This window comes from Pseudomonas sp. 8_5_2, from assembly GCF_059295255.1.
Window position 1 is genome coordinate 1551154 of sequence record NZ_CM181238.1, and the last position, 56413, is coordinate 1607566.

The 56413-nt window shown below is 62.5% G+C and carries 53 protein-coding genes (1 of these 53 cut by a window edge); 32 read left to right on the forward strand and 21 right to left on the reverse strand.

All coding sequences use genetic code 11. The annotated features are described in order from the left end of the window. The 6 genes from AC5O5R_RS07075 to AC5O5R_RS07100 all read left to right on the forward strand — a co-directional run. On the forward strand, positions 1–231 hold the end of the coding sequence (locus tag AC5O5R_RS07075; RefSeq protein ID WP_494515127.1) for a hypothetical protein. Its footprint begins 303 nt before the window's first position; the window shows 231 of its 534 coding nt (coding positions 304–534); its start codon lies beyond the left edge, outside the window; the stop codon is at positions 229–231. 17 nt (positions 232–248) lie between these two features. Beyond that, positions 249–416, forward strand: coding sequence for a helix-turn-helix domain-containing protein (locus AC5O5R_RS07080; RefSeq protein ID WP_494515128.1), 168 nt, complete (start codon positions 249–251; stop codon positions 414–416). Between the two features lie 157 nt (positions 417–573). Beyond that, positions 574–852, forward strand: coding sequence for a BrnT family toxin (locus AC5O5R_RS07085; RefSeq protein WP_172226659.1), 279 nt, complete (start codon positions 574–576; stop codon positions 850–852). Continuing rightward, the gene (locus tag AC5O5R_RS07090) at positions 830–1084 is read left to right on the forward strand and encodes a BrnA antitoxin family protein (protein WP_494512241.1); all 255 of its coding nucleotides are present in this window, start codon (positions 830–832) and stop codon (positions 1082–1084) included. Before AC5O5R_RS07085 ends, AC5O5R_RS07090 begins: the two co-directional genes overlap by 23 nt. Before the next feature lie 156 nt (positions 1085–1240). Beyond that, positions 1241–1636, forward strand: a complete 396-nt coding sequence (locus tag AC5O5R_RS07095; protein ID WP_172226666.1) for a transcriptional regulator — start codon at positions 1241–1243, stop codon at positions 1634–1636. Between the two features lie 107 nt (positions 1637–1743). Next, complete coding sequence (locus tag AC5O5R_RS07100; RefSeq protein ID WP_172226669.1) at positions 1744–2670, forward strand: DMT family transporter; 927 nt, start codon at positions 1744–1746, stop codon at positions 2668–2670. Positions 2671–2716: 46 nt separating this feature from the next. Here the strand turns inward: AC5O5R_RS07100 and AC5O5R_RS07105 are convergent, their stop codons facing one another. Further along, entirely contained in the window at positions 2717–3889 is a 1173-nt protein-coding gene (locus AC5O5R_RS07105) for an MFS transporter (protein WP_172226672.1), read from the reverse strand. Positions 3890–3995: 106 nt separating this feature from the next. Between AC5O5R_RS07105 and ptrR the strand changes: the two genes are divergently transcribed. Both ptrR and AC5O5R_RS07115 read left to right on the forward strand, forming a co-directional pair. Next, the gene (ptrR, locus tag AC5O5R_RS07110) at positions 3996–4889 is read left to right on the forward strand and encodes a putrescine utilization regulator PtrR (RefSeq protein WP_172226675.1); all 894 of its coding nucleotides are present in this window, start codon (positions 3996–3998) and stop codon (positions 4887–4889) included. A gap of 124 nt (positions 4890–5013) precedes the next feature. Beyond that, positions 5014–5142, forward strand: a complete 129-nt coding sequence (locus AC5O5R_RS07115) for a PA1414 family protein (protein ID WP_256676271.1) — start codon at positions 5014–5016, stop codon at positions 5140–5142. Between the two features lie 84 nt (positions 5143–5226). Here the strand turns inward: AC5O5R_RS07115 and AC5O5R_RS07120 are convergent, their stop codons facing one another. Beyond that, complete coding sequence (locus AC5O5R_RS07120) at positions 5227–6606, reverse strand: sodium:solute symporter family protein (protein WP_172226678.1); 1380 nt, start codon at positions 6604–6606, stop codon at positions 5227–5229. A gap of 132 nt (positions 6607–6738) precedes the next feature. Further along, positions 6739–7689 carry an agmatinase gene (gene speB / locus AC5O5R_RS07125; protein WP_003254586.1) on the reverse strand — a complete coding sequence of 317 codons (951 nt, stop codon included), beginning with the start codon at positions 7687–7689 and terminating at the stop codon, positions 6739–6741. 225 nt (positions 7690–7914) lie between these two features. On the opposite strand from speB, the gene AC5O5R_RS07130 reads away from it, so the two are divergent. From AC5O5R_RS07130 to AC5O5R_RS07140, 3 genes are all read left to right on the forward strand, one after another. Continuing rightward, a complete protein-coding gene (locus AC5O5R_RS07130; RefSeq protein WP_172226690.1) occupies positions 7915–8808 on the forward strand; it encodes a LysR family transcriptional regulator in 894 nt (297 codons plus the stop codon). 136 nt (positions 8809–8944) lie between these two features. Beyond that, entirely contained in the window at positions 8945–10510 is a 1566-nt protein-coding gene (locus AC5O5R_RS07135) for a methyl-accepting chemotaxis protein (protein ID WP_494515129.1), read from the forward strand. 136 nt (positions 10511–10646) lie between these two features. Next, complete coding sequence (locus AC5O5R_RS07140) at positions 10647–11258, forward strand: tRNA-uridine aminocarboxypropyltransferase (RefSeq protein ID WP_172285761.1); 612 nt, start codon at positions 10647–10649, stop codon at positions 11256–11258. A gap of 40 nt (positions 11259–11298) precedes the next feature. On the opposite strand, the gene AC5O5R_RS07145 is transcribed toward AC5O5R_RS07140, so the two are convergent. The 3 genes from AC5O5R_RS07145 to AC5O5R_RS07155 all read right to left on the reverse strand — a co-directional run bounded on the left by AC5O5R_RS07145 (position 11299) and on the right by AC5O5R_RS07155 (position 13928). Then, the gene (locus AC5O5R_RS07145) at positions 11299–12657 is read right to left on the reverse strand and encodes a TolC family outer membrane protein (RefSeq protein ID WP_172226684.1); all 1359 of its coding nucleotides are present in this window, start codon (positions 12655–12657) and stop codon (positions 11299–11301) included. Positions 12658–12967: 310 nt separating this feature from the next. Further along, the gene (locus AC5O5R_RS07150; RefSeq protein ID WP_494515130.1) at positions 12968–13333 is read right to left on the reverse strand and encodes a YbaN family protein; all 366 of its coding nucleotides are present in this window, start codon (positions 13331–13333) and stop codon (positions 12968–12970) included. A 7-nt stretch (positions 13334–13340) separates the two neighbouring features. Beyond that, positions 13341–13928 (reverse strand): YecA/YgfB family protein, encoded by a 588-nt coding sequence (locus tag AC5O5R_RS07155; RefSeq protein WP_172230447.1) that lies wholly within the window; start codon positions 13926–13928, stop codon positions 13341–13343. 245 nt (positions 13929–14173) lie between these two features. Between AC5O5R_RS07155 and recQ the strand changes: the two genes are divergently transcribed. After that, positions 14174–16321: a DNA helicase RecQ gene (gene recQ / locus AC5O5R_RS07160; RefSeq protein ID WP_494515131.1), complete on the forward strand. Its 2148-nt coding sequence runs from the start codon at positions 14174–14176 to the stop codon at positions 16319–16321. Between the two features lie 151 nt (positions 16322–16472). Further along, on the forward strand, positions 16473–16910 hold the full coding sequence (locus AC5O5R_RS07165) for a MarR family transcriptional regulator (RefSeq protein WP_172230453.1): 438 nt from the start codon (positions 16473–16475) through the stop codon (positions 16908–16910). Positions 16911–16943: 33 nt separating this feature from the next. Here AC5O5R_RS07165 and AC5O5R_RS07170 read toward each other — a convergent pair whose 3' ends face one another. Then, positions 16944–19130 (reverse strand): patatin-like phospholipase family protein, encoded by a 2187-nt coding sequence (locus AC5O5R_RS07170; protein WP_172285758.1) that lies wholly within the window; start codon positions 19128–19130, stop codon positions 16944–16946. Positions 19131–19197: 67 nt separating this feature from the next. Between AC5O5R_RS07170 and AC5O5R_RS07175 the strand changes: the two genes are divergently transcribed. Further along, on the forward strand, positions 19198–19479 hold the full coding sequence (locus tag AC5O5R_RS07175; RefSeq protein ID WP_172285757.1) for an Rdx family protein: 282 nt from the start codon (positions 19198–19200) through the stop codon (positions 19477–19479). Here the strand turns inward: AC5O5R_RS07175 and AC5O5R_RS07180 are convergent, their stop codons facing one another. Beyond that, positions 19480–20370, reverse strand: a complete 891-nt coding sequence (locus tag AC5O5R_RS07180) for a DMT family transporter (protein WP_494515132.1) — start codon at positions 20368–20370, stop codon at positions 19480–19482. A 201-nt stretch (positions 20371–20571) separates the two neighbouring features. Here AC5O5R_RS07180 and AC5O5R_RS07185 point away from each other — a divergent pair, with 201 nt between their 5' ends. Beyond that, a complete protein-coding gene (locus AC5O5R_RS07185) occupies positions 20572–21384 on the forward strand; it encodes a UDP-2,3-diacylglucosamine diphosphatase (protein WP_494512246.1) in 813 nt (270 codons plus the stop codon). An 11-nt stretch (positions 21385–21395) separates the two neighbouring features. Here AC5O5R_RS07185 and AC5O5R_RS07190 read toward each other — a convergent pair whose 3' ends face one another. Next, positions 21396–21707, reverse strand: a complete 312-nt coding sequence (locus AC5O5R_RS07190; protein ID WP_494515133.1) for an Mpo1-like protein — start codon at positions 21705–21707, stop codon at positions 21396–21398. A 153-nt stretch (positions 21708–21860) separates the two neighbouring features. Here AC5O5R_RS07190 and AC5O5R_RS07195 point away from each other — a divergent pair, with 153 nt between their 5' ends. Next, positions 21861–22922: an AraC family transcriptional regulator gene (locus AC5O5R_RS07195; protein ID WP_172222638.1), complete on the forward strand. Its 1062-nt coding sequence runs from the start codon at positions 21861–21863 to the stop codon at positions 22920–22922. Here the strand turns inward: AC5O5R_RS07195 and AC5O5R_RS07200 are convergent. Next, positions 22879–24333 (reverse strand): TrkH family potassium uptake protein, encoded by a 1455-nt coding sequence (locus AC5O5R_RS07200; RefSeq protein WP_172222639.1) that lies wholly within the window; start codon positions 24331–24333, stop codon positions 22879–22881. The genes AC5O5R_RS07195 and AC5O5R_RS07200 overlap by 44 nt on opposite strands. A gap of 102 nt (positions 24334–24435) precedes the next feature. Between AC5O5R_RS07200 and AC5O5R_RS07205 the strand changes: the two genes are divergently transcribed. After that, positions 24436–24993, forward strand: coding sequence for an NAD(P)H nitroreductase (locus AC5O5R_RS07205; RefSeq protein ID WP_172222640.1), 558 nt, complete (start codon positions 24436–24438; stop codon positions 24991–24993). A 92-nt stretch (positions 24994–25085) separates the two neighbouring features. On the opposite strand, the gene AC5O5R_RS07210 is transcribed toward AC5O5R_RS07205, so the two are convergent. The 5 genes from AC5O5R_RS07210 to AC5O5R_RS07230 all read right to left on the reverse strand — a co-directional run bounded on the left by AC5O5R_RS07210 (position 25086) and on the right by AC5O5R_RS07230 (position 28731). Further along, on the reverse strand, positions 25086–26426 hold the full coding sequence (locus AC5O5R_RS07210; RefSeq protein ID WP_172222641.1) for a sensor histidine kinase: 1341 nt from the start codon (positions 26424–26426) through the stop codon (positions 25086–25088). 58 nt (positions 26427–26484) lie between these two features. Then, a complete protein-coding gene (locus tag AC5O5R_RS07215) occupies positions 26485–26901 on the reverse strand; it encodes a Spy/CpxP family protein refolding chaperone (RefSeq protein WP_172222642.1) in 417 nt (138 codons plus the stop codon). Between the two features lie 116 nt (positions 26902–27017). Further along, complete coding sequence (locus AC5O5R_RS07220) at positions 27018–27695, reverse strand: response regulator transcription factor (protein ID WP_172287002.1); 678 nt, start codon at positions 27693–27695, stop codon at positions 27018–27020. 141 nt (positions 27696–27836) lie between these two features. Continuing rightward, entirely contained in the window at positions 27837–28136 is a 300-nt protein-coding gene (locus AC5O5R_RS07225) for a YciI family protein (protein WP_015271283.1), read from the reverse strand. Position 28137: 1 nt separating this feature from the next. After that, on the reverse strand, positions 28138–28731 hold the full coding sequence (locus AC5O5R_RS07230) for a septation protein A (RefSeq protein ID WP_372242420.1): 594 nt from the start codon (positions 28729–28731) through the stop codon (positions 28138–28140). A gap of 67 nt (positions 28732–28798) precedes the next feature. Here AC5O5R_RS07230 and AC5O5R_RS07235 point away from each other — a divergent pair, with 67 nt between their 5' ends. From AC5O5R_RS07235 to AC5O5R_RS07265, 7 genes are all read left to right on the forward strand, one after another. Further along, positions 28799–29659 (forward strand): PHP domain-containing protein, encoded by an 861-nt coding sequence (locus AC5O5R_RS07235; RefSeq protein ID WP_172222648.1) that lies wholly within the window; start codon positions 28799–28801, stop codon positions 29657–29659. Between the two features lie 13 nt (positions 29660–29672). Continuing rightward, positions 29673–30302: an L-threonylcarbamoyladenylate synthase gene (locus AC5O5R_RS07240; protein ID WP_172222650.1), complete on the forward strand. Its 630-nt coding sequence runs from the start codon at positions 29673–29675 to the stop codon at positions 30300–30302. Next, positions 30299–31153 (forward strand): segregation and condensation protein A, encoded by an 855-nt coding sequence (locus tag AC5O5R_RS07245; protein WP_494515134.1) that lies wholly within the window; start codon positions 30299–30301, stop codon positions 31151–31153. Before AC5O5R_RS07240 ends, AC5O5R_RS07245 begins: the two co-directional genes overlap by 4 nt. Next, positions 31140–31910, forward strand: coding sequence for an SMC-Scp complex subunit ScpB (scpB, locus tag AC5O5R_RS07250; protein ID WP_172287003.1), 771 nt, complete (start codon positions 31140–31142; stop codon positions 31908–31910). Before AC5O5R_RS07245 ends, scpB begins: the two co-directional genes overlap by 14 nt. Positions 31911–32184: 274 nt before the next feature. After that, positions 32185–33252, forward strand: a complete 1068-nt coding sequence (gene rluB / locus AC5O5R_RS07255) for a 23S rRNA pseudouridine(2605) synthase RluB (protein WP_172222655.1) — start codon at positions 32185–32187, stop codon at positions 33250–33252. Between the two features lie 645 nt (positions 33253–33897). Then, positions 33898–35304, forward strand: a complete 1407-nt coding sequence (locus AC5O5R_RS07260) for an amino acid permease (RefSeq protein ID WP_494515135.1) — start codon at positions 33898–33900, stop codon at positions 35302–35304. A gap of 184 nt (positions 35305–35488) precedes the next feature. Further along, the gene (locus AC5O5R_RS07265) at positions 35489–40036 is read left to right on the forward strand and encodes a dermonecrotic toxin domain-containing protein (RefSeq protein ID WP_494515136.1); all 4548 of its coding nucleotides are present in this window, start codon (positions 35489–35491) and stop codon (positions 40034–40036) included. 40 nt (positions 40037–40076) lie between these two features. On the opposite strand, the gene AC5O5R_RS07270 is transcribed toward AC5O5R_RS07265, so the two are convergent. Next, entirely contained in the window at positions 40077–40961 is an 885-nt protein-coding gene (locus tag AC5O5R_RS07270; protein ID WP_172222663.1) for a LysR substrate-binding domain-containing protein, read from the reverse strand. A gap of 152 nt (positions 40962–41113) precedes the next feature. Here AC5O5R_RS07270 and ydiJ point away from each other — a divergent pair, with 152 nt between their 5' ends. Further along, positions 41114–44134 (forward strand): D-2-hydroxyglutarate dehydrogenase YdiJ, encoded by a 3021-nt coding sequence (gene ydiJ / locus AC5O5R_RS07275; protein ID WP_494515137.1) that lies wholly within the window; start codon positions 41114–41116, stop codon positions 44132–44134. A gap of 157 nt (positions 44135–44291) precedes the next feature. Here ydiJ and AC5O5R_RS07280 read toward each other — a convergent pair whose 3' ends face one another. The 4 genes from AC5O5R_RS07280 to phhA all read right to left on the reverse strand — a co-directional run bounded on the left by AC5O5R_RS07280 (position 44292) and on the right by phhA (position 47086). Continuing rightward, positions 44292–45491, reverse strand: coding sequence for an MFS transporter (locus tag AC5O5R_RS07280; protein WP_494512251.1), 1200 nt, complete (start codon positions 45489–45491; stop codon positions 44292–44294). A gap of 90 nt (positions 45492–45581) precedes the next feature. Next, positions 45582–45710, reverse strand: coding sequence for a hypothetical protein (locus AC5O5R_RS07285; protein ID WP_015271274.1), 129 nt, complete (start codon positions 45708–45710; stop codon positions 45582–45584). A gap of 191 nt (positions 45711–45901) precedes the next feature. Then, positions 45902–46258, reverse strand: a complete 357-nt coding sequence (locus tag AC5O5R_RS07290; protein ID WP_008096719.1) for a 4a-hydroxytetrahydrobiopterin dehydratase — start codon at positions 46256–46258, stop codon at positions 45902–45904. A 39-nt stretch (positions 46259–46297) separates the two neighbouring features. Continuing rightward, positions 46298–47086: a phenylalanine 4-monooxygenase gene (gene phhA, locus AC5O5R_RS07295; protein ID WP_172230356.1), complete on the reverse strand. Its 789-nt coding sequence runs from the start codon at positions 47084–47086 to the stop codon at positions 46298–46300. Between the two features lie 256 nt (positions 47087–47342). Between phhA and AC5O5R_RS07300 the strand changes: the two genes are divergently transcribed. After that, entirely contained in the window at positions 47343–48902 is a 1560-nt protein-coding gene (locus tag AC5O5R_RS07300; protein ID WP_172230358.1) for a sigma-54-dependent transcriptional regulator, read from the forward strand. A gap of 155 nt (positions 48903–49057) precedes the next feature. Here the strand turns inward: AC5O5R_RS07300 and AC5O5R_RS07305 are convergent, their stop codons facing one another. Then, positions 49058–49312: a DUF2790 domain-containing protein gene (locus AC5O5R_RS07305; protein ID WP_003260110.1), complete on the reverse strand. Its 255-nt coding sequence runs from the start codon at positions 49310–49312 to the stop codon at positions 49058–49060. Between the two features lie 397 nt (positions 49313–49709). Here AC5O5R_RS07305 and acs point away from each other — a divergent pair, with 397 nt between their 5' ends. The 6 genes from acs to argR all read left to right on the forward strand — a co-directional run bounded on the left by acs (position 49710) and on the right by argR (position 56290). Continuing rightward, positions 49710–51671, forward strand: a complete 1962-nt coding sequence (acs, locus tag AC5O5R_RS07310; protein ID WP_494512252.1) for an acetate--CoA ligase — start codon at positions 49710–49712, stop codon at positions 51669–51671. A gap of 492 nt (positions 51672–52163) precedes the next feature. Beyond that, positions 52164–52949 carry an ABC transporter substrate-binding protein gene (locus AC5O5R_RS07315; protein WP_172222349.1) on the forward strand — a complete coding sequence of 262 codons (786 nt, stop codon included), beginning with the start codon at positions 52164–52166 and terminating at the stop codon, positions 52947–52949. Positions 52950–53039: 90 nt separating this feature from the next. Beyond that, a complete protein-coding gene (locus tag AC5O5R_RS07320; protein WP_016488497.1) occupies positions 53040–53729 on the forward strand; it encodes an ABC transporter permease in 690 nt (229 codons plus the stop codon). Next, the gene (locus tag AC5O5R_RS07325; RefSeq protein WP_172222354.1) at positions 53726–54424 is read left to right on the forward strand and encodes an ABC transporter permease; all 699 of its coding nucleotides are present in this window, start codon (positions 53726–53728) and stop codon (positions 54422–54424) included. The genes AC5O5R_RS07320 and AC5O5R_RS07325 overlap by 4 nt, the downstream gene beginning before the upstream one ends. 22 nt (positions 54425–54446) lie before the next feature. Further along, positions 54447–55211: an ABC transporter ATP-binding protein gene (locus tag AC5O5R_RS07330; RefSeq protein ID WP_172222359.1), complete on the forward strand. Its 765-nt coding sequence runs from the start codon at positions 54447–54449 to the stop codon at positions 55209–55211. Between the two features lie 98 nt (positions 55212–55309). Further along, entirely contained in the window at positions 55310–56290 is a 981-nt protein-coding gene (gene argR / locus AC5O5R_RS07335) for a transcriptional regulator ArgR (RefSeq protein WP_172222364.1), read from the forward strand. The last annotated feature ends 123 nt before the right edge of the window (positions 56291–56413 follow it).

Consider the following 56413-nt stretch of genomic DNA (forward strand, 5'->3'; position numbering starts at 1 on the left):
GGTTTCATCGTGCCGGTAAGGCCGCGAACCGCCTTGGTCTACTCGCTGATGCGTGGCCTGGACAAGGGCGCCTTCGAGGCCGCAGAAGCGCAACGGCTGGCTGCATTGACGCCGGTGATCGAAGCCACAGCCAGCACCTGCGCCTGGCTCATGCCGATGAGCTGGCCGACCCGCAGGATTCGGACAGCCAGCTGGAGGATGCCTTCGTCGATATTCTCCAGGGCCAGCTGACTGAAACCCAACGGCATGTGGCCAAGCTGATTCTGCAGGGCCACAGCAGCCAGTCTATCTCCCGTGTACTGGGGATTTCGGAGGGCACGGTGAAGGTGCACCGCCACAATATCTGGCAGCGGCTGGGCATCGCCGGGAATGCGGAGCTGTTCCGGTTGTTCATCAACTACCTGGTCAAGCAGTAAGCGCAGCCGTGCCAGCCGGCTGGTCGGGCTGCTTACTCTCCAGGCTGTAGTCCTTTTCCCAAAGCCTCCTGAAGCTATTGAATGGCGAGCGGTCGCCCTCTAGCCTTGAGCTGAATCAGGAGGTATCGTATGTACAGATGTAAATACGGAGCGGCCCATGTTCTTTGAGTGGGACGATGCCAAGAACCATATCAACATCCGCAAGCATGGAATCGACTTCAGCGATGTTCCGGAGATGTTCAATCACCCGATGCTGATACGCCGCGATGACAATCCCGGCCTTGGCGAGGAACGCTGGGTCTGCCTGGGCTGGCTGAAGTGCTTGATAGGCGTAGTCGTGTATACGGAGAGGCGTGGTGATGTCATTCGAATCATTTCTGCGCGTAAAGCCACCAGGTGGGAGGCCACTCACTATGACCAAAACATCGAAAACTGACTGGAGCCGCTTGGCTCGGCAGGACGACCAGGCTATTGATACCTCGGATATCCCTGAGCTGAATGACGATTTTTTTCGGGAGGCCGAGCTGCGAGTTCCAGCCAAGCAGACGGTGACCATTCGCCTGGATACTGATGTCCTCGCCTGGTTCAAAGAGCAGGGGGGCGGCTACCAGACCCGGATCAATCAGTTGCTGCGCCAGTATATGCAAGCCCAGCAGAAGCTACGCTGAGTTTTGCTGCCAGCGCCAAACCGGCTGGTATCGTCGGCCTCAAGTGCGTGAGTCATGGCAGCGGGACAGATACGTAGTCGCGCTTTTTTGGAACACCGCTCCTACTGGTGGGTCCCACCCTGTGTACCCCTTCCGTCCACTGCAGGAGCACGAGCCATGAGCATCGCCTACGACTGGGACCTGATCGAACGCTTGCTGCACGAGGTGCAGAACGGCGCCGGTCACAGCTTCACGCCACGCCCCTATGCCGAGCAGCACGCTGCGGCGCTGGCCGCCAAGGGCGAGCCGGTGGGTGATCTGGACCACCTGAAAACCCGCGCCTGCGAGTATGAAAAATTGCTGTTCAAGCGCGGCTTCATCGCAAGCCGGCCTGAAGAAGACGGTGGCAATGGCGAGAATTTCGTGCTGACCGAGCGCGGTTCGCGCTTGATGAGCCTGATCGACAGCAGCATCCCCGGCTTCGAGCACCCGCGCCAGGTGCTGGACGAGCAGGCAGATGCGCTGGATGAAAGTACCTTCGAGCACGTGTCGGCAAAAGCGCAGATTGCTTGAGGTCGTTTTGAGGCTGGCAAGGCTGGCCCGGGAAACCCGATAATCGGTAGTTCCTGAATGCTGCCGAGCCTTTTGCCCATGCCCACCATCAGCTCGAAGGCCCGCTCATGAGCGCGGTCCGCAAGAACCCTGACGCCTTCGCCTTTCAGGTGATGCTCGGACTGTGCCTGATCTGGGGCTGCCAGCAGGTACTGATCAAGACCGCCGCCGTGGACATCGCCCCGGTGATGCAGGCGGCATTGCGTAATGGCATTGCCGCCGTGCTGGTCGGCCTGCTGGTGTGCTGGCGAGGTGGTTGGGGGCAGGTCGGCAGCACCTGGCGTGCAGGGTTGCTGGCGGGCGGGCTGTTCGGCGTAGAGTTTCTGTTCATCGCCGAGGGCCTGAAGCTGACCTCGGCGGCGCACATGTCGGTGTTCCTCTATACCGCCCCGGTGTTCACCGCATTGGGCCTGCATTTCCGGCTGCCTAGCGAACGTCTGCGGCTGCTGCAGTGGTTGGGAATCTTGTTGGCGTTCGGTGGCATTGCCATGGCGTTTGCCGGTGGCATGTCGTTCGAGGACATGGATGGCCGCACCTTGCTGGGTGATGCCTTTGGCGTGATCGCCGGCCTGGCCTGGGGCGCCACCACGGTAGTGGTGCGCTGCTCACGCTTGTCTGAAGCACCGGCGACCCTGACCCTGTTCTATCAGCTGGGGGTCGGTTTTGTCGGGCTGCTGCTGATTGCACTGCTCAGCGGGCAGATCGGTGAGGTGTCGCTGACACCGCTGGCGATGGGTAGCGTGCTGTTCCAGGGCATCGTGGTGTCGTTCGTCAGCTACCTGACCTGGTTCTGGTTGCTGCGCAAGTACCTGGCGTCCAACCTGGCGGTGTTTTCCTTCATCACCCCGCTGTTCGGGGTGACCTTTGGCGTGTTGCTGCTGGATGAGCCGCTCAGCGCCAACTTTGTAATCGGGGCGCTGATGGTGTTGCTGGGCGTGGTCCTGGTAAGTGCCGAGCCCTGGGTGAAGCGGCATTTGCGGCGGTTCGTGGGGTGATGCATCGCCTGTACCGCCGCGAAGAGGTCGGTACAGGCAACCCGATTCAGGATGCAACCTTGCTGGGGCAGGCGCATGCGGCCTTGCTGCTGCCGGCCAATTGCACCAGCCCCCCGGCCACCGCCAGGCCACCTGCCGCTATCATCAGCGCCGGCTGCAGCCCACCGCTGTAATGGCTGCTGACCGCTGCCAGCAACGGCCCGCTCAACTGCCCCAGGGCAAAGCACGCCGTGAGCAAACCGGCATTGCGCTGTGTTGCATGCGGCGCCAGTTCCCGCGAACGCTGCATCACCAGCTGCATGCACGCCAGGAACGGGCCGCCACACAGCACCACACCCAACGCCAGCCCGACACCCCCGCCCACCAGGCAGGCCAGCACACCCAACCCTTGCAGCCACAGGGTGGCGGTCAGCCAGGTCGAGGTAGGACCGCTGCGGCGCAAGCTCACCAGCAGCACACCAAGCGCCGCTGCCAGGCCAAATGCCGGCCAGAACAGATCAGCCAGCCACTGCCCGCGCAACTGCTGGTTGGCCATCTGCGAAAGGAACGTGGCCGGCAGGATGTAGCCCACCCCGTACAGCGCATACACCAGCCCCAACCGGCCGATACCGACACTGCGGGTCGGGCCCTGATGCGCAGGCGTCAGCACAGGCGCCGCTTGCAGCGCCCGGGGCAGCCAAGGCCGGACTGCCAGCAGCATCACCAGCGCCGCCACGGCATAGATCAGCCACAGCGCCGCCGAGCCCAGCCCCAGCAGGTGCGCAACCAGCGCCAGCAGCCCGGTCAAGGCAATGCCCAGGCCGGGTCCGGCGAAGACCAGGGCGCCCAGGCGCTGGCGGTTATTGGCATTGGCCACCTGCTGGCTGAGGCTGGTGATCATCACCAACACCCAGGCACTCGCCACGCCGGTGCCAAAGCGCAGCAACAGGTGGCTCCAGAACCCGTCTGCCGCCCATGAAGCCAGCGTCAGCACCACGCACAGCCACAGCCCGCCATGCAGGCGCAGGCGCACCTGGCCGGGCGAGCGGGCGAACATGGCGTCTACCGCCCCCACGAAGTAGCCCAGGTAGTTGGCGGCCGCCACCAGCCCCGCGACCGTCAGGTCGAACTGGCCTTCGGCGATCAGTTGCGGCAATTGCGGGGTAAGGGCAAAACGGCCGATACCCATGGCCATCATCAGCGCAACGGCGCTGGCCAGCAGTTGAGTGAGGGGTGACATGACGAGTCTCCTGCGCGGATGTAAGCGATGGTTGGCAGGTTAGGGCTGTTTCTTTTTCAATAAAATTGAATAATGATGAGTAAGTTGTTCTGTTTTGGAGAATGCCGTGGAATTCAGCCAGCTGCGTATCTTCCAGGCCGTGGCCGAAGAGGGTTCTGTTACCCGTGCCGCCGAGCGCTTGCATCGTGTGCCGTCAAACCTGTCGACGCGGTTGCGCCAACTCGAGGAGCAGTTGGGCGTCGAGCTGTTCCTGCGCGAACGCCAGCGCCTGCAGCTGTCGCCAGCCGGCAAGGTGTTGCTGGACTATGCCAACCGTCTGTCGGCGTTGCGCGACGAGACGCTGGCTGCCGTGCGGGGTGGCCAGCCGGCCGGCGATTTTGTGCTGGGTACCATGTACAGCACGGCCGCGACCCATTTGCCGGGGTTGCTGGCGCGTTACCACCAGGCCTACCCGGCGGTAAACCTGCAGGTGCGTGCAGCGCCCAGTGGCGAGTTGCTGGAAGGCTTGCTCAACCATACCCTGGACGCTGCCCTGATCGACGGCCCGCCCAGCCTGGCCGGGCTGGATGGCGTGCCGCTGTGCGATGAACAACTGGTACTGATCACCAGCCCCGAGCACCCGGCCGTGCATACCGCCAAGGATGTGGCGGGCAAGGCGGTGTTCACGTTCCGTCAGGGCTGCTCGTACCGCATGCGCCTTGAAGCCTGGTATGCCCATGCCCATACCCCAATGGGCCGGGTGATGGAGATCGAGTCGTACCAGAGCATGCTGGCCTGTGTGATCGCGGGCGCGGGCGTGGCGATGATGGCCCGTTCGATGCTCGACAGCCTGCCTGGGCGTGACCGGGTTAGCGTGTATCCGCTGCAGGCGCCGTTCGATCAGGCCGTCACCTGGCTGATGTGGCGGCAGGGCATGCGTGGGGCAAATTTGCAGGCGTGGATCCACCTGCAACAAAGCGAAACGATTAACCAGTCGTCGGAATGCACCGTTACGCCTTGATCCACGTCAAAATGGCCCGTATCTGTAATACCAGAGGCATGCGTTCTACAGGACATCAGGCTATGATCTGTATGAAACATCGCAGGATTGATTTACCGTGAGGCTGACCCGTCAAGGGGGCAATATGAATAGACCACTGTCAAACTGGCTCCACGATCTGGCGGTCGCCCTGGGGCTGATTCCACCACCCTTGCAGCCGGTGCCGATCCCGACTGATGAAGAGCAGCGCAAGCGCCAACCGCGTCGTCGCTGATACAAGCAAAGGCCGTTGCACCTGGGTGGGTGCAACGGCCTTTCTGTTTCTGTCAGTCGTGTGATGCCTGCCGGGCGGGTTTTGTCAGGCCAGCTTTACCGCCGCCACTGATTTGCGCGAAGCCAGGCTCACCACCACAAAGCTCACCAGGCCGATCGCCAGGCTGTAGTAGATCGGCGTATTGGCCTCCAGCCCGTCCTTGAACATGAACAGCAGCGCGGTGGCAAAGCCCAGCGACATGCTGGCGATGGCGCCTGCTGTGGTCGCACGTTTCCAGAAGATGGCCCCGATCAGCGGGATCAGCATGCCGCCGACCAGCAGGTTGTAGGCCAAGGTCAGGGCGTTGATCACATCGTTCACCATCAGCGCGATACCCAGCACCACCAGCCCGGTGAGCAGGGTGAACAGGCGGCTCATGCCCAGGCTCGACTGCTTGCCACCGCGCAGCTTGGGCAGCAAGTCTTCGGTGACTGTGGTGGATGCAGCCAGCAGGCCGGCACTGGCAGTGGACATCATGGCGGCCAGGGCTGCCGCCATCAGCAGGCCGCGGATGCCATCGGGCAGCGTGCTCTTGATCATCTCGGCAAAGGCATTGTTCGGGTTGGCCAGGTCGGGCAGCAGCACATGCGCGGCCATGCCGATCGCGGCGCAGGCCAGGCCATACACCACGCAGTAGACACCGGCGATGGTACCCGCACGCTGGCAGACCTTCTCGTCCCGGGCGGTGAACACCCGCTGCCAGATGTCCTGGCCGATGAGGATGCCGAAGAAGTAGATCAGGAAGTAGGTGATGATGGTGTCCCAGCCAATGCTGGTCAGCTGGAAGCTGGCCGCCGGCAGCTTGGCCACGAGTGTGTCCCAGCCCCCGGCCTTGTACAGGCACACCGGCAGCAGGATGAACATCAGGCCGACGGTCTTGATCACGAACTGGACGATGTCGGTCAGGGTCAGCGACCACATGCCGCCAATGGTCGAATACAGCACCACCACACCGCCACCGAGCAGCAGCGACGCCCAGAACGGCAGGTCCAGCAGCACTTGCAGCACGGTGGCCATGGCCAGGGTCGAGGTCACGCCGATCATCAGGGCATAAGCCAGCATGATCACCGCACTGGCCTGGCGAGCGGTCGGGTTGTAGCGCTGCTCCAGCACCTGGGTCACGGTGAAGATGCGCAGGCGCAGCAGCGGTTTGGCGAGGAACAGGTTGATGGCGATGATGCCCAGGCCCAGCGCTGCGCACAGCCAGAACCCGGAGATGCCATGGACATAGCCCAGGCGCACGGTGCCGACGGTGGACGCGCCACCCAGCACGGTGGTGGCCATGGTACCCATGTACAGGACCGGGCCGAGGTTGCGCCCGGCCACCAGATAGTCTTCATGGGTTTTCGCACGCCGCATGCCATACCAGCCAAGCCCGAGCATGCCGGCGGTGTAGATCATTACAACAATGATGTCCAAGGCCATTGGGGGTCTCCCGATTATCTTTATTATGGCGAGATCGACCACACGGGCGTTTGCACGGCGCCCGGCGGTCTGGTTTTGTGTTGGCGGGCCTCAGTGGCCCTCCCATATGGCTCCTGCCGGGGTCAAGCGGGACTAGCGACGCACCACGCCTGGCAGCACGCAGAGCATTTCGAACAGCAAGTTGGCACCGAGCAGCGAGGTGTTGCCGGTGGTGTCGTAAGGCGGGGAGACTTCGACAAGGTCACAGCCGATCAGGTCCAGGCCGTGGCAGCCGCGAATGATCTCCATCGCCTGGATGGTGGTCAAGCCGCCGATTTCCGGCGTGCCGGTGCCAGGCGCCCAGGCCGGGTCGATGCCGTCGATGTCGAACGACAGGTATACCGGGCCACCGCCGACTTTTTCCCGCACTTCGGCCATCAATGGCTCCAGCGACTTGTGCCAGCATTCTTCGGCCTGGACCACGCGGAAGCCCTGGCGGCGGCTCCAGTTGAAGTCGTCGGCGGTGTAGCCCTGGGCGCGCAGGCCGATCTGCACCACGCGGTCGCAATCGAGCAGGCCTTCTTCGACGGCGCGGCGGAAGGTGGTGCCGTGGGCGATTTTCTCGCCGAACATGTGGTCGTTGACGTCGGCGTGGGCGTCGATGTGCACCAGGCCGATCTTGCCGTGCTTCTTGTGCAGGGCACGCAGGATCGGCAGGGTGATGGTGTGGTCGCCGCCCAGGGTCATCGGGATCACATTGTGCTCGACGATCTCGTCGTACGCTTCTTCGATGATGCGCACAGCGTCCAGCAGGTTGAAGGTGTTGATCGCCACATCACCGATGTCGGCGACCGACAGCGAGTCGAACGGCGCGGCACCGGTGGCCATGTTGTACGGGCGGATCATCACCGATTCGGCGCGGATCTGGCGCGGGCCGAAGCGGGTGCCGGAGCGCAGCGAGGTACCGATATCCAGCGGTACGCCGATGAAGGCAGCGTCCAGGCCCTCGGCGCTTTGCAGGTGGGGAAGGCGAAGCATGGTGGCGATGCCGCCGAAACGCGGCATTTCGTTGCCGCCCAGTGGTTGGTGGAGAGTCTTGTCCACAGTGGGCCTCATCAGTCGGTCGATTGTTGTGTTTGTTCGAACCTGTGCCGCCGCGCGCCTTTCAAGTGTGATCGTGCCGGCGGGCAGGGACATTTCGGCCGAGTTTGCGCAAGGTAGTGCGCGGGAAGAATCGCTACCGGCAAATACTTAGTTCAGGAATTTCTAAACTAATCGTTGGCAGAGCGGTTAGACTGCGCGCAAATGACACTGCGGAACCGCTGCACCATGGCCTCGACCCTGCCTGACCTGAAACTGCTGCGCATCTTCATCAGCGTGGTGCGCCATCAGGGCTTTGCCAACGCCCAGCGCGATCTCAACCTGTCGACCTCGGCCATCAGCACCTACATGAGCCAGCTCGAAGGCGCCCTGGGAATCGTGCTGTGCCACCGCGGGCGTGGCGGTTTCAGCCTGACCAGCAAAGGCGAGCTATTCCATCAGGAAACCCTGCGCCTGCTCGCCGAGCTGGACGGGTTCGAGCAGTACGCCGCAGCGCTCAAGGGCGAATTGCGTGGCACCCTCAACCTGGGGGTGATCGACTCCACCGTTGGCGACAGTGCCTTGCCGCTGGCTGAAGCCATCGGTGCCTACAGCCAGGAGCACCCGGCGGTGCACCTGCACCTGTCGGTGTCCAGCCCCTACGAGTTGCAGCTGGGCGTGCAGGACAACCGCCTTGACCTGGCCATTGGCGCTTTTTCCTCGCGCATGAGCGGGCTGCTGTATCAACCGCTGTACCGCGAGCAGCACTGGCTGTACTGCAGCAGCCGACACACGCTGTTTGCCGAGCGGCGCATCCCCGAGCAGGTGGTGACCCAGCAGCGGATGGTCGGGCGCGGCTACTGGAGCCAGGCCGAGCTGGCCCGGCACGGCTTCAAGCACAGCGCGGCAACGGTAGAGAGCATGGAGGCGCAGCTGATCCTGATCCTCTCCGGCGCCTATATCGGCTACCTGCCCGAGCACTACGCCCAGGCCTGGGTCGACAAGGGCGACTTGCGCGTGCTGTCGCCATCGACCTTTGGCTATCAGGCACCGTTCTCGCTGATCATTCGCCGGGGACGCAGCCGCGAACCGCTGATCCAGACCTTCCGCGACCTGCTGAAAAGCCAGCTGAATGTGGGCTGAGCGGCGACGCCTGCATGCATTCCGTCGGGCGATGTTAAATTCTGGCAAAAGCCGACCGCTAACCTGATAGCGCTCTGCTAAACATCAACGTGCGCTGATGATTTCCCCTCATTTCATCCTGCAAGGATCGCCGAAGATGCGCATGAATCTGCCCGTCAACGAGCACGAAAGAACCTTCTCCAGCGACCAACGCCTGATCTCCACCACGGACCTCAACAGCCGCATCACCTACTGCAACGATGCCTTCGTGGCGATCAGCGGGTTCACCTACGAGGAGCTGGTCGGCCAATCGCACAACCTGGTGCGCCACCCGGACATGCCAGCGGCGGTGTTCGGCCATATGTGGGAGACCATCAAGCAGGGCAAACCGTGGATGGGGGTGGTCAAGAACCGGGCGAAGAACGGTGATTACTACTGGGTCAGCGCCTATGTCACGGCGATTTACGAGCAGGGCCGCATCAGTGGCTACGAGTCGGTGCGCTCCGTACCCACACGCGAACAGATCCACCGCGCCGAAGCCTTGTATGCGCGTCTGCGCGACGGTCGCCCAGCGGTGTCGTGGGCGGCTCGCCTGGGGCATGGCCTGGCCCACGGCTGGCCATTGATCGGTGCCGGGCTGCTGTCGGCGGCAGGCTACCTGTGGTTGCCGGCCTACGCGGCGCTCGGCGTGCTCATGGCCAGCTTGCTGCTGGCCTGGTACCTGGTCGAGCATCGGCAAAACCAGGCCATTCGCCGCACGTTGGCCGAGCACCCCAAGGCGTTCACCAGCCCGCTGGTGGCGCTTACCTACAGTGACAACCCGGGCCTGCAAGGCCAGCTCGACCTGGCCATCATCAGCGAAGAAGCCCGCCTGCAAACGGCGCTGACACGTCTGGTGGACGCCGGCGTCGGGGTGAAGTCGCGGGCGGCGCAATCGTCCGAGCTGTCGGATGCCCAGGCGCAGATGCTCGACCGCCAGCGCAGCGAGACCGACCAGTCCGCCACGGCCATTGCGCAGATGGCGGCGACCATCCAGCAGGTCACCCACAACGTGCAGAGTACGGCGCATGCTGCCGGTGATGCCGACCAGCTGGCGCAGCAGGGTAGCGAACTGGCGTTGAAGAGCCTGCAAGCGATGGGCAGCATGAGCGATGCGGTCAGTGACATCGGCCAGGCGGTGAATGCCCTGGCCGAACAGACTCAGTCGATTGGCAGCGTGGTCGATGTGATCACCTCGATTGCCGAACAGACCAACCTGCTGGCGCTCAACGCCGCCATTGAAGCCGCGCGGGCCGGTGAACAAGGGCGTGGGTTTGCCGTGGTGGCTGACGAGGTGCGTTCGCTGGCCCAGCGCACCCGCGCCTCGACCCAGGAAATCCACCAGATCATCGCTTCATTACGCGCTGGCGCAGAGCGGGCGGTGAGTACTGCCAACCGCGGCGAGCAGATCTCGCGGGACAGTGTGCACAGCGTCGAGGCGGTGCAGGGGGCATTGAGCGGGATTGCCCAGGCGGTCAGCCGCATCACCGGCATGAGCCAGCAGATGGCGACGGCGTCGGAGCAACAGACCCATGTGGCGGAGGACATAAACCAGCAGATCGTGCGCATCGCCCAGCTGTGTGACCAGAGTGCGGGGCAGGCCAGGCAGGGGGCTGAAATCAGCCAGGACCTGGAGCGCATGGCGGAGTACCTGCATAGCCTGGCGGAGCGGTTCAACCGTTGAAATAGCGGCGGGGCTGCTCTGCAGCCCTTTCGCCTTCAAGCCCGACGCGCTCCCTGTGGGAGCTGGCTTGCCGGCGAAAGGCCCGCAAAGCGGGCCCCGGTTCTGTGGCAAACTGTTCCCGTAAAAGGAGAACCCGATGCCCAGACCCCGCTGCGGGCGCTGTCAGCGCCCGCTCGACCACTGCCTCTGCCCGCTGATCCCCGCGCTCGACAGCCGCACCCGCGTCATCCTGCTGCAGCATCCCAGTGAAACCGCCCATGCACTGAACACTGCGCGCCTGGCTGCCCTTGGCCTGAACAATGCCGAGCTGCGGATCGGGGAAGTGTTCGATGACCTGGGTGAATTGCTGGCAACACCGGGTTACCGACCGGCCCTGCTGTTTCCGGGTGATGATGCTCAGGTGCTGAGGGGCTATGGCAAGGAAGATAACGAGCCGTTGCTGCTTATCGTGCCAGACGGCACCTGGCGCAAGGCGCGCAAGCTGCTGTACCTGAACCCGATACTGGAGGCCTTGCCACGGGTGACGCTGGGCGACGTGGCCCCTTCACGCTATCGCCTGCGCAAGGCGCCGGAAGCGGGCGCGCTGTCGACTATCGAGGCGGTGGCAGGAGCACTGAATACGCTGGAGCAACCGGCCTGCTTTGATGCACTGCTGGCACCGTTCGAGGCGTTGATCGAAGGGCAGATCAGGGCCATGGGTGTTGAGACATTCCAGCGCAACCATAACACCGAGCATGGCACCGAGTGAGGGCAGGGGGCCGCGAAGTGGCCCCGCGATCTAAATCCGATCAGCGCATCTCAGGCAGACGCGCCTCGGTGCGTACCTCGGAGGTAGCCAGCGCCTCTGGCGGCAGCGAGATGCGCTGCTTGCTCAGCAGCTCGCCCATGGTCGCCAGTACGCGGTAGCGCGAAAACTCTTCGGTATAACGCACTTCGGTGTAGCGCCGGTCGGCGTTGTACAGCTCGTTCTCACTGTCCAGCACGTCCAGCAGGGTACGCTGGCCCAGGCCGAACTGGTCCTGGTAGGCGGCACGCACGCGCTTGGTGGTCTCGGCGTATTCACGCGCGGTCGGCAACTGCTTGGTTGCGTTATTCATGGCGTTCCACGCCAGGCTCAGGTTCTCGGTCAGCTCGCGCAGGGCGTTGTTGCGGATGTCCAGGGCCTGGTTGATCTTGTGCGCGTCGGACTGCAGGCGCGCCTTGTCGCTGCCGCCACGGAACAGGTTGTAGTTCATCTCTACGCCGGCTTGCCAGTCGTTGTTGTTGTGGCCTTTCTCGCCGCCAGTGTTGTTATTGGCACCGGTGGCCAGAATGGCGTCGAAGCGTGGGTAGAAGGTCGACTTGGCGACTTCGTACTGCTGCTCGGCGGCATTCACGTCAGCCTGGGCAGACTTGATGTACGGGTTGTTCTGGCGCATGCCCTCGCGGGCTTCTTCGAGGTTGCCAGGCATTTGCACCTTGATCGACACCGGGTCTTCCAGTTCGTCAGGCATGCGGCCGACCACGCTGAAGAAGTTGGCCTCGGCGTCGGCCAGGTCTACTTCTGCGGTGTCCAGGTTGTTTTCCGCCAGAGCGCGACGTGCGCGGGACTGGTCGAGGTCGGCGGTGCTGCCGACGCCACGCTCGTTGCGCAGGCCGATCTGGTCGTTGACGCGCAGGTGGGCTTGCAGGTTGTTGCGGGCCAGGGTTACCAGCTCGCGGCGCTTGAGCACTTCGAGGTAGACCTCGGTGGCACGCAGTGCGACGTCCTGGGCCACTGCCTGGGTGTAATAAGCGCGGGATGTGGACACCGCCTCGGTGCGACCGACTTCGCTCGAGGTATTGAAACCATCGAAAATCATCTGCCGCAGGCGCAGCTCGGACTGCGTGTAGCTGAGGGTCTCTTTGTTATGGTTGCCCTGGGCGCGGGTGGTGGCGTTGTCGGAACGCTGGCGACCATAGCCCGCGACCAGGTCCACGGAAGGGTAGTAGCCACCACGCGCAAACTTCACATCCTCATCGGCCGACAGCTTGCTGTTGCGGTTGGAGCTGACTTGCGGGTGGTAGTCCACGGCGCTTTGGACGGCCTCGGTGATCGACATCGCCTGTACGTTGGCACTTGCCAGGGCCAACAGTAATGCACTGGTGATGGGGTTCAAAACGCGCATGGTACATCTCCCTGATCTGGAATTTATCCTGCTGCTCGCCAAAAAAATGACGATAAAAAGAATGCGTATAGTGTTGCAGGTTTTTAACAACACAGCTAAGTACATTCAACGCGATAGATAAGAAGATTTACTCATATCAAACTGCCATGTAAGACTTTTATTGTCTATCATCGCTCCGTTCACGGGCTGCAAATGCAACCGTCAAATGCCATGGAAACCAATGGATTCAAAGGTCTGAGGCGGTTCCAGAACTAATTCGGATAAAGAAGAGGGCGTTTAGGCGAAAGTGATATTTGGCGACAAAATATTGTCACTTTCGATTCGGCAGGGTTTTCTGCTTGAGGATATACAGGCTGACCAGCACAGCACTGGTCAACATGAACAGGCGCGCCCAGAACAGCGGCACCAGGTAACACGACAGGCCAATGCTGGCCCACATCAGGCCGATGGCGTAGACCTTGCCCTTGAGGGGGATGCCCTCGCCACTGAGGTAGTCGCGAATCCACGGCCCGAGCTTGGGGTGGTAGACCAGCCAGTGGTGAAAGCGCGGCGAGCTGCGGGCAAAACAGGCCGCCGCCAACAGCAGGAACGGGGTGGTGGGCAAAACCGGCAGGAATATCCCCAACACCCCCAGCGCGACGCTGAGCCAGCCGATGGCCAGCAGCAGGTAGCGCACAGGTGACTCAGTGGTGGCGTGGCTTGAGCAGTGCAGGCTTTTCGTCAGGGGCGTGCAGCAGCAGGAACAGCGCGGTCAGCGCCTCGGGGATCTGTACGATCATGTCGTCCTGCAGGTTGGCGTTGCTGGCGATGTCAGCGAACTCCGGCTGTTCGTCGAACAGGCCCGAGCCGACCATGATCGGCAGCAGCATTTCGCTGACTTCTTCTTCGTCGCGGTCGAACCAGGCTTCCTCGCGCAGGAACACACCTTCCATGAAGCCGATGCACCAGCCGCGCAGGTCAGAATCGTCCGGCTCATCGGTCAGGTCGAGTTCGCAAGGCAGGTCGAATTCTTCTTCGCTGGCCAGCTGACGAGCGATATGCGCCTTGAGCGCGACCAGGGTAGCTTCGATCTCGGTGCGCTGGGCTTCGCCGGCGTAATGCGGCTCTTCGGCGAACAGGGCATCGATCCATTCGCGCTCGGGCACGTCCTCGGCGTTGATCGACAGGGCGGTGAGGTAGCCGTGTGCGGCGACATAATCCAGCGCTTCTTCGTGCAGCTCGTCGGCGTCGAGGAAGGCTTGAAGGCGGGTCAGTTGCTCGGCGAAGGACATTACAGGGCTACCTTGGGGAATAAACGATAACGAATTCTAGCACCTTGCGGCGGCGCCGGGGCAAAGGAACGTCTATCGCGGTGGTGCCCTGCACGGTGCAGCGCTGCGGTATACTCCGCCATTTTTCACCGTGGGGCAGCTTCTACCAGCTGTCTGGTAAAAACCGCTTACGCATTCGGCGTGTGCGGGACGGTTTTTTCGTCCAGCCTGTATCCCGGATGGTACGGCGATTTGTGGAGTTGCACATGCTCGAACAGGCTCAGCGCGTTCTCAAGGACATCTTCGGCTACGACAGTTTCCGCGGGCGCCAGGCAGCGATCATCGAATGCGTGGCCAATGGCGGCGATGCCCTGGTGCTGATGCCCACCGGCGGCGGCAAGTCGCTGTGTTTCCAGGTGCCGGGGCTGCTGCGCCCGGGCCTGACGGTGGTGGTCTCGCCACTGATCGCGCTGATGGACGACCAGGTGGCCACCCTCGACGAACTGGGGGTGGCGGCGGCTGCGCTCAACTCCACGCTCACCGCCGAGCAGCAGCGCGAACTGGCCGGGCGCCTGCGCCGTGGCGAGGTGAAGATGCTGTACCTGGCACCGGAGCGCCTGGTGCAGCCGCGCATGCTCGACTTCCTGCGCGAGCTGGACATCTCGCTGTTCGCCATCGACGAAGCCCACTGCGTGTCGCAATGGGGCCACGATTTCCGTCCCGAGTACCTGCAGCTGGGCCAGTTGGCCGAGCTGTTCCCGCATGTACCGCGCATTGCACTGACCGCCACCGCCGACATGCGCACCCGCGAAGAAATCGTCCAGCGCCTGCACCTGCAAGGCGCCGAGCGGTTCCTGTCGAGCTTCGACCGGCCCAACATCTTCTACCGTATCGTGCCCAAGGAGGCGCCGCGCAAACAGCTGATGGCCTTCCTTGGCGAGCGCCGCGGCAATGCCGGCATTGTCTACTGCCTGTCACGCAAGAAGGTCGACGAAACTGCCGCGTTCCTCTGCGACCAGGGCTTCCCCGCGCTGCCGTATCACGCCGGCCTGGCTGCCGAAACGCGCTCGTCCAACCAGCACCGCTTCCTCAATGAGGAAGGCCTGATCATGGTCGCCACCATTGCCTTCGGCATGGGCATCGACAAGCCCAACGTGCGCTTCGTCGCCCACCTCGACCTGCCCAAGTCGCTCGAGGCCTATTACCAGGAAACCGGCCGTGCCGGCCGTGACGGCCTGCCTTCCGATGCCTGGATGGCCTACGGCCTGCAGGACATGGTGATGCTCAAGCAGATGCTGCAGAATTCCGAAGGTGACGAGCGCCACAAGCGCATCGAGCAGCACAAGCTCGACGCCATGCTGGCCCTGTGCGAAGAAACCCGTTGCCGTCGCCAGTCGCTGCTGGCCTATTTCGACGAAACCCTCGAGCAGCCTTGTGGGCACTGCGACAACTGCGTCGACAACGTGCAGACCTGGGATGCCACCGAGCCGGCCCGCCAGGCATTGTCGGCGGTGTTCCGCACCGGCCAGCGTTATGGCGTCGGCCACCTGGTCGATGTGCTGCTGGGCAAGGACACCGACAAAGTACGCAATTTCGGCCACGAGAAGCTGTCGGTATTCGGCGTTGGCAAGGGCATGGCCGAGGTCGAGTGGCGTTCGCTGTTCCGCCAGCTGGTGGCGCGCGGCCTGGTCGACATCGACCTCGAGGGTTACGGTGGCCTGCGCCTGTCCGACAGCTGCCGGCCACTGCTGCGCGGCGAGGTGACCTTGCAGTTGCGCCGCGACCTCAAGCCGCAGACCACCGCCAAGACCTCGTCGTCCAGCGGCGGCAGCCCGGCCAGCCAGCTGGTGCGGGCCGAAGAGCGCGAGCTGTGGGAAGCGTTGCGCACCCTGCGGCGCAAGCTGGCGGAAGAACACAGCGTACCGCCCTACGTCATCTTCCCCGACTCGACGCTACTGGAGATGCTGCGCAGCCAGCCGGTCAGCCTCAGCGACATGGCTCAGGTCAGCGGTGTGGGTGCGCGAAAGCTGGAGCGCTATGGCCAGGCGTTTCTCGAAGTGCTCAACAGCAGTGGCGGTACCGACGAGGCGCCGAAAGTGGTGCTCGACCTGCGCCACGAGCTGGTCAGCCTGGCCCGCGCCGGCATGACCCCGGCGCAGATCGCCGGGCAGCTCAACTGCAGTGAGAAAAACGTGTACAGCCTGCTGGCCGAAGCGCTGGGCCGTCAGGAGCTGAGCCTGGACCAGGCCCTGGACCTGCCGGAAGACCTGCTGGCGGAAGTGCAGGATGCCTTCCTCGATGGCGAAGGCGAGCTGCCGCCGGTGTCGGCCATTGCCCCGCTGTTCGGTGCGCGGGTGCCGGAGGGCGTGCTGTATTGCGTGCGCGCGGCGCTGGCGGCCGAGTTCGAGATGTAGCCGGTAGCAAGTTCGAGGGCAGAACCGCCATCTGCTGATCTTTGTCATGCTTTTTGACGATTATCGGGCAAACAACCGGCCCCGAGCCTTGCCTCGTGCGGCGGGGCATGGTTAGCTGCCTAATAATTAGATCCATTCGATGAGTTGCTATATGCCCCTGACCGACAACCAACACCGCTTTGGCATGCAGCTGGCCCAGATGTCTCGGGGTTGGCGCGCCGAGCTGGACCGCCGCCTGGCCGGGCTGAACCTGTCCCAGGCGCGCTGGCTGGTGTTGCTGCACCTGGCCCGTTTCGAAGAAGCGCCAACCCAGCGTGAACTGGCCCAGAGCGTTGGCGTCGAAGGCCCGACCCTGGCGCGCCTGCTCGACAGCCTGGAGGCACAGGGGCTGGTGCGTCGGCAGGCGGTGCTGGAAGATCGGCGGGCGAAGAAGATCCACCTGTGCCCACCGGCCAAGCCGCTGATCGAGCAGATCGAAACCATTGCCAATGAGCTGCGGCTGGAGCTGTTTACCGGCGTGGAAGAAGCCGACCTGCAGGTGTGCATGCGGGTGCATGCCAAGATCCTGGCCAACCTGGAGAAATCCTGAGGGCCATTGGGGCTGCAAGGCAGCCCCGGCAATTCAGAAGGTATGCCCCAGGTTCAGGTACACCGCATGCTCATGCGCACTGTTGGCCCCGTAGCTGAGGTTCAACGGCCCTAGTGGTGTTTCCAGGCCCAGGAAAACGCTCGCCGCATTGATGTACCCGCTGTCGAATTCGTTGTCGTTGTTCCACGCCCGTCCACGCTCCAGCGAGCCACCGATGTACAGCGGGAAGTCCAGCGGCACATAGGCCCGCGGCGTCAGGCGGCGATAGTAGACCACCCGCATCAGGCTCACGTTCTGCCCCGACAGCGAGTCCTGGCGGAAACCTGACAGCTCACGCGCCCCACCCATCACGAAGCTCGACGTCACCACTTCGGTGGCATCCAGCGTGCGCCCGTAGCGCCCGCCCAGCACGAAGGTATTCGGCCCGCTGCTGATGGCCTTGTCCAGGTTGAACAACCACTGCCGGTAGTCCTGGTCGGAGTCCAGTGACTTGTCGTACTTGCGCAGGGTCAGGCTGATGTCCTCGCCCCGGTGCGGGAAGTAGACATTGTCGAGCGTGTCGAACGAGTACTTCAACTCATAGAAGCCTTCGTTGAAACTGACCTTGGGCAGGTCCTGATCGCCGATGCGCACCTCGGCCTCGCCCCACGCCTTGCCCACGCCCAGGCGCACCTCGCCGCTGGTGCCGATCTGCCGGCCCACGTTAAGGCCGAAGCCATAGCGCTCCAGGCGGTACTCGGCGACCGGGTCGTTGTCCAGGGTGGCCTCGATGTTCTGCGAGCCGAAGTCCAGGTAGGGCGCGACGAAGTAGCGTGAGCCTACGTCCAGTGGTTGATAGAACTCGCTGTACAGCTCTTGCTGGTCACCGATCTGGCCCCGGGTCAGCCATTCGGCGCCCAGGCTGTTGATGCCGTTGACCCGGTAGCTGGCGCCCAGGTTGAAGGCGCTGTCGCCGCGCAGGTCGTCCGACAGGTTCAGGCCCAGGCGCAGGTAGTCGGTGCCGCCGCGTCGGCCGCGGGCGTTGATCACCAGGGTGTTGTCGTCACCCTTGTGCACCACGCGGTACTGCACGCGGTCGAAGTAGTCCAGACCGTACAGCGTGCCCATGTCGGTCTGCAGGCGGCCGAGTTCCAGCGGCGCATCGATCGGCTGGCGGATGTAAGAGCGGATGACATCATCGCTGACCTTGGAGTCGTTCTCGATCCTGATGGCGCTGATCACCGGCGTGCGCTGGCGCGGCGAGCGGGCTACGGCGAGGGTGCTGTCACCCTCGGGCTGGCGCAGTGCGGCCAGGCGCGGCTCGAGCAGGCGGGTGGCGCGGTAGCCGGCGTCGATCATGTCGCGGGCGCGGCCGAAATCGGTCACGCCGAAAGCACTCAGGGAGGGCTGGATGAGGATGTCGTCGCGGTGCAGGCTGGCCAGTTGCTCTTCCGAATTGCGCCGGGTCATCAGGGTGATCGACTGGTTCAGCACATCGACCACGGTCAGTAACTGCTTGCGGTCGCGCAGCGGGGTGCCGATGTCGACCACGATGGCCAGGTCCACGCCCATCTCGCGGGCCACGTCGACGGGGATGTTGTCGACCATGCCGCCATCCACCAGCAGGCGGCCGTCGAGTTCGACCGGGGCGAACACCGCCGGTATCGACATGCTGGCGCGGATCACCTGGGGCAGGTGGCCGCGGCGGAACACCACTTTTTCGCCACTGGCAATGTCGGTGGCCACTGCGCGGAAGGGGATGGGCAGCTTGTCGAAGTCACGGGTATCGGCGGTATGCGCCAGCTTGCTTTCCAGCAGCAGCGACAGGTTCTGGCCTTGGATTACCCCGAGTGGCAGGCCCAGGCTGCCGTCGTCACGGAAGCTGAGTTTCTGCTTGACCAGAAAATCGCGGTCATCCTGCTTGCGCCGGAACGGCACGTCCTTGCGCGGCGGGGCATCGGACAACGCCTGTTGCCAGTCGAGGGTGGTGGCCAGTTTTTCCAGCTCTTCGACACTGTAGCCCGAGGCGTACAGCCCGCCGATCACCGCGCCCATGCTGGTGCCGGCGATGGCGTCGATATGCACCCCCTGTTCCTCCAGTGCCTTGAGCACACCGATGTGGGCAAGGCCACGGGCGGCGCCCCCAGACAGCACCAGGCCTACCTTGGGCCTGGCCGGTTCAGCGGCAAATGCGGTCAGGGAGGCAAGGGCGAGTAGAAAACAGCACAGCAAACGGCGCATCGTGAGTCTCAAACCGTGGGCTAAAGGGCGCTAGTATAAGCGGCCCCTCACCAGGAGAATGGTCAGCATGGCCGACAGCAAGCCGGAAATTGTCATCACCTATTGCACCCAATGCCAGTGGCTGCTGCGCGCTGCATGGCTGGCCCAGGAACTGCTCAGCACCTTTGCCGACGACCTCGGCCGGGTGGCGCTGGAGCCTGGCACCGGCGGCATCTTCCGCATCACCTGCAACGGCGTGCAGATCTGGGAGCGCAAGGCTGACGCGGGTTTCCCCGAAGCCAAGGTGCTGAAGCAGCGCGTGCGCGACCAGATCGACCCACAGCGCGACCTGGGCCATAACGATCGCTGATCAGGCGCCCTCCGCCAGTGGCCGCGTCCTGGGTGGCTGTTCGGCGGCCAGGCGGCTGGACAGCACGATGGCAAAAATGATCAGCGCCCCACCCAGCAGCATGCGCACGGTGGGGGTCTCGGCGAACACCGCCCAGGCCACCGCGATGCCATAGACCGGCTCCATGCCGAACACCACGGCGGCGGTGCGCGCCTTGATCACTGCCAGGCTGGCGACGAACAAGCTGTGCGCCACGCCGGTGCAGAAGATGCCGAGCAAGGCGATCCACAGCCAGTCCATGGCTGCGACGTCAGCCAGGCCCGGGGCTGCGAACGGCAGCAGGCACAGGCCGACCACCAGGTTTTGCCACAGCGCTGCCTGAACCGCCGGCAAGCGTCCGGAGCCGGCGCGGTTGGTGAGCGACAGCAGCGAGAACAACAGCCCCGAGAGCAGCGCCCAGAGCAGGCCGCCGGTGGCCTCGCTGGCCAGGTCGAATGCCGGCGTGACCAGGATCAGGCCGATGCTCACCAGCACTACCAGCACGGCTTCGTTGCGGCGGATGCGTTCACGGAACAACACGCCTTCAAGGATCACGGTAAAGGCCGGGAAGCTGGCGAAGCCGAGGGTGGCGATGGCCACGCCGCCGACCTTTACCGCAATGAAGAAGCTGACCCAGTGGCCAGCCAGCAGCACACCGCCGAGCAGCAGGCGGCGGATGTCCTGGCCGCTCAGGCGTCGCCAGCCCGGGCCAGTAAGGCTGGCAAACAGTGCCAAGGCAAGTACGGCAAAAGCGGCGCGGCCGAAAACGATGATTGCCGGGCTGGCGCTGGCGGCCAGTTTGCCGAAGACGCCGGTGAGGCCGAAGAACAGCGCGCCAATGTGCAGGGCGCCCAGGGCAGTGCGGTGGTTCATGAAGGGTCCTTGCTGAAGATGTCTGCTGACTATACCGGCCTCTTCGCGGGCAAGCCCGCGAAGAGGCCGGCACAGGCAAGTGTAAAGGCTCGGCAAACCGTTCTGTCGCAAGACTGCTGACAGTCATCACTCGTCACCGTTTTGCCACGGCGCTGTCACACGCGCCTGCCAGTCTCCAGCAAACTGCGCCGGAGCCTGTCCATGACCCATGCCGAACTCTCCCGTCCCTCGCGCAAGCAACGCGTGCGTACCCTGTGGATCTCCGATGTGCACCTGGGCACCCGCGATTGCCAGGCGGAGCACCTGTCGCAGTTCCTCAAGGGCTACCAGGCCGACCGCGTCTACCTGGTCGGTGACATCATCGACGGCTGGAAGCTGCGCAGCGGTATCTACTGGCCGCAAGCGCACACCAACGTGATCCGCCGGCTGCTGACCATGAGCAAGCGCGGCACCGAGGTGATCTATGTCACCGGCAACCACGACGAATTCCTGCGCCGCTACTCCAGGCTGATGCTGGGCAACATCCAGCTGGTGGACGAGGCCGAACACCTCACTGCCGATGGCCGCCGCCTGCTGGTGATCCATGGCGACCAGTTTGATGTCATTACCCGCTACCACCGCTGGCTGGCGTTTCTCGGTGACCGCGCCTACGAGTTCACCCTGGTACTGAATCGCTGGCTCAACCACTGGCGTGCGCGTTACGGCTATGGCTACTGGTCGCTGTCGGCCTACCTGAAGCACAAGGTCAAGGGCGCGGTGAACTTCATCAGCGATTTCGAGGATGCCATCGCCCACGAGTGCACCCGGCGTGGTTTTCAGGGGGTGGTGTGTGGGCACATCCACCATGCCGAGATCCGCAAGGTGGGGGAGGTGGAATACCTCAATTGCGGCGATTGGGTGGAGTCGTGCACAGCGTTGATCGAGCACTGGGATGGCAGCATCGAGTTGTATCGGCTGGTGGACGCACAGGCGCGGCAGGTGCAGGCAGCGGCGGCCGAGCGGGAGCCGGCCTAGGGGCGGCCACGCTACAGGCGGATCTTGCCCAGCAGGATATCCCTGAACATGACGAAATCCCCGGCAAGGCTATAAAACGGGTAGGTAAAAGTGGCCGGCCGGTTCTTTTCGAAAAAGAAATGCCCGACCCAGGCAAAGCCGTAGCCGAACAGCGGTACGCCCAGCAGCAGCAACCACTTGCCACTGCCGATGGTATAGGCCAGCAGGGCGATCACCATGCTGGTGCCGACAAAGTGCAACCGGCGGCAGGTGGGGTTGCTGTGCTCCCCCAGGTAGTACGGATAGAACTCGGCAAAACTGCGAAACTGCGCTGTGCTGTTCATGGCTGTGCTCCGGGATTAATACTTCTGGACAAGATGCACGGCGTGGAGCCTGATTCGAGTCTAGAGTGACTGGCGGGGCCTACCAGTGACAATAGGCGCCAATTGAGTATCCTTGGGGTTCACCGCAGGAGCGGTCAGCATAAGAAGCCTGTCATGAGCGAAAGAACCACGTCAGCCAGCTGGGCATCAGGGATTGTGAAGGCACTCGAACTGGAAGGGCTGGACTGCCGGGCCATGTTCAAGCAGCTGGGCCTGGACTTCGCTGCCCTTGACGACCCCGACGCGCGTTTCCCCCAGGACTCCATGACCCGTCTCTGGCAGCTGGCAGTGGAGCTGTCGGGCAACGAGGCCATCGGCCTGAACATGGCGCGCGTGGTGCGCCCGGCGTCGTTCCATGTGGTGGGTTATGCATTGATGTCCAGCCGCACGCTGGCCGAGGGCTTCGAGCGCCTGGTGCGCTACCAGCGCATCATCGCCGAAAGCTCCGACCTCAGCTTCGTCCTCGGCGCCGAGGGCTATTCGCTGATCCTCACCGTGCACGGCGACCACTTGCCGCCGACCCGGCACAGTGCAGAAGCGTCGTTGGCCTGCGCCCTGGCGCTGTGCAAATGGCTCAGCGGCCGGCCGGTGCAGCCGCGACGGGTGCTGGTGCAAGGGCCGCAGCCAAAGAATGTGGAGCCGTACAAGGTGGCGTTCCATTCGCCGCTGGTGTTCGGCGCGGCGCACGATGCGCTGGTGTTCGAGCGGGCCGACATGGAGGCGCCGTTGCCGACTGCCAACGAGGCCATGGCGGTGCTGCACGACCGGTTTGCCGGGGAGTACCTGGCACGGTTTTCCGAAAGCCGCGTTACCCACCGCGTACGCCAGGTGCTGTGCCGCATCCTGCCGCAGGGCGAGCCCAAGCGCGAAACCCTGGCCCAGGCCTTGCACCTGTCGCAGCGCACCTTGCAGCGGCGCCTGCAGGAGGAGGGCACCAGCTTCCAGGCGCTGCTCGACGACACCCGCCGCGAACTGGCCGAACAGTATCTGGCCCAGCCCGGCATGACCTTGCTGGAAACCGCCTACCTGCTTGGTTTTGCCGACCCCAGCAACTTCTACCGGGCCTTCCGCCGCTGGTTCGATGCCACGCCCAGCGAATACCGCGCCCGTCTGGGCGCGGACAGCGAGCTACTCAGTGACGCCAGAACGCCGGCATACACAGCACCAGCACCGTGATGATTTCCAGGCGACCAAGCAGCATACCGCCGGCCAGGATCCACTTGGCTGCATCAGGCAGCGTGGCGTAGTTGCCAGACGGGCCGATCACTTCACCCAGCCCTGGGCCCACACCTGAAACCGTGCCGGCAGCACCGGTCAATGCGGTCATCCAGTCCACGCCAAGCAACGACAGCAGCAGCGCCATGACGCAAATGGTGATGGCAAAGAAAAACGAGAACGTCAGGATCGAGCGCACGATGTCTTCGTCGAGCCGGTGGCCGTTGTACTTCTGCTTGATCACCGCGCGCGGGTGGATCAGCTGGTTGAGGCTGGCCTTGAGCAGGATGTAGGCAACCTGGAAGCGGAAGATCTTGATCCCGCCTGCGGTCGAGCCGGAGCAGCCGCCAACGAAGCCCAGGTAGAAGAACAGCATCAGCGAGAAGTTGCCCCACAGGCTGTAGTCGCCCAAGGCGAAGCCGGTGGTGGTCACTACCGAGGTGACGTTCAGTGCCACATGGCGCAGGGCATCAAGCCAGTGCAGGTTGGTGCTGTACCAGTACCAGGTGCCGAGTACCAGCCAGGTGACCACCAGCATGCCCAGCAAGCCCTGCACCTGCTGGTCGCGGATCAGCGCCTTGCGGTTGCCGCGCAGGGTCGCCACGTAAAGGGTGAACGGCAGGCTGCCCATGATCATCACCACTACCGCGACCCAGTGCACGGCGGGGATATCCCACTTTGCCAGCGACTGGTCGGAGGTGGAGAAACCGCCCGTGGAGATCGCCGACATGGCGTGGTTGATCGCATCGAATGGGCTCATGCCGGCCCACCAGAAGGCCAGCGAACCGAAGATCGAAAAGCCGACGTACACCCCGACGATGGACTTGGCGACCATGTGCGAGCGCGGCATGACCTTTTCCGAGCGGTCAGACGATTCGGTCTGGAACAGGCGCATGCCACCGATGCGCAGCAGTGGCAGGATCGCCACGGCCATGGCGATGAAGCCGATACCGCCAAGCCAGTGCAGCATCGAGCGCCACATCAGGATGCCCGGCGACATGCTGTCGAGGCCGCTGAGCACGGTGGCGCCGGTGGCGGTGATGCCCGACATGCTTTCGAAGAAGGCGTCGGTATAGCTGATGTGCTGGGTAAGCAGGAACGGCAGGGCGGCGAACACACACACCACCAGCCAGCTGCAGACGGTCAGCAGGTACATGTCGCGCGGGCGCAGGTGTACATGCTCGGGTCGCCCCTGCACCACCAGGGCCAGGCCGGCGATAAAGGTGATCAGGCTCGACCACAGGAACGACGGCATGTCACCGGTGCGTTCGAAGATCACCAGGGTCGCCATCGGCACGGCCATGCTGACGGCGAGGGTGATCAGGAAGATGCCGATGATGAAACCAATGATCCTTAAGGTCGGCAACGCCATGTGATCTGCTCTGACTCGAAACGGAAGGGCGCCATTCTACCTATGGGTCTGGTGATGTAAACGCTAGAATGGCCGCACATTCAACTGCCAGGAGGGTAGCCGATGGAGGCTCTCGACGCATTGCTCAACCGTGTATCCGTGCCACGCCTGACCGAACCGGCGCCCAATGCCGCCCAGCGCGAGGCGCTGTTCCAGGCTGCCCTGCGGGCACCGGACCATGGCCAGCTGCGGCCGTGGCGTTTCCTCACCATCGAAGGCCAGGGCCGTGAAAAGCTGGGCGAGCTGTTCGCCGAAGCCGTGCAGCAAAAGGGCGATGCCAGCCAGGCTGCCCTGGACAAGGCGCGCGCGATGCCGCTGCGGGCGCCGTTGCTGATCGTGGTGGTTGCCAAGCTTCAGGATCACTTCAAGGTGCCCAAGTCCGAGCAGCGCCTGGCGGCCGGCTGTGCGGCGCACGGGATCCTGATTGCCGCGCATGCGCAGGGCATCGGGGCGGTATGGCGCACTGGCGACATGGCGTTCGATGCCCATGTGCACAAGGGCCTGGGGCTGAACGAGAACGAGGAGCTGATCGGTTACCTGTACGTTGGTACGCCGCTGAACGAACCGCGTACGGCGCCAGTGCTGGAGACTGCCGATTTCGTCAGTGGCTGGGGTGAGTAACGCAGCCTTGGCCTGAAGGCTTGATCAGGGCTGCCGGCCTCTTCGCGGGTGAATCGGATCGCCGCGAAGGGGCCGGGTGCCTTTACATCACATCAACTGCCGGTTGCTTCCGCCAGGGGCAACTCCAGCCTGGCCACAAACCCACCCTGTGGATGATTGTCCAGGACCAGGCTGCCGCCATGGCGCTCCGCCGCCTTGCGCGCGATCGCCAGCCCCAGCCCATGCCCCGGCGCGTCCTGCCCCGGCGCCCGGAAGAACGGCTCGCCAAGCTGCGCCAGATGCTCCACTGCCGCCCCCGGCCCATGGTCACGCACGCTCAACACGATCCGGTCCTGCTCGCGCACGGCGCTGACCTCGATCGGCTGGCCAACCGGGTTGAACCGCAGGGCATTGCGCAGCAGGTTGTCCACGGCACGCTCGATCAGGGTTGGCCAGCCCTGCAAGGTCAGCCCCGGCTGTGCTTCAAGGCGCACCTCCTGGTCCGGCGCACTGAGCAGAGCGTCCTTGCGCACACTCCCCAGCAACGCGTTGATGTCGACCGGTTCGGCATGGGCCTGTTCGGCATCCACCCGTGCCAGGGTGAGGATTTCGCTGATCAGGTCTTCCAGGCGGTCGCATTCGCGGGTCAGGCGCGGCCACAGGCTTTCCCGCTGCTCCGGCCCGGCACGCTCGGCCAGAGCCAGGGCGATACGCAGCCTGGCCAGTGGCGAGCGCAGCTCATGCGAAACGTCGCGCAGCAACTGGCGCTGGCTGCCAAGGGTGCTCTGCAGGCGCGCGCCCATCTTGTTGAAGTCCTTGGCCAACACGCCGAACTCGTCGCGCCGTGAGGCTAGCTGCGCCAGGCTGTTCTGCTGGTAGGTCGACTGGCCCAGGTCATGCACGGCGCCGCGCAGGCGGCTGAGCGGGCGGGTGATGGACAGGGTCACCAGCAGGCTGAACAAAGTCAGCACGACCAGGGCGATCCCCAGCGCACTGAGTGGCCACAGCAGGCTTTCGCGGTGCCAGGCATCCAGCGCCGGGTGGGGGATGCGGTAGATCAGCAGGTAGGTTTCGCCGGTGTCGGGGCTGGTGTATTCCTCGGTCAGCCGACGCCACGGCAAGCGTCGCTCGTCATTGTGCTGGCGCGCCTCGAACGCGGCCGCGCGGCGCGGGAAGGTGCCGGGCACCACGGCTTCCCCACTGTCGTCGAGCACCTGCACGTCGATCTTGTAGCGGTCTTTGCGCCGCTCCAGGAAGTGTTGTGCCGAATCCAGCCCTTCCTGTTCGTAGTGTCTGGCCCACTTGCTGGCCAGCGTATTCAGGCCAGGGTGGCGGCTGAGTATCCAGGCATCCTGGTTGAGCATGTGGCCCAGCAGGATCGACAGGCCTGCAACCAGGGTGATGGCCAGCCAGAAGCTGGCCAGGATGCGCCAGAACAGTGAACGCAAGTGCACCTCCTAAACGGGAAAAGCCCGGCGCGCACTGAGGCGGGCCGGGCATTGGGCGGACAGGTTACTGGGCCTTGTTGCCTTTTTCAGCTTTCCAGGCCTGGAACTCCTGCCATTCGGCTTTCTTGGCGGCGCGTTCCTTTTGCAGTTCGTCGAACTTCTTCTGCTGCTCAGGCTTGAGCAGGTTGCGTACAGCGCTGTCGGTCTTGGCGCGGCTTGCCTGCAGCTCGTCCTTCATGGCTTTCTGGTCGGCGGCCGGCAGCTTGGCCAGGTAGCGCTCGTTGATGTCGCGGCGCTGCTTCATCTGCTCGCCCATCAGCTTGCCGATCTGCTGGCGCTGGTCGCGGCTCAGGTCCAGCTGGTGGAAAGGCGCATCACCGCGGTGATGCGGGCCGTCGTGGCGCGGGCCGCCTTCTGGCATGGCCATGGCAACGGTCGGCAGGGCGGCGGCGAACATCAGGGCGATAAGGGTCTTGCGCATGGTGTCTCTCCTTTCATAGGCCGGTGATTACCGGATGAGCACAGTCTAGGGAGATCACCGTCAAGCGCAGTCAGGGAAGGGTAAAGGCTCGGTAAAGAATGGCCATGACCCGCAAACTACAGGCAGTAGTAATAGCCACGGCTACGCAGGGCGACGATGCGCGGACGGCCATCGGCGTGCGGGCCGATCTTCTTGCGCAGGTTGCTCACGTGCATGTCCAGGCTACGGTCGTACAGGGTCAGCTTGCGCCCAAGGCCGATTTGCGCCAGTTCCTGTTTGTCCAGCGGCTCGCCGGGCTGGCGCAGCAGGGCCTCCAGAATGCGGCTTTCGGACAGGGTCAGGGTCATCTCGCGGCCATCGATACTTGCCACGCCACGGGCGGGGCTGTACACCAGGTCGCCCAGTTCTACCTGGCTGGTGGTGGCGGTGGGGTGGCTGCGGCGCAATACCGCGCGCAGGCGAGCGGTGAGCTCACGCGGGTCGCAGGGTTTGGCCAGGTAGTCATCGGCGCCCAGCTCCAGGCCCAGAATACGGTCCAGCGGCTCGCCGCGGGCCGACAGCATCAGTACCGGCAGTTCGGCATGCTCGCTGCGCAGCTGCTTGAGCAGTTCCAGGCCACTGCCATCGGGCAGCATCACATCCAGCACCACTGCTGCAGGGGCATGCTCGGCCAAGGCTTGGCGTGCGCTTACGCCATCGTGACAGGCACGGACGGTAAACCCTTCCTGGGTCAGCCAGCTGCCGAGCAGCTCGCACAGTTCCTGGTCATCATCAATCAGTAACAGCTCGCTCATGACTCACTCAATTCAACCATTGACGGCGGCTATTCGGCCCGCCAGTGGCAAAGATACCGCAGACTGATGGCAACCGTATAACTGCCCGCACCGGTCAGCTTCTTCGCGGGCCCGGCCGCGAGAAGCCGATGCGGTCTCAGATCAAGGCAGCACTTGCTTGAACGGCTTGACCACGACCTTGTCGTACACGCCTGCAGCAATGTAAGGGTCGGCATCGGCCCAGGCCTGCGCCGCAGCCAGCGAATCGAACTCGGCAACGATCAGGCTGCCGCTGAAACCCGCTTCGCCCGGGTCGTTGCTGTCGATGGCCGGGTGTGGGCCGGCCAGCACCACACGGCCTTCGGCCTTCAGCTGCTGCAGGCGCTCGATATGCGCCGGGCGTGCGGCCAGGCGCTTTTCCAGGGAGTTTGCGACGTCGCTGGCGATAATGGCGTAGAGCATGTCAATCCTTGGGTTTGGAGGTAGAGGGGTCATCGTGCATGTGGCGCGACAGGTAAACGCCTTGCGCCACCAGGAAGATCACGGTCATGCCCAGGCTGCCGAACACCTTGAAGTCGACCCAGAATTCCTGAAAGGTGAAGGCGACGAACAGGTTGGCCGCACCGCAGAACAGGAAAAACGCGATCCAGGCCACGTTCAGGCGCGCCCAGATGGCATCGGGCAGGCTCAGGGCATGGCCCATGATGCGCTTGATCAGCACCCGGTCACCGATGAAGTGGCTGCCGGCAAAGGCCAGGGCGAACAGCCAGTTCACCACCGGCGCCTTCCACTTCAGGAAGGTTTCGCTGTGGAAGGTCAGGGTCAGGCCGCCGAACACCAGACAGGCCACCAAGGTCAGCCACTGGCCCTTTTCCAGCTTGCGCTGGCGCAGGAACAGCGCGCCGTAGACCACCAGCGAGCTGATGATCAGCATGGCCGTGGCACTGTAGATGCCGCCGAATTCGAAGCTGTGGCCAGCCACCTCCACAGGGCGCGGGTCGAGCTTGTAGACGATGAAGAACAGCAGCAGCGGGATGAAATCGATGAATTGTTTCACAATGGCAGCCAGAATCGGGATGTGACGGCATAATAACAAACATCGAATCCAGCGAAAGCGCTCCTCCATGAATGTTGATCTGCACTGTCACAGCACGGCCTCCGACGGCGCCCTGGCGCCCTCTGTACTGGTTGCCCGCGCCTTTGAACACGGGGTGCAGACGCTGGCCCTGACCGACCACGACACCCTCGAAGGCCTGCCTGAAGCGCGCCAGGCCTGCCGGGACGTGGGCATGCGCTGGGTCAGTGGCGTTGAACTGTCGTGCACCTGGGGTGGTGCAACCATCCACGTGCTGGGCTATGACTTCCCGCTCGACGCGCCGCCTTTGCTGGCAGCGATCGAGGCGTTGCACCGCGGCCGCTGGCTGCGCGCCGAAGAAATCGACAAACGGCTGGCGGCCAAAGGCATGCCCGGCGCGCTGGACGGCGCCCGCGCCGTGCAGCAGGAACTGGGCGACAGCGGCAACGCCCCGGCGCGCCCGCATTTTGCCGAGTACCTGGTGCGTGCCGGGCACGTCAAGGACCGCGGCGAAGCGTTTCGCAAGTGGCTGGGCGCCGGCAAGCTGGGCGACGTCAAGCAGCATTGGCCGACCCTCGACGAAACCGTTGCCACCCTGCGGCAGTCCAAAGCCTGGGTGAGCCTGGCGCACCCCATGCACTACGACCTGACCCGCAGCAAGCGCAGAAGGCTGATTGCCGACTATATTCAGGCAGGCGGGCAGGCACTTGAAGTGGTCAACGGAATGATGCCAGCCGAGCAGGTGGGCACGATGTCCATCCTCACCCGAGAGTTCGGCCTGCTGGCAAGCGCTGGCAGTGATTTCCACGGCCCCGGCACCTGGGGCGAGATAGGTGCCTACCGGCCCTTGCCCGAGGACCTGCCACCTCTGTGGCGCCGATTCAGCCATGAACAGCCTATGGCGGTATGAACAGGAAGACTACGTGAGCCAATTTTTCCAGATTCATGCGGAAAACCCGCAGGCGCGCCTGATCAAACAGGCCGTCGAGATCATCCGCAAGGGTGGCGTGGTGGTGTACCCGACCGATTCTGCCTATGCGCTCGGTTGCCAGATTGGCGACAAGGGCGCCATCGAGCGGGTTCGGCGCTTGCGCCAGCTTGACAAGCAGCACAACTTCACCCTGCTGTGTTGCGACTTGTCGCAAATGGGGCTGTTCGCCAAGATCGATACGTCCACCTTTCGCCTGCTCAAGGCGCATGTGCCTGGGCCTTATACGTTCATCCTCAACGCGACCCGGGAAGTGCCGCGCCTGCTGATGCACGAAAAGCGCCGCACCATCGGTCTGCGCGTACCGTCCAACCCGATTGTGCTGGCGCTGCTGGAAGAGTTGGGTGAACCGCTGATGAGCGTGAGCCTGATCCTGCCGCCCGAAGAAGAACCGATGACCGACCCGTACGAGATACGCCAGCGCCTGGAGCACCATGTCGACCTGATCATCGATGGCGGTTACGGCGACCTCAAGGCATCGACCATCATTGACCTGACCGGCGATGAGCCTGCGCTGATCCGCGAAGGCTGCGGCGATCCCTCGCCGTTCCTGGTCAGCGCGTGACCCAGGTGGACGCGCCCGAGGCACCGGCCGAACAGGCCGACCTGCCTCGGCAGCTGCAATTGGCGCTGGTCTACGGCGAAGCCCTGACCGAGCTGCCACTGGACCTGTACATCCCGCCAGACGCCCTGGAAGTCATCCTCGAAGCCTTCGAAGGCCCGCTGGACCTGTTGCTGTACCTGATCCGCAAGCAGAACATCGACATCCTCGACATCCCGGTGGCGGAGATCACCCGTCAGTACATGGGCTACGTGGAACTGATGAAGAGCGTGCGCCTGGAGCTGGCCGCCGAGTACCTGGTGATGGCGGCCATGCTCGCCGAGATCAAGTCGCGCATGCTGCTGCCGCGCTCGGCCGACGTCGAGGAGGAGGAGGGCGACCCGCGCGCCGAACTGATCCGCCGCCTGCAGGAGTACGAGCGTTTCAAGGCCGCTGCCGAAGGCATCGACGAGCTACCGCGGCTTGGTCGTGAGGTCGTGGTGCCACGGCTGGAAGCGCCGCAGGCCAAGGTTCGCAAGTTGTTGCCCCAGGTCAGCCTGGAAGAGCTGCTGATGTCCATGAGCGAGGTGATGCGCCGCAATGACCTGTTCGAGAGCCACCAGATCAGCCGCGAGACCTTGTCTACCCGCGAGCGCATGAGCCAGGTGCTGGAACGGCTCAAGGGTGGCGCCTTTGTCCCGTTCGTCGAGCTGTTTTCCGCGGAGGAAGGCAAGCTGGGCGTGGTGGTGACCTTCATGGCGATTCTCGAGCTGGTCAAGGAATCGCTGATTGAACTGCTGCAGAATGAACCTTTCGCCGCCATTCACGTGCGGCTTCGCCCGGCGCTTGTTGAAGAACCTGATGAACCTGAATGAACCCCGCGACCTGGCGTCGCTGATCGAAGCCTTTCTGCTGGCTTCGGGCAAGCCGCAATCACTGGAGCGTCTGTACGAACTGCTTGAAGAGGCCGAACGGCCAGAGCCCAGGGTGTTCAAGCAGGCCCTGGAGGTGCTGGGCAAGTCGTGCAGTGGCCGCGCCTTCGAGCTCAAGGAGGTAGCCAGCGGCTACCGCCTGCAGATTCGCGAGGATTATGCCCCCTGGGTCGGTCGCCTGTGGGAGGAGCGCCCACAGCGCTATTCGCGTGCGCTGCTCGAAACCCTGGCGTTGATCGCCTACCGTCAGCCCATCACCCGTGGCGAGATCGAGGACGTGCGCGGCGTGGCGGTAAACAGCAATATCATCAGGACCATGATGGAGCGCGAGTGGATTCGCGTGGTTGGCTACCGTGAAGTGCCCGGCCGGCCGGCAATGTTCGCCACTACCAAGGCGTTTCTCGACCATTTCAACCTGAAGAGCCTGGAAGACCTGCCGGCTTTGGCCGACCTGCGGGAAATGGAACCTGAGCCGTTGCTGGACCCGGATGATGCGCCGGTGCCGGCACACCTGCAGGCGTTGGCCGATGCCAGCCTTGGTGAAGACGAAGAGCCTGCAGAGCCGAAGGATGAGACCAGTTTCCGCAGCTTGCTGGTGGAGCTGGATGCCATGGAGGAAGGGCTGAAGACCGACTTTGATGATTTGCGGGAAGAGGAGCCTGTGGTGTCGGTGGAAGAACAGGGCAAGGTACAGCCCTGACTCTGCAGTTGCCTGCACCGGCCCTATCGCCGGCAAGCCAGCTCCCACAGGGATCGCACCACTCTCAGGACCTGTGATCTCCATGTGGGAGCTGGCTTGCCGGCGATAGGGCCGGCAGTGCCTCCACATCACCATCTGGCAGAAACCCCTGCCAATGCCCACAAAACCCTCTACGCTCCAGTGCGTTCACCCGCCGAACCGCGTATGATGCGCGGCCTTTTGGCGCATTCGTCGCCAGAAACCTGTTTTCATTCCTACACCGGGAGGTGCCCAGATGAGTGAGCAAAACCTGCAAGATACCGAGATCACCCCTCCATCCGGCGAAAAGCTGCAGAAAGTGCTGGCGCGCATTGGCGTCGGTTCACGCCGTGACGTCGAGGCCTGGATCAGCCAGGGCCGCATCAAGGTCAATGGCGTTGCTGCTACCCTCGGCCAGCGCGTCGACCTGCACGACGCCATTGCCGTGGACGGCAAGCTGATCAAGCGCGAGGAGGCCGCCGAGGCCACCCGCCGGGTGATCATGTACAACAAGCCCGATGGCGAAATCTGCACCCGTGACGACCCGGAAGGCCGCCCGACCGTGTTCGACCGCTTGCCACGGCCAAAAGAAGGCCGCTGGATCAACATCGGTCGCCTCGACATCAACACCACCGGCCTGCTGCTGTTCACCACCGACGGTGAACTGGCCAACCGCCTGATGCACCCGTCCTACGAGATGGACCGTGAGTACGCGGTACGTGTGCGGGGTGAGGTCGACGACGAAATGATCGAGCGCCTGAAAGCCGGCGTAATGCTGGAAGACGGTCCGGCCAAGTTCACCGACATCCAGAAGGCACCGGGTGGCGAAGGCTTCAACCACTGGTACCACTGCGTGGTGATGGAAGGCCGTAACCGTGAAGTACGTCGCCTGTGGGAATCCCAGGGCATGGTGGTCAGCCGCCTGAAGCGCGTGCGTTTCGGCCCGGTATTCCTCAACTCCGACCTGCCGATGGGCCGCTGGCGCGAAATGAGCCAGGGCGAAATCGACATCCTTGCCGCCGAGGTTGGCCTGCAGCCGGTAGCGCTGCCGACCCTGAACCTCAAGGCCAAGGACAAGATGGAGCGCCTGCAGCGCAAATCGTCCCGTCCGCTGGGCCGTGGCGAGCGCGTGCGCAGCCTGCGCCCTGCCCAGGAAGGTGCCGCTGCTGGCGAGCGCCCAGCGCGTCAGCCGCGTGAAGAAGCCCCGCGCAAGGGCAGCCGTGGCAGCGCCGTGGCAGAACGCCCGAGCGATATGCGCAAGCGTCCGGCCAAGCCTGACGGCGCCAAGCCGGCCGGCCGTGGTCGCGGCAAGCCGCGTGGCTGATCAGCCTTTGCGATAGAGAAAACCAGCCTTCGGGCTGGTTTTTTTATGCCTGTTGAGAACCCGGAGCTGCAAAGCAGCCCTAACATACTGAAGCAAAAGAATTTTTTCGGACGACTGGCAAGTTCCCGAACCACGCTGTAAAGAAATCTATACAAACCTGAGCCATTTCACTTCGCGTTTCAGAAGATGCCCAATCCTGTAAACAAACCTTGCCGCTACGCCTGCCCCAAACCCGCCGCGCGGCCCTTGCCCACCCTTGCCCAAACCCCCGTACCACGGTGTTATAGCCGCCATTGCCCCGTGCAAGAGCCCGTCCACAGAGCCTGGCTGACAAAACAACAAATGGAGGCGCCATGTACGCCGATCACTCCGCCTTTCAAGGCCCATACCACAGGATCGCTGCGTTTTTTCCCAAGGAAACGATGCAACGCGTTGACGCCTGCGCGTTTGCAGGGGTATACAGTGCGCCGCGTTTTACCTGTGACTCCTTTGCGTACCGCGCACTCTTGATCACGCCCGGCTGATCCGCTTCGGCGGCAACCGAGGTCAAGAAACCCAAGGTAACCACCTTGCCCATTCCGCTGCGCCACGAGCGCGGTGGGTCCGATTCCGTCACAGATAAAAACAATGCAGGTGACTTCGTTCATGAGTGGACAAAACATGCATTCAGGCGAGCTGAAGCGGGGCCTGAAGAACCGTCACATCCAATTGATCGCCCTCGGCGGTGCAATTGGTACCGGCCTGTTCCTCGGTTCGGCAGGCGTGATGAAATCCGCCGGCCCGTCAATGATCCTTGGCTACGCCATCTGCGGCTTCATCGCCTTCATGATCATGCGCCAGCTTGGCGAAATGATCGTCGAAGAGCCGGTGGCCGGCTCGTTCAGCCACTTCGCCCACACCTACTGGGGTGGTTTCGCCGGCTTCCTGTCGGGCTGGAACTGCTGGGTGCTGTACATCCTGGTGGGCATGTCGGAGCTTTCGGCGGTCGGCAAGTATGTTCACTACTGGTGGCCGGAGATCCCCACCTGGGTCACGGCGGCGGCGTTCTTCCTGCTGATCAACGCCATCAACCTGATGAACGTGAAGTTTTTCGGTGAGGCCGAATTCTGGTTTGCCATCATCAAGGTCGTGGCCATTGTCAGCATGATCGGCCTGGGTGCCTACCTGCTCACCAGTGGCAGCGGTGGCCCTGACGCCTCGATCACCAACCTGTGGTCGCACGGTGGCTTCTTCCCGCATGGCGTCAGCGGGCTGGTCATGGCCCTGGCGTTCATCATGTTCTCCTTTGGTGGCCTGGAAATGCTCGGTTTCACCGCTGCCGAGGCCGACAAGCCGAGAACCGTGATCCCCAAGGCCATCAATCAGGTTATCTACCGCATCCTGATCTTCTATGTCGGCGCTTTGGTGGTGCTGCTGTCGCTGACGCCGTGGGACACCCTGGTCGCCAGTATCGACGCTTCGGGTGGCAGCTATGGCAGCAGCCCGTTCGTGCAGGTGTTCTCGCTGCTGGGCAGTGACGTTGCCGCCAACCTGCTCAACTTCGTGGTACTGACTGCGGCGCTGTCGGTGTACAACAGCGGTACCTATTGCAACGCCCGCATGCTGCTGGGCATGGCTGAGCAGGGTGATGCCCCGGCGTCGCTGGCCAAGGTCGACAAGCGCGGCGTGCCGGTGCGTTCGATTCTGGTGTCGGCTGCGGTTACCTTGGTTGCCGTGCTGCTCAACTACCTGATGCCGCAAAACGCCCTGGAACTGCTGATGTCGCTGGTGGTGGCCACCTTGGTGATCAACTGGGCGATGATCAGCTACTCGCACCTGAAGTTCCGCCAGCATCTGGACCGCACCGGCCAGAAGCCGCTGTTCAAGGCGCTGTGGTACCCGTACGGCAATTATGTCGTGCTGGCCTTCGTGGTGCTGATCCTTGGCATCATGCTGATGATCCCGGGTATCCAGGTTTCCGTGTATGCAATCCCGGTGTGGCTGTTTGCGATGTTCGTGATCTACATGGTCAAACCGCGACGCAGTGCGGCTGCCGCTAGCGTGGCCAAATAAGCCGCTGTAGCTGACCACCCAACCCGAAGCCAGGTGACTGGCTTCGGGTTTTTTTTGCCTTGTCCAAAGGTGCCATCGATCGTCGTGCGCACGGGGGATAATGACAGGTGGCAACCGGATACCGCCTGGTGCAGGTTGCCGCTGCCGATGCTGGAGCTACTCATGAACGGGGTTCCAGGCAGATATGGCTTACGACGATCACTCCACGCAGTCCGATGTGACTGAACAACTGCGCAGCTTTCAGGACAGTTTTATTGCCAGTCGGCTTCCTGGCTGGTTGAAAAAGCTGAACCCGACGCACTTTGCATTGCTGAGCGAGGCATTGCACGCCGGGCTAGCCGCGCGACGCCAGCTCTGCGCAACCTTTTCCAGGGTGCAGGGCATCGATGAGTTTGCGCGCAAACACGTTGCCGCTCAGGTAGGGCTGAATGCGCCGCCGGACAAGCTTTTCCTGCGCCAGTGGTACACCTATTCATCGCCTTCGGTGCATTGGACGACGAGTCGACTACCGATACAAGAGCGCGACTGGTACGACACTCCATTGTTATGGGCGGCATTGCAGAACTTCAGCAAGGACCACATCAGCATGAATGCGGATAGCCTGGTCGATCTGGCAGGGCAGAAAATTGCGCAGCCTTCGGCCAGGGCATTCATTCAGGCGTGCCGCAGCCTTGATATAGGCGGGAAATACCAGAGCCATTTGCAATCGGTGTTGGAGGCGCCTCGAAGTCGAGGTGAAGGCGAGCACAGCTTCGCTGAGTCGCTGCAAAGGCAGATCCGCTCGATGATGCTGGTCGACGCCTTCAAAGCGCGCTCGGACGGCATTCTCAGCGAACTGCAACTGGAGTGGGTGATCGGTCTCTACCGCCAAGGTCGCCCCGGTCGACTGGCAGGTGCTCCGGTCGTTGCCAAGAAACTGCAGGCACTCGGTTGCGAGCTTCAGCAGATTGTAGTGTTCGATGTGATCGATGAGGGCGTTTTACGTAATACCAGCCAAGCCGTACTGGTTTACATACCTGCGGATCCGCAGGGCCCGTGGAGCGTGAATGACGATCTTGAAGGATTTGCACGCAGGGTGCTGGGGCGTCGCTTGCGCGATGAGCAGTATCGCAAGTTCTTCAGTCGCTTTGTGCGCAGACGTGACAGCCAGCATTTTTTTTCCGAAGTGCAGAAGCGACTGGGCGATGTTGCTGATTTTGCTACCCGAGACCTGGATCAACACATGACCCGTGACCTGGATTCGCTATTCCAGGGGCTAGCGGCCAGGCGGATCAGGCAGATCAAGCATGACGCAGCCATGATTGCGGTGCCTGTAGCCCAGATCGACAGTGCAGCGCAGGCGGAGCATGACCGGCGAATCGCCGCTGAGGGATGGGCGGGATTGACGCTTGCCAGCCTGTTTGTTCCACAGCTGGGAGTTATCTTGCTGGCCGTGATGGCCTGGGACCTGCTGGACGAAACCTTTCAAGCCGCGGCGGGTTGGCGCGAGGGCGACGACGCCGCAGCGCTGGACCATCTGCTCAACGTGGGCAAGACCCTGGCGATGGTGGCAGCGGTGGGTGTTGGAGGTGTTGCCGTGCGACACGCGTGGCAGCGAGCGGTAATGGTCGATGACATGGTGCCTGCTGTATTGGAGGACGGCAGTGAAAAGCTGTGGAACCAGGATCTTGCGCCTTATGTAAGTCAGCCACCACCGGTGACTGCGGTGGTTGATGCGCAGGGGATCTACCGTCAGGACGCGCAAAGCTGGATTGAGATGGATGGGGCTTACTACCAGGTGAGTGAGCGCGTTGACGGGGAATGGTACCTTCGTCCGCACGCGAATCATTCGCCTCAGCTGGAGCACAATGGCGCCGGGGCATGGCGGCTCTGGAGCGAACGGCCAGAGCAATGGAGTGATACTCAACGGATGTTCAGCCGACTGGGCGGCCCGTGCGCTCGGCTTCCACGCAGCTTGGTTGATCATGTGATTGCCGTGCATGGCCTCAGCGACCTGCACCTGAGGGCTTTGCACGTTTTTGGCCAGGCGCCCGAGGTTGAGCTGATTGATACGGTAAACCGGTTTTTGATGGCCGAGCGCGTGGCTGATCTGCAGCGATGCTTGCGTTCCGGTGAGCAGATCGCGGACCGGCCTTTGTTGCTCAAAGCGCATGAGCTTCCCGGTGCCGCCGGGTTGGCGGATGAAGGCTTGGCGCAAGTCGTTGCCGATCATCGACGGCAGCTGTTCCAGATGCTCTATGAGCCTTTGGACGTGATGGATGAAACCACTCGCCCTTTGCGGCGGGCTTTTGCCAGCCTGCACCAGCTGGCTGCGCAGCAGGTGCTGGCCGAAGCGAGTGAGGCCCAGCGCACCCAGATGGCCGAATCGGGGCGTGTGCCGCTGGCCATGGCGCTGGCTGCGCGGGAGCGGGTTTTGCGCATAAGGGTGACGCGAGTGGGGGAAGGCTTGTGGATCGACGTGCCGCAGACGTTCGATTTTGCCAGGGCTATCCTCAAGCTTGTGCAGGGGCTGCCTGGCGTGCCTGCTGACAAAAGCTGGCACTTGATAGATGCGCAAGGCCGCTTGGCATTGCCCGCGCCAAGTAACCAGTCCACTGCATCAAGCTTGCTTTACCAGGACGGTGCATTCTGGTTGCGAGATGCGCAGGGCAACGATGAAAGTACACCCGGAGAATTGTTTGAAACCCTGGCCGATGCATTCAGCACAGCAGAGCGTGCTGCCATGGGGATTGCAGAGCCCTTTGCCGTCAACCTTCGGCAAGCAGTGGCAAGGCAGTGGATGACAGGCCGGCAGGACATCGAGAGCCTGTTCGGAGGTGATCAACCTTCGGCGCCCTTCTTGCTGCCCAGACGTCTGGATGATGGCAGGATAGGTTATCCACTTTCAGGCGGTGGCCGGCTGTTCGGCAGCCGCCCGCCCGCCGCGCTGCCAACCCGGCTACGAACGTTGTGCGCCGGCGCCAGTGACGAGCAGATCGAGGCGTGGCTCAGTGCCGCAGGGCCTGAGAATGCCGAGACGGCAATACGTGAATTTGAGAGCCAGCTTAAAATATTGAAAACCAGCTTGACGCGTTGGCAGCGGCTCGGAGCGTTCAAGCTTGAATGGTTGGCGCGTTATGGTTTTCGCAAAACACTGATTGCGCGGTGGCGTCTTTCGATACTCGGAAAATTTCTGGATCTCAAGGTGCCAAGCGCGCTATGGGATATCGGGATGGGGTTTCAGCAACTTCCTGAGCTACCGGAGTCCATCGTCTTCCCACACGTGACCCAGTTCGCGCTGAGAGACTCCGAATTGACGGAAATTTCTGGAAACTTTCTGCGTGCGTTCCCGAACTTGCAGGCGCTTGACCTGACCAATGGTCAAATTCGCAAAATTTCCTTGCCCCCCTTTCTTTGTGGCCAGTTGACGTCGTTGGACTTGTCAGGGAACAGAATAAAACTGGACGCCCGGCAGGTGGAGGTGCTGGAGAGTTGCACGGCGCTGTTGTACCTGAACTTGTCGAATAACCCGCTGAACGTTGGCTTTTCAATCAGCGGGATGCCGGAGTTGAGGTCATTGTTGCTTTGTTCTACCCGGCTCCCGAGCATGCCGGGGGGAGTGTTGAGGCACCAGAAATTGTCAAGGTTTGAACTGACGGACAGTACGATCACTTCATTCGATCCGGATTTTTGGGCGTCACCCATCGTGCGCAGGGGAAGATTCCGGGTAGGAATGCGCGGTGAAGCAGAGAGGCGGTGGTATGACCCGGAGAGTATTCTGAATCCTGTGCCTCAGCGTTATCAGTGGGAGGACGCTGTGGATCCGGAGTTCAGGGACGAGCTGGCATCGTTGTGGCAGAGTATTGAAGAACTGCCCGGCTCGCATAATTTTTTCGACCTCCTCAAACGCTTGAGTACCTCTGCAGAGTTCGCCTCTGATAACGGTGCGAATGAGCTTGCTTATCGGGTGCAGGAGATGATGGAGGCGATCAAGGATGCCGGAGATTCGCTTGTGATCACAGAGGATGAACTTGCCACGATCGTTGAGAACGAGCTGGCACAGGAAGCTGGGTTGAATGCAGGCAGGGAAAAACTGATGGCCGACACCCGGGAGCAATACAGCTTCAGGGCTGATTTCTTCAGGGAGTCGGAGGTCAATACCTGTGGTGATGATGCGCTCTCTCATTTTATCGATCTTGAGATGAAGATTCAGACGTGGGGGCTTATCCGAAATCCTGAAGCTCACTCGGAGGCAGAGTTGTTGAGGGTCGGTGGTCAATTTTGGCGGATGCAAAAGCTGGATGAGTTTTCTTCGATGCATGCTTTTGAATTGGGAATGGCTGCGAAGTCGGTCGACGTGCAGTTGATGTATCGAATCGAGCTGTACGATGACCTGCAACTTCCCATTCGCCGTCCTGTTATGCGTTTTACCCGTGAGTTTGACCGAAGGGCTGTAGACCGTCCTAGGGTGTTGAGGGACATCCGGGAACATCAAGTGGTTGCCGAAATGGCCCCATGGTTTTGTGAGCAAGCGTACTGGCGAAAATACCTTGAGCGGACGTCGCCTGCACGCTTCAAGTTACCAGCACAACGAATCATCGAAAAGAATCGGTTACATGAGGCAGATGATGCAGAGGGCATGGAGGCATTTAACCAATGGGAGGCGGACTGGTTGCGTGATCAGCGTATGGCGTTGACCGAGGCGGCCATGCAGCGCGCGGCATATATGTGGAACGTTAACATCCCCGAATGAATGATAGGGGGGCAGGCACAATTCCAGGAATGCTTACTCCCTATATCTGCCCCAGCAGCCAGCCACGAAAAGCTTTCAGCGACGGCAGCGCTTCATTTCGCGAAGGGTAGACAAGGTAATAGCTACGCTGGCTGGCAATGGCGCTGCCTGGGCTAAACAACTCGCCTTTGCTCAATTCCTCGTCAACCAGGATTCTCGGCACCAGGCCGATCCCGATCCCGGCCCGTACCGCCTGGATCAGGTGCGAGGTCAGCTCGAAACTGGGCCCCAGGCGCATGCCCCGGTGCGGCAGGCTGTGGTGCGAGAACCACTCGCCCCAGGCATGCGGGTTGTTCGCTACGTTGAGCAGCACTTCCTGGCTGATTCGTGCCGGGCCCCAGCCTTGAGTATCTGTGCCGGCTTCCGGCGGCAGTATGACCACCAGTTCCTCGGCGTGAAGGCGATGGCAGATCAGCCCTGGCAGGTCATGGCTGGCTACGCCGATGGCCGCATCGATCTCGCTGGTGTCGAAGTTGATAGCTTCGATCCTTGAATGAATGTGCACCAGCATCCCTGGGTGAGCGCTGTAGAACTCATGAAGCCTGGGCAACAACCACTTCGAACCAAAGGTGGGCAGGGTGGCCAGGCGCAAGGTGCCGACCCCCGACTGATAGGCCAGCGCCTGCAGCGTGGCGCTGCGGATGCGCCCCAGTGCCTCGCTGAGTTCGCGCTGGTACAGGCGGCCAACATCGGTCAGCTGCACCTGGCGCCCTTCACGGCGGAACAGGGTCAGGCCCAGTTGCTGCTCCAGTGCCTGCACCTGGCGGCTGACCGCGCTCTGGGTCAGCGACAGTTCGGCGGCGGCGCGGGTGTAGCTTTCATGCCGGGCGGCGGCCTCGAAAGCCAGCAGCAGCGACATGGACGGTGTCAGGTGGCGGTAATTCATTCATAAAAGTCATTGATAGCGGCAGGATTATCCGTTTGCCCCTGACGCCAAACTACAGGAACATTGGTCTATACGTCATCCCTGCATGCAAACACCCATGCCGGGACGACAGGAATCCCGTGAATTAGCCTATATCAAGAGGCCATCCTTCGATGATCGCCCAGCTTTCCACCGTTGCACCCGGCGCCAACTACCCCGAATTCCTCGAAGCCCTGCGCAACAGCGGCTTCCGCGGCCAGATCAGTGCCGACTACGGCACCCGCACGGTGCTGGCCACCGACAACTCGATCTACCAGCGTCTGCCACAGGCGGCGGTGTTTCCGCTGGACGCCGACGATGTGGCGCGGGTTGCTGCACTGATGGGGGAAGGGCGCTTCCAGGACGTCAAGCTGACCCCGCGTGGCGGCGGCACCGGCACCAACGGCCAGTCGCTGACAGACGGCATCGTCGTCGACCTGTCGCGGCACATGAACAAGATCCTCGAAATCAACGTCGAGGAGCGTTGGGTGCGGGTGCAGGCCGGTACGGTCAAGGACCAGCTCAACGCTGCGCTCAAGCCCCACGGTCTGTTCTTCGCCCCTGAGCTGTCCACCTCCAACCGCGCCACTGTCGGCGGCATGATCAACACCGACGCCAGCGGCCAGGGCAGCTGCACCTACGGCAAGACCCGCGACCACGTACTGGAACTGCACAGCGTGCTGCTGGGTGGCGAGCACCTGCACAGCCTGCCGATCGACGATGCTGCGCTGGAGCAGGCCTGCGCCACGCCCGGTCGGGTCGGCGAGGTGTACCGCATGGCCCGCGATATCCAGGAAACCCAGGCCGAACTGATCGAAACCACCTTCCCCAAGCTCAACCGCTGCCTGACCGGCTACGACCTGGCGCACCTGCGCGACGAGCAGGGCCGCTTCAACCTCAACAGCGTGCTGTGCGGCGCCGAGGGGTCGCTGGGCTACGTGGTCGAGGCCAAGCTCAACGTGCTGCCGATTCCCAAGTACGCGGTGCTGGTCAACGTGCGCTACACCAGCTTCATGGATGCCCTGCGTGACGCCAATGCGCTGATGGCGCACAAGCCGCTGTCGATCGAGACCGTCGACTCCAAGGTGCTGATGCTGGCGATGAAGGATATCGTCTGGCACAGCGTTGCCGAATACTTCCCGGCCGACCCCGAGCGCCCGACCCTGGGTATCAACCTGGTGGAGTTCTGCGGCGACGAGCCGGCCGAGGTCAACGCCCGGGTGCAGGCATTTGTCGAGCACCTGCAAGCCGATACCAGTGTCGAGCGCCTGGGCCATACCCTGGCCGAGGGATCTGAAGCGGTTACCCGCGTCTACGTCATGCGCAAGCGCTCGGTCGGGTTGCTGGGCAACGTCGAAGGCGAGGTGCGGCCGCAGCCTTTCGTGGAAGACACCGCCGTGCCGCCAGAGCAATTGGCCGACTACATTGCCGACTTCCGTGCCTTGCTCGATGGCTACGGCCTGGCCTATGGCATGTTCGGCCACGTCGATGCTGGCGTACTGCATGTGCGCCCCGCACTGGACATGAAAGATCCGGCCCAGGCAGCACTGGTCAAGCCGATTTCCGACGCCGTGGCGGCACTGACCAAAAGCTACGGCGGCCTGCTGTGGGGCGAACATGGCAAGGGTCTGCGTTCGGAGTACGTGCCGGAATACTTCGGCGAACTGTACCCGGCGCTGCAGCGCCTGAAGGGCGCCTTCGACCCCTTCAACCAGCTCAACCCCGGCAAGATCTGCACGCCGCCAGACAGCGCCGAAGGCCTGACCAAGGTCGATGGCGTGCCCCTGCGCGGCGACCTTGATCGCACCATCGACGAGCGTGTCTGGCAGGACTTTGCCAGCGCCGTGCACTGCAACGGCAACGGCGCCTGCTACAACTACGACCCCAACGACGCCATGTGCCCGTCGTGGAAGGCCACCCGTGAACGCCAGCATTCGCCCAAGGGCCGTGCCTCGCTGATGCGCGAGTGGCTGCGCCTGCAAGGCGCAGCGAACATCGACGTGCTGGCTGCGGCGCGCAACAAGGTGTCGTGGCTCAGGGGCCTGCCGGCACGCCTGCGCAACAACCGTGCGCGCAGCCAGGGCCAGGAAGACTTCTCCCATGAAGTGTACGACGCCATGGCCGGTTGCCTGGCGTGCAAGTCGTGCGCCGGCCAGTGCCCGATCAAGGTCAATGTGCCGGACTTCCGCTCGCGCTTCCTCGAGCTGTACCACGGTCGCTACCAGCGCCCGCTGCGTGACTACCTGATCGGTTCGCTGGAGTTCACCATCCCGTACCTGGCGCATGCACCGGGGCTGTACAACGCGGTGATGGGCTCCGGATTCGTGAGCAAGCTGCTGGCGGACAAGGTCGGCATGGTCGACAGCCCGCTGATCAGCCGCTTCAACTTCCAGGCCACCCTGGCCCGCTGCCATGTCGGCGTGGCCAGCGTGCCGGCCCTGCGTGAACTGACTCCGGCCCAGCGCGAGCGCAGCATCGTGCTGGTGCAGGATGCCTTTACCCGCTACTTCGAAACACCGTTGCTGTCGGCCTTCATCGACCTGGCCCATCGCCTGGGCCACCGGGTGTTCCTGGCGCCGTACAGCGCCAACGGCAAGCCGCTGCATGTGCAGGGCTTCCTTGGGGCGTTCGCCAAGGCGGCGGTCCGCAACGGCACCCAGCTCAAGGCCCTGGCCGACTGTGGTGTGCCGCTGGTGGGCCTGGACCCGGCGATGACCCTGGTGTATCGCCAGGAGTACCAGAAGGTGCCAGGCCTGGAGGGTTGCCCGAAGGTGCTGCTGCCGCAGGAATGGCTGATGGATGTGCTGCCCGAGCAGGCACCGACCGCCCCGGGCAATTTCCGCCTGATGGCGCACTGCACCGAGAAGACCAATGTGCCGGCCAGTACCCGACAGTGGGAGCAGGTGTTCGCCCGCCTGGGGCTGAACCTGGTAACCGAGGCCACTGGCTGCTGCGGCATGTCCGGCACCTATGGGCACGAGGCGCGCAACCAGGAAACCTCGCGGACCATCTTCGAGCAGTCGTGGGCGACCAAGCTGGACAAGGAGGGAGAGCCGTTGGCGACCGGTTACTCGTGCCGCAGCCAGGTCAAACGCATGACCGAGCGCAAGATGCGTCACCCACTGGAAGTGGTGTTGCAGTACGCCCAGCGCTGACCAACAGGGCGCCTAGGGGCTGCTTGGCAGCCCCATTCGCGGCGGTTCGACGCCTCGATGAACCCGCTCCCACAGGGATGTCACAGGGCCTGAGGGCAGTGTTGTACCTGTGGGAGCGGGTTCACCCGCGAAGAGGCCCGCCCCGGCAATACAACTGTCAGCCTTCTGCTGTACGGTCTCTACGCCGGCGCGCCTGGCGATACAAATACAGGCTCAGCACCAACCCACAAGCAGCCGCAGCCGCCGCAAACAGAAACATCGAAGCAAACCCGAACCCCGCCGCCACCGCGCCCACCAGCGGCCCGGTCACCCCCAGCGACAAATCGATGAACAGCGAATACGCCCCCACCGCCGCCCCGCGGTTGGCCGCCGATACCTGGTTCACTGCCTCAACCCCCAGCGCCGGGAATACCAGCGAGAAGCCAAACCCGCTCAGCGCTGCACCCGCCAATGCCAGTTCGGCGCTGGGCGCCAGCCACAGCATCAGCAGCCCCAGTGTTTCCACCGACAGGCACGCGATGGCCACGCGAAACCCGCCAATCCGGTTGATCAGGTTGCCGAACAGCAGCCGCGCACTGATGAAGCTGGCACCAAACAGGCTCAGGGTCAGCGCTGCATTGGCCCAGCCACGGCTGGCGTAATACAGGGTGATGAAGGTGGCGATGGTGCCAAAGCCGATCGAGCCCAGGGCCAGCCCCGAACCATGGGGGAACACCTTGCCCAGCACCTGCATGAACGGCAGGCGCTTGCCTGTGACGATCGGCGCGGCGCGTTTCGGCCACGCCAGCAGCAGGCCGAGCGCACATAGCAGGATGATGCTCACACCCATGCTCCACAGCCCCAGGCCGTTGACCATCAGCACGCCCAGCGGCGCACCGATGGCCAGCGCGCCGTAACTCGCGATGCCATTCCAGGAGATCACTTTGGCAGTGTTTTCGGCACCGACCCGCCCGATGCCCCAGCCAATCGAACCAGAGCCCACCAGGCTTTCCGCGCTGCCGAGCACCAATCGGCCAACCAGCAGGCAGGCCAGGCTGACCCAGGGCAGCTGAGTGAGGAAGGCGCAAGCGAGCATGAATACCCCGCTCAGGCCACAGCCGAACAGGCCATACATGACCGCCTTCTTGCTGCCGTGGTTGTCGATGATGCGGCTGGCGGTAGGGCGGCTGAGCAGGGTAGCCAGGTATTGCACGCTGATAACCAGCCCGGCGAGCACGGCGCTGAAGCCCAGATCGTTGTGCACATAGCCGGGCAACACGGCCAACGGGATGCCGATGTTCAGGTAGCCGATGAAGGTGAAGAGGACGATGGAGACGACTTGCAGCGTGACTGCAACGGGGCGGGGTGAATCGGGCATGACGGCCTACGTGAGTTCTGGACGGTGTGAAAACGTGATGACGGAGGTTGCCCGCAGGTCAGCCGTTTTCACACAGTCGGGGATGCGCAGTTATTCCTGGTCGGCGCTGGATTGATCGTCACCATCCTGCTCGACGGCAGCTGCCGGTTCGGCGTGGACGGTAACGGTTGGCTCTTCTGGGTTCAGGCTTGGGAAGGGAAGATTCGGGATCTCATGCATCTCGTCGTTCCTCGCAAGAGTGATTGAAAAGTCTGCGCCAGGCGCGTGTGAGGCTTTGCAAAGCTGGGGCAGGATACACAAGTCTGGATGACAGTTTGTATTTTTTCCCGGTCGTTTGTCGGTTTTGCGGGCGAACAGCGCACATTTGCCCTATGAAAAATGGGGCCGCTGGGGCCCCATTTTTCAGGTGGTTACTTCCGGCCTTCGGCCGTTTCGGCGACCTTGTCAGTGCGTGCGCACATGATGAAATCATTGCGGTGCAGGCCTTTGATGGAGTGGCTCCACCAGGTCACGGTGACTTTCCCCCACTCGGTCAGCAGCCCTGGGTGGTGGCCTTCGGCCTCGGCGATTTCGCCTACGGCATTGGTGAACGCCAGGGCGTGCTTGAAGTTCTTGAACAGGAACACGCGCTCCAGCTCCATGTGGCCGTCACGCACTTCGATGTTCCAGTCCGGGATTTCGCGAATCAGCTCGGCCAGTTCGTCGTCGGTCACTTTCGGCGCGTCTGCGCGGCAGGCTTCGCAATGGGCTTGGTTCAAGGCATTCATGGTGTGGTTTCCGCTTCGAGTTGTTATCGGCAAGGACGTTCAGGCAGCGACCTTGGGAGGAAATTTCGGGGCGTGCAGGCCCAGTTGCGTGGCTTTGTGGACCATGCCCATGATGTCTTCATGGGCCAGGTCGAACAGGCGCTTCATGTTCGGCAGTACAAAGTACAGCGGCTGCAGGATGTCGATGCGGTACGGCGTGCGCATGGCTTCGATCGGGTCGAAGGCCTGGTGCTCAGGCTCGCCAGACAAACTGTAGACGGTCTCCTTGGGCGAGGAGAGGATGCCGCCACCGTAGATCTTGCAACCCTGCGACGTTTCCATCAGGCCAAACTCGATGGTCATCCAGTACAGGCGCGCCAGGTACACGCGTTGTTCCTTGGTCGCCGCCAGGCCGAGCTTGCCGTAGGTGTGGGTGAATTCGGCGAACCACGGGTTGGTCAGCAGCGGGCAGTGGCCGAAGATCTCGTGGAAGATGTCCGGCTCTTGCAGGTAGTCCAGCTCTTGCGGGGTGCGGATGAAGGTGGCCACAGGGAAGCGCTTGCTGGCCAGCAGTTCGAAGAAAGTCTGGAACGGGATCAGTGCCGGTACCCGGGCAACCTGCCAGCCGGTGGTGGCACCCAATACCTTGTTGACCTCGCCGAGCTGCGGAATACGGTCATGCGGCAGCTTGAGCTGGTCGATGCCGTCCAGGTATTCCTGGCACGCGCGGCCTTCGATCACTTTCAGCTGGCGGGTGATCAGGGTGTTCCATACCGCATGCTCTTGCTGCGGATAATCGATAAAGCCTTGCGCATCGGGCTCGCGTGCCACGTATTGCGTCTGTTTCATGAGGCTCTCCTGGTGAGGGCTTTTCTTGTTATGTGCAGGACATGCCTTAGGAATATCCCGTTACCGGCGGTTTTGCACCGGGGTTGGCGGCTTCGGGCCAGAGTGGTTATCCGGGTATTCGTAACGATAATTTTACAAAAAGGCGCAGGTGTCGGAAAATTCGGGGCACGCGGCTGATGTTTGGGTTGTTTTTGTCAGCTTATCTTTACGAAATTTCTGCGTGGTGTTGAAAAACATTGGCGCTTCGAGAGCCCTCATGCGTATCAAGGTGCATTGCCAGAACCGAATCGGCATCCTGCGCGACATTCTCAACTTGCTCGTCGAGTACGGTATCAACGTGCTGCGCGGGGAGGTGGGCGGTGACCATGGCAATGCCATCTACCTGCACTGCCCGAACCTGATCAACCTGCAGTTCCAGGCCTTGCGGCCGAAGTTTGAAGCGATCACCGGCGTGTTCGGCGTCAAACGGGTGGGGCTGATGCCCAGCGAACGCCGACACATGGAGCTGAATGCATTGCTGGGGGCGCTGGACTTTCCGGTACTGTCGGTGGACATGGGCGGCAGCATCGTCGCCGCCAACCGCACTGCGGCGCAGCTTTTGGGCGTGCGGGTGGACGAAGTGCCAGGCATGCCCCTGGCGCGCTATGTGGAGGACTTCGACCTGCCGGAACTGGTGCGGGCCAACCAGTCGCGCATCAACGGGCTGCGCATCAAGGTCAAAGGCGATGTGTTCCTGGCCGATATCGCGCCGCTGCAATCCGAACACGATGACAGCGAGGCTCTGGCCGGTGCGGTGCTCACCCTGCACCGCGCCGACCGCATTGGCGAGCGTATCTACAACGTGCGCAAGCAGGAGTTGCGTGGCTTCGACAGCATATTCCAGAGCTCGCGGGTAATGGCCGCTGTGGTGCGGGAAGCGCGGCGCATGGCACCACTCGATGCGCCATTGCTCATCGAGGGTGAAACCGGTACTGGCAAGGAGCTGCTGGCGCGTGCCTGCCACCTGGCCAGCCCGCGTGGCCAGTCGCCACTGATGGCGCTGAACTGCGCCGGGTTGCCCGAGTCGATGGCCGAGACCGAATTGTTCGGCTATGGCCCTGGGGCATTCGAAGGGGCGCGGGCCGAGGGCAAGCTGGGGCTGCTGGAGCTGACCGCAGGTGGCACGCTGTTCCTGGATGGGGTAGGGGAGATGAGCCCGCGCCTGCAGGTGAAACTGCTGCGTTTTTTGCAGGATGGTTGCTTCCGCCGTGTAGGCAGCGATGAAGAGGTGTACCTGGATGTGCGGGTGATCTGCGCGACCCAGGTGGATCTGTCGGAGTTGTGTGCCCGTGGCGAGTTTCGTCAGGACCTGTACCACCGGCTCAACGTACTGTCGCTGCATATCCCGCCCTTGCGTGAGTGCATGGATGGCCTGGAAGGGCTGGTGCAGCATTTCCTCGACCAGGCCAGCCGGCAGATCGGCTGCGCCATGCCGCGTCTGGCACCGGCGGCCATGGACAAGCTGGCGCAGTACCACTGGCCGGGCAATGTACGGCAGCTGGAAAACGTTTTGTTCCAGGCGGTTTCGTTATGCGACGGCGGTGTGGTCAAGGGCGAACATATTCGCTTGCCGGATTATGGGGTGCGCCAGCCTTTGGGGGAGTTTTCGCTGGAAGGTGATCTTTCGCAAATTGTCGGTCGGTTTGAAAAAGCGGTGCTGGAAAGTTTGATGGGGGAGTTTTCCAGTAGCCGGGCGCTAGGAAAAAGATTGGGTGTTTCACATACTACGATTGCCAACAAGTTGAGGGATTACTCCTTGGGCAAGTCGGAAAATTAAGAAGTAGTTAGTTGATAGCCTGTTAATTCGGCGGGGGCTGCTTCGCGGGTAAACCCGCTCCCACAGATACCACGCCGATCGTGAAGCTGGCGCTGTACCTGCGGGAGCGGGTTTACCCGCGAGTGGGGCCCGCAGGGCCCCCAATTCACAGGTTTTCAGCCGTTGGAGCAGCCGTTCCCCATCACGCGGTATTCGAGAATGTGCTTTTGGCCCTTGGAGTCCTCGTAGGTCATGCGCGCTGGCACAACTTCGCACACATTGGGCACTTCGCTCATGGAAATGACGCGGGCAATGTCCAGGTGCTGAGAGTAACTGTACTGTTCAACCGGAATCTGCTCGGCATCTTTGGCTTCGCCGGCCATCGCCGCGCCGCAAAGACTACCAAGTACCAATACCAGTAAAGCTTTCATTTTCCATTTACCTGTCTAAGGTCGTGAGGGGGCACGCGGCGCTGATGGCGCCGCGAGTACAACTAGTTTTAACTATCAGGATGAGAGGGGGATTAACGCTTGCCTTCGTGGGGGCTGTTACCAGTTGTTAATCGCCTTGCCGTTGCTGGCGAGGTGAATTTTATGACCAGGGCGGCCGCTGAAACAGTGGGTCTTTTGATAAAGTGTTTTGACAGAATCTGTAACAATCCTGTGGTAAATCCCCTCGTTTTTTCTTTGCCGGGCTGTAATGCCCGCGCCAGAGCGCCCTGCCGGAACGCGCGTGCCAAATTACTACCAACGTCGAATGGCTTTTGTCGCTCTGGTACAGTTACAAACGGTCCTATACAAAAACAACTATTACACCGAGGTAACACAGATGAGTGCGGCTCCACTGTATCCCGTTCGTCCCGAGGTTGCGGCCACTACCCTGACCGACGAGGCCACCTACAAGGCCATGTACCAGCAATCGGTGATCAACCCGGACGGCTTCTGGCGCGAGCAGGCCCAGCGAATCGACTGGATCAAGCCGTTCACCAAGGTCAAGCAGACCTCATTCGACGACCACCACGTCGATATCAAATGGTTCGCCGACGGCACTCTGAACGTTTCCTCCAACTGCCTGGATCGCCACCTTGAAGAGCGTGGCGACCAGCTTGCGATCATCTGGGAGGGCGACGACCCTTCCGAGCACCGCAACATCACCTACCGCGAACTGCACGAGCAGGTCTGCAAGTTCGCCAACGCCCTGCGTGGCCAGGACGTTCACCGCGGTGACGTTGTCACCATCTATATGCCGATGATCCCCGAGGCCGTGGTCGCCATGCTGGCCTGTGCCCGCATCGGTGCGATCCACTCGGTGGTGTTCGGTGGCTTCTCGCCCGAGGCGCTGGCGGGTCGTATCATCGACTGCAAGTCGAAGGTGGTGATCACGGCCGACGAGGGTTTGCGCGGCGGTCGCCGTACTCCGCTCAAGGCCAACGTCGACCTGGCGCTGACCAACCCCGAAACCAACAGCGTGCAGAAGATCATCGTGTGCAAGCGCACCGGTGGCGAGATTGCCTGGCACCAGCACCGCGACATCTGGTACGAAGACCTGATGAAAGTCGCCTCCAGCCACTGCGCGCCGAAAGAGATGGGCGCGGAGGAAGCGCTGTTCATCCTTTATACCTCCGGCTCCACCGGCAAGCCCAAGGGCGTGCTGCACACCACTGGCGGCTATCTGGTGTATGCCGCGCTGACCCATGAGCGGGTGTTCGACTACCGCCCCGGGGAGGTGTACTGGTGCACCGCCGACGTCGGCTGGGTCACTGGCCACAGCTACATCGTCTACGGGCCGCTGGCCAACGGTGCCACCACCTTGCTGTTCGAAGGCGTGCCGAACTACCCAGACATTACCCGGGTGTCGAAGATCGTCGACAAGCACAAGGTCAATATTCTGTACACCGCGCCAACAGCCATCCGCGCGATGATGGCGGAAGGGCAGGCTGCAGTCGAAGGAGCTGACGGCTCCAGCCTGCGCCTGCTGGGTTCGGTGGGCGAGCCGATCAACCCGGAAGCCTGGAACTGGTACTACAAGACTGTGGGCAAGGAGCGTTGCCCGATCGTCGACACCTGGTGGCAGACCGAGACCGGCGGCATCCTGATCAGCCCGCTGCCGGGCGCAACCGGCCTGAAGCCAGGCTCGGCGACCCGCCCATTCTTCGGTGTGGTGCCGGCGCTGGTAGACAACCTGGGCAACCTGATTGACGGCGCCGCCGAAGGTAACCTGGTGATCCTTGATTCCTGGCCGGGCCAGTCGCGTTCGCTGTATGGCGACCACGACCGTTTCGTCGACACCTACTTCAAGACCTTCCGTGGCATGTACTTCACCGGCGACGGTGCGCGGCGCGACGAGGACGGTTACTACTGGATCACCGGTCGTGTGGATGACGTGCTCAACGTATCCGGCCACCGCATGGGCACTGCCGAGATCGAAAGCGCCATGGTGGCGCACTCGAAAGTGGCTGAAGCCGCCGTGGTGGGCGTGCCGCACGACATCAAGGGGCAGGGCATCTATGTCTATGTCACGCTCAATGCCGGCATCGAGGCCAGCGAGCAGCTGCGCCTGGAGTTGAAAAACTGGGTGCGCAAGGAGATCGGTCCGATCGCCTCGCCGGATGTGATCCAGTGGGCGCCGGGGCTGCCGAAAACCCGTTCGGGCAAGATCATGCGCCGTATCCTGCGCAAGATTGCCACCGGTGAGTATGATGCCCTGGGCGACATCTCGACCTTGGCCGACCCGGGGGTGGTGCAGCACCTGATCGATACCCACAAGGCGATGAACCTGGCCTCGGCCTGATAGGCGCAAAGGCTGCGCAGCAGCCTTGGTGAATGAAACCCCGACCGGGCAACCGGCGGGGTTTTTGCTTTACTGTTACCCGACATTCATCGGTAACCGATATGTCACCGGTCCTGCGCAAGATCGGGGCGGCAGGAAACAAATCCGCCTGGTTTCGGTGCAAATCCGCCGCCTTTTTGTGCTACACAGCACGCTCCACTTGCCGTACCACAAGGCTTTGCCAATAATAGGCCCAGGAATTGCTAGGTATAAAGGTTCTATTTCTTGCGCTTTTGCATATTTTGCAATGGCTGTCAACATCGCCCGCTGCGGTTTCAAGCGCTTCTGTAAGTAGTTGTCGCTTTGAAGAAATATCGACTAGTGGGCTGTCGTTAAAATGCCAGTCACTCGCTCGTGGTCTTCGACCGACCCTGCGCGGCTTGCGTTGTACCCATTCGCATATCGGGCAGCGGTTACCTGCCTTGTATTGCCCCGTACCGATGGAGTTACCTGATGAAGAAGCTCGCACTGCTTGGCGCCCTGGCGCTGTCCGTGTTTTCCCTGGTGTCGCAGGCCGATGAGAAACCGCTGAAGATCGGCATCGAAGCCGCCTACCCACCCTTCGCCTTCAAGCAGCCCGATGGCAGCATTGCCGGTTTCGACTACGACATCGGCAACGCCCTGTGCGAAGAGATGAAGGCCAAATGCACCTGGGTCGAGCAGGAATTCGACGGCCTGATTCCTGCGCTTAAAGTGCGCAAGATCGACGCCATCCTGTCGTCGATGTCGATTACCGACGACCGCAAGAAGTCGGTCGACTTCACCAAGCGCTACTACCTGACCCCGGCGCGCCTGGTCATGAAGGACGGCACCACCGTCAGCGAAAGCCTGGATGAGCTGAAAGGCAAGAAGATCGGCGTGCAGCGCGGCTCCATCCACGATCGCTTCGCCAAGGAAGTACTGGGTGCCAAAGGTGCCACCGTAGTGCCTTACGGTACCCAGAACGAAATTTACCTGGACGTGGCAGCCGGCCGCCTCGACGGCACCGTGGCTGACGCCACCCTGCTGGAAGACGGCTTCCTCAAGACTGACGCCGGCAAGGGCTTCGCCTTCGTGGGCCCGGCATTCACCGACGCCAAGTACTTCGGTGACGGCATCGGCATCGCCGTGCGCAAGGGCGACAAGGCCAACGTCGACCGCATCAACGCGGCCATCGACGCCATCCGTGCCAACGGCAAATACAAAGAAATCGAGAAGAAGTACTTCAACTTCGACATCTACGGTCCAGACTCGAACTAAGACATCGGGTTGACCTGTGCAATGGTGCAAACAGCAGAGGTTCTGAGGTTTGCACCATTTTTCATTCCCAAGCCCTGAGGAATACCAAACATGTTGAAAGGCTATGGGGCAGTCATCCTCGACGGGGCGTGGCTGACGCTGCAGCTTGCCTTGTCGTCGATGGCCCTGGCCATTGTCCTCGGCCTGATCGGCGTGGCGCTGCGTTTGTCGCCGGTGCGCTGGCTGGCCTGGCTGGGTGATCTGTATTCCACGGTGATCCGTGGCATTCCGGACCTGGTCCTGATCCTGCTGATCTTCTACGGCGGGCAAGACATCATCAACCGGGTGGCACCGCTGCTCGGGTACGAAGACTACATCGACCTGAATCCGCTGGTTGCGGGTATCGGCACCCTGGGCTTCATTTTTGGCGCTTACCTGTCGGAAACCTTCCGCGGTGCCTTCCTCGGCATCCCCAAGGGCCAGGCGGAAGCGGGCGTGGCGTATGGCATGAGCAACCGCCAGGTGTTCTTCCGCATCCAGGTGCCGCAAATGATTCGCCTGGCGATCCCTGGCTTCACCAACAACTGGCTGGTGCTGACCAAGGCCACTGCGCTGATCTCGGTGGTCGGGCTGCAGGACATGATGTTCAAGGCCAAGCAGGCGGCCGATGCCACCCGCGAGCCTTTCACCTTTTTCCTGGCGGTGGCGGCGTTGTACCTGGTGCTGACAAGCGTTTCGCTGCTGGCCCTGAAGTATCTCGAGCGCCGCTATTCGGTGGGCGTCAAGGTAGCTGAACTATGATCTTCGACTACAACGTTGTCTGGGAGGCATTGCCGATGTATTTCGGCGGCCTGCTGACCACCCTCAAGCTGCTGGCGATTTCGCTGTTCTTCGGTCTTTTGGCGGCTGTGCCGCTGGGCCTGATGCGCGTGTCGAAACAGCCGGTGGTCAACCTCACCGCCTGGCTCTACACCTACGTGATCCGCGGCACGCCGATGCTGGTGCAGCTGTTTCTGATCTACTATGGCCTGGCCCAGTTCGAAGCGGTGCGTGAAAGTATCTTCTGGCCTTTGCTGTCCAGTGCCACCTTCTGTGCCTGTCTGGCGTTCGGCATCAACACCAGCGCCTACACCGCCGAAATCATCGCCGGCAGCCTCAAGGCCACGCCCCATGGCGAGATCGAGGCAGCCAAGGCCATGGGTATGTCGCGCATGAAGATGTACCGGCGCATCCTGCTGCCTTCGGCCATGCGCCGTGCGCTGCCGCAGTACAGCAACGAAGTGATCATGATGCTGCAGACCACCAGCCTGGCGTCGATCGTTACCCTGATCGACATCACCGGTGCCGCGCGTACGGTCAATGCCCAGTACTACCTGCCTTTCGAGGCCTACATCACGGCGGGCGTGTTCTACCTGTGCCTGACCTTCATCCTGGTGCGCCTGTTCAAGATGGCCGAACGCCGCTGGCTCGGCTACCTGGCGCCGCGCAAGCACTGACCGCTTTGTGAGAATCGACAGCATGTACAAACTCGAAGTCCAAGACCTGCACAAGCGCTATGGCAGCCATGAAGTGCTCAAGGGCGTGTCCCTGGCGGCCAAGGCCGGCGACGTCATCAGCATTATCGGCTCCAGCGGTTCGGGCAAGTCGACCTTTCTGCGCTGCATCAACCTGCTGGAGCAGCCGCACGCCGGCAAGATCCTGCTCAACAACGAAGAGCTGAAACTGGTCGCGGGCAAGGACGGCGCGCTCAAGGCAGCCGACCCGCGCCAACTGCAGCGCATGCGCTCGCGCCTGTCGATGGTGTTCCAGCACTTCAACCTGTGGTCGCACATGACCGCGCTGGAAAACATCATCGAAGCGCCGGTGCACGTGTTGGGCATGAACAGGAAAGAGGCGCTGGAAAAAGCCGAGCACTACCTGGCCAAGGTCGGTGTCGCCCACCGCAAGGACGCTTTCCCCGGGCACATGTCTGGCGGCGAGCAACAACGTGTGGCAATTGCCCGGGCCCTGGCCATGGAGCCTGAGGTTATGCTGTTCGACGAGCCGACCTCGGCGCTGGACCCGGAGCTGGTAGGCGACGTGCTGAAGGTGATGCAGGCGCTGGCCCAGGAAGGCCGGACCATGGTGGTGGTAACCCACGAAATGGGCTTTGCCCGCGAGGTGTCCAACCAGTTGGTGTTCCTGCACAAGGGCCTGGTCGAAGAGACCGGCTGCCCGCGTGAAGTATTGGCCAACCCGCGGTCGGAGCGCTTGAAGCAGTTCCTCTCCGGCAGCCTGAAGTAAAAGCTGCATTTTTGCACCAGAATAGGGCATGCTGCGCGGCGAGCGCAGCCTGACCCGGCGCACAGACTCGAACGACCCCAGGTTTCGGACCGCACCCTATGACCACCCAGCGAATCGGTTTTCTCATCTGGCCCAGCACCAGGCCCTTGACCCTGGCGCTGGCAGAGGAAGTGTTGCTGGTGGCGCAGCGGGTGCATCCGGACGTGGTCTACGAGTTGGCGTTCCTGCAGGCGGAGCCTGCGCAGGAAAGTGCCTGGCGCCTGCCTGGCGAGCCGTGGACTGGCCGGCTTGAGGGCTTCCACAAGCTGTTTCTGCTCGCCGATGAACCGCCTGTGGCGATGGGGGCTGCCTTGTCGGCGGCGCTCAAGCAGGTGGCCCGTAGCGGCTGCATGATTGGCGGGTTGTCCGCTGGTGTTTATCCGCTGGCGATGCTGGGCCTGCTCGACGGCTATCGGGCTGCGGTGCACTGGCGCTGGCAGGATGATTTTGCCGAACGCTTCCCCAAGGTCATCGCCACCAGCCACCTGTTCGACTGGGACCGTGATCGCCTGACCGCCTGTGGCGGCATGGCCGTTACCGACCTGATGCTGGCAGTGCTGGCCCGTGATCACGGCGCGGAGCTGGCGGGGGCGGTGTCGGAGGAGCTGGTAGTCGAACGCATTCGCGAGGGTGGCGAGCGCCAGCGCATTCCGTTGCAGAACCGCCTGGGCTCGAGCCATCCGAAGCTGACCCAGGCGGTTCTTTTGATGGAAGCCAACATCGAAGAGCCGCTGACTACCGATGAAATTGCCCAGCACGTATGCGTGTCGCGCCGGCAGCTGGAGCGCATCTTCAAGCAGTACCTGAATCGTGTGCCGAGCCAGTACTACCTGGAGCTGCGGTTGAACAAGGCGCGGCAGATGCTGATGCAGACCAGCAAGTCGATCATCCAGATCGGGTTGTCCTGCGGGTTCTCTTCCGGGCCGCATTTTTCCAGTGCGTACCGCAATTTCTTTGGCGCGACGCCGCGAGAAGATCGGAACCAGCGGCGTAGCAGCAGCCCGTTCGAATTGAGTTCGGCGCCTGCCGAAAAGGGCTGAGATTTCGGTTGGGTTTGGGATGAGTGCCTGGGGGGGTATGCCTTGAGGGTGATGGTGGGGCGGATATCGAGCGCCGCCCGCGCGGCGCTCGATTTCCGCCACAACACAACACCAACGACTTGC

Coding starts and splice junctions, on each gene's coding strand:
- AC5O5R_RS07190 (WP_494515133.1), bottom strand. CDS start 21,707: ATGAACAGCACAGCGCAGTTTCGCAGTTTTGCCGAGTTCTATCCGTAC.
- AC5O5R_RS07145 (WP_172226684.1), bottom strand. CDS start 12,657: ATGCGCGTTTTGAACCCCATCACCAGTGCATTACTGTTGGCCCTGGCA.
- AC5O5R_RS07120 (WP_172226678.1), bottom strand. CDS start 6,606: ATGGCCTTGGACATCATTGTTGTAATGATCTACACCGCCGGCATGCTC.
- AC5O5R_RS07260 (WP_494515135.1), top strand. CDS start 33,898: ATGAGTGGACAAAACATGCATTCAGGCGAGCTGAAGCGGGGCCTGAAG.
- scpB (WP_172287003.1), top strand. CDS start 31,140: ATGAACCTGAATGAACCCCGCGACCTGGCGTCGCTGATCGAAGCCTTT.
- AC5O5R_RS07330 (WP_172222359.1), top strand. CDS start 54,447: ATGTACAAACTCGAAGTCCAAGACCTGCACAAGCGCTATGGCAGCCAT.
- AC5O5R_RS07290 (WP_008096719.1), bottom strand. CDS start 46,258: ATGAATGCCTTGAACCAAGCCCATTGCGAAGCCTGCCGCGCAGACGCG.
- phhA (WP_172230356.1), bottom strand. CDS start 47,086: ATGAAACAGACGCAATACGTGGCACGCGAGCCCGATGCGCAAGGCTTT.
- AC5O5R_RS07100 (WP_172226669.1), top strand. CDS start 1,744: ATGAGCGCGGTCCGCAAGAACCCTGACGCCTTCGCCTTTCAGGTGATG.
- AC5O5R_RS07090 (WP_494512241.1), top strand. CDS start 830: ATGACCAAAACATCGAAAACTGACTGGAGCCGCTTGGCTCGGCAGGAC.
- AC5O5R_RS07200 (WP_172222639.1), bottom strand. CDS start 24,333: ATGGCGTTGCCGACCTTAAGGATCATTGGTTTCATCATCGGCATCTTC.
- AC5O5R_RS07180 (WP_494515132.1), bottom strand. CDS start 20,370: ATGAACCACCGCACTGCCCTGGGCGCCCTGCACATTGGCGCGCTGTTC.
- AC5O5R_RS07325 (WP_172222354.1), top strand. CDS start 53,726: ATGATCTTCGACTACAACGTTGTCTGGGAGGCATTGCCGATGTATTTC.
- AC5O5R_RS07140 (WP_172285761.1), top strand. CDS start 10,647: ATGCCCAGACCCCGCTGCGGGCGCTGTCAGCGCCCGCTCGACCACTGC.
- AC5O5R_RS07085 (WP_172226659.1), top strand. CDS start 574: ATGTTCTTTGAGTGGGACGATGCCAAGAACCATATCAACATCCGCAAG.
- AC5O5R_RS07155 (WP_172230447.1), bottom strand. CDS start 13,928: ATGTCCTTCGCCGAGCAACTGACCCGCCTTCAAGCCTTCCTCGACGCC.
- AC5O5R_RS07270 (WP_172222663.1), bottom strand. CDS start 40,961: ATGAATTACCGCCACCTGACACCGTCCATGTCGCTGCTGCTGGCTTTC.
- AC5O5R_RS07095 (WP_172226666.1), top strand. CDS start 1,241: ATGAGCATCGCCTACGACTGGGACCTGATCGAACGCTTGCTGCACGAG.
- AC5O5R_RS07170 (WP_172285758.1), bottom strand. CDS start 19,130: ATGCGCCGTTTGCTGTGCTGTTTTCTACTCGCCCTTGCCTCCCTGACC.
- AC5O5R_RS07195 (WP_172222638.1), top strand. CDS start 21,861: ATGAGCGAAAGAACCACGTCAGCCAGCTGGGCATCAGGGATTGTGAAG.
- AC5O5R_RS07130 (WP_172226690.1), top strand. CDS start 7,915: ATGGCCTCGACCCTGCCTGACCTGAAACTGCTGCGCATCTTCATCAGC.
- AC5O5R_RS07305 (WP_003260110.1), bottom strand. CDS start 49,312: ATGAAAGCTTTACTGGTATTGGTACTTGGTAGTCTTTGCGGCGCGGCG.
- AC5O5R_RS07105 (WP_172226672.1), bottom strand. CDS start 3,889: ATGTCACCCCTCACTCAACTGCTGGCCAGCGCCGTTGCGCTGATGATG.
- recQ (WP_494515131.1), top strand. CDS start 14,174: ATGCTCGAACAGGCTCAGCGCGTTCTCAAGGACATCTTCGGCTACGAC.
- AC5O5R_RS07175 (WP_172285757.1), top strand. CDS start 19,198: ATGGCCGACAGCAAGCCGGAAATTGTCATCACCTATTGCACCCAATGC.
- AC5O5R_RS07280 (WP_494512251.1), bottom strand. CDS start 45,491: ATGCCCGATTCACCCCGCCCCGTTGCAGTCACGCTGCAAGTCGTCTCC.
- AC5O5R_RS07320 (WP_016488497.1), top strand. CDS start 53,040: ATGTTGAAAGGCTATGGGGCAGTCATCCTCGACGGGGCGTGGCTGACG.
- rluB (WP_172222655.1), top strand. CDS start 32,185: ATGAGTGAGCAAAACCTGCAAGATACCGAGATCACCCCTCCATCCGGC.
- AC5O5R_RS07185 (WP_494512246.1), top strand. CDS start 20,572: ATGACCCATGCCGAACTCTCCCGTCCCTCGCGCAAGCAACGCGTGCGT.
- AC5O5R_RS07235 (WP_172222648.1), top strand. CDS start 28,799: ATGAATGTTGATCTGCACTGTCACAGCACGGCCTCCGACGGCGCCCTG.
- AC5O5R_RS07165 (WP_172230453.1), top strand. CDS start 16,473: ATGCCCCTGACCGACAACCAACACCGCTTTGGCATGCAGCTGGCCCAG.
- AC5O5R_RS07225 (WP_015271283.1), bottom strand. CDS start 28,136: ATGCTCTACGCCATTATCGCCAGCGACGTCGCAAACTCCCTGGAAAAG.
- AC5O5R_RS07285 (WP_015271274.1), bottom strand. CDS start 45,710: ATGCATGAGATCCCGAATCTTCCCTTCCCAAGCCTGAACCCAGAAGAG.
- AC5O5R_RS07205 (WP_172222640.1), top strand. CDS start 24,436: ATGGAGGCTCTCGACGCATTGCTCAACCGTGTATCCGTGCCACGCCTG.
- acs (WP_494512252.1), top strand. CDS start 49,710: ATGAGTGCGGCTCCACTGTATCCCGTTCGTCCCGAGGTTGCGGCCACT.
- AC5O5R_RS07135 (WP_494515129.1), top strand. CDS start 8,945: ATGCGCATGAATCTGCCCGTCAACGAGCACGAAAGAACCTTCTCCAGC.
- AC5O5R_RS07315 (WP_172222349.1), top strand. CDS start 52,164: ATGAAGAAGCTCGCACTGCTTGGCGCCCTGGCGCTGTCCGTGTTTTCC.
- AC5O5R_RS07265 (WP_494515136.1), top strand. CDS start 35,489: ATGGCTTACGACGATCACTCCACGCAGTCCGATGTGACTGAACAACTG.
- AC5O5R_RS07300 (WP_172230358.1), top strand. CDS start 47,343: ATGCGTATCAAGGTGCATTGCCAGAACCGAATCGGCATCCTGCGCGAC.
- AC5O5R_RS07220 (WP_172287002.1), bottom strand. CDS start 27,695: ATGAGCGAGCTGTTACTGATTGATGATGACCAGGAACTGTGCGAGCTG.
- ydiJ (WP_494515137.1), top strand. CDS start 41,114: ATGATCGCCCAGCTTTCCACCGTTGCACCCGGCGCCAACTACCCCGAA.
- AC5O5R_RS07215 (WP_172222642.1), bottom strand. CDS start 26,901: ATGCGCAAGACCCTTATCGCCCTGATGTTCGCCGCCGCCCTGCCGACC.
- argR (WP_172222364.1), top strand. CDS start 55,310: ATGACCACCCAGCGAATCGGTTTTCTCATCTGGCCCAGCACCAGGCCC.
- AC5O5R_RS07115 (WP_256676271.1), top strand. CDS start 5,014: ATGAATAGACCACTGTCAAACTGGCTCCACGATCTGGCGGTCGCCCTG.